The organism is Micrococcus sp. PSi08 (assembly GCF_054960655.1).
On record NZ_JBHNYP010000023.1, the window covers coordinates 1 to 47,161 of the forward strand.

A 47,161-nucleotide genomic window follows, 5' to 3' on the forward strand; every position below is an offset into this window, starting at 1 on the left:
CCGCCCGTGCGCGAGAGCGAGTTCCGCCGGCTGATGGACGAGGAGTTCGGCCCCGCCCGGGCCGGCCTCGTGGCCGACTCCCTGCACCTGCCCGGCCTGGACACCACCGCGACGGCGGCGCTCGCCGCCGGCGTGGACCCGCGGCGGGTCTGGCTGGCGGTCTGCGACCTGCATGAGATCCCGCAGGAGCGGCGTCTCGGTCGGGACGTGCCGCCGAAACGCTGACGCCGCGACGCGCTGGCGGGGCACTGCCCCTGTTCGAACACCTGTTCGAAGAATGCGGTAGAGTCCTGCACAGCAGTGCGACGGGGTGATCTCGTGCACAGGCGGGGCCGGCCACGCTTATCGTGTCCGCCGCCCCCCGTAGATTCACGGACATGACCGAGGCGGGCGCTCCAGCGTCCGCGGCAGCACCACCAGAGCTAGGGGTGAAGGATGAGCAAGGTGACGGATCGCGAGAAGGCCCTCGAGGCCGCTCTCGCCCAGATCGACAAGCAGTTCGGCAAGGGTTCCGTCATGCGGCTGGGGGACCAGACCCAGGCACCCGTCGAGGTCATCCCCACGGGCTCGGTGGCCATGGACGTGGCCCTGGGCATCGGCGGCCTGCCGCGCGGCCGCGTGGTGGAGATCTACGGCCCGGAGTCCTCGGGCAAGACCACCCTGGCCCTGCACGCGGTGGCCAACGCGCAGCGCAACGGCGGCATCGCGGCCTTCATCGACGCGGAGCACGCCCTGGACCCGGTCTACGCCCGCCAGCTCGGGGTGGACACGGACGCCCTGCTGGTCAGCCAGCCGGACACCGGCGAGCAGGCCCTGGAGATCATGGACATGCTCGTCTCCTCGGGCACCCTGGACATCGTCGTCATCGACTCCGTGGCCGCGCTGACCCCGCGCGCCGAGATCGAGGGCGAGATGGGCGACTCCCACGTCGGCCTGCAGGCCCGCCTCATGTCCCAGGCGCTGCGCAAGGTGACCGGCCGCCTGCACCAGACCAAGACCACGGCCATCTTCATCAACCAGCTGCGCGAGAAGATCGGCGTGTTCTTCGGCTCCCCGGAGACCACCACGGGCGGCAAGGCGCTCAAGTTCTATGCGTCCGTGCGCATCGACGTCCGCCGCATCGAGACCCTCAAGGAGGCCGGCAACCCCGTCGGCAACCGCACCCGCGTGAAGATCGTCAAGAACAAGATGGCCCCGCCCTTCAAGCAGGCCGAGTTCGACATCCTCTACGGGGTCGGCATCTCCCGCGAGGGCGGCCTGATCGACATGGGTGTCGAGGAGGGCATCGTCAAGAAGTCCGGCGCGTGGTTCACCTATGACGGGGACCAGCTCGGGCAGGGCAAGGAGAACGCCCGTCGCTTCCTCAAGGACAACCCGGACCTCGCCAACGAGATCGAGGAGCGCATCCTCACGAAGCTCGGCATCCGCGTGGCCCCGGAGGCCGAGGACGACGAGGCCCCGGCCCTGACCGCGGTTCCGGGGGACACCGCGGCCGGATGACCCGATCGCGCAGGAACGTCGGAGGCGGGGCCGCCCACCGGTCGGAGACGACCGGCCGGAGCGGCTCCGCCTCCGGTGCGTCCGCGTTCGACGACGCCCGGGACTCGGACGTGGGCCGGATGTGGCTCGACCTGGCCGGCGCACCGGAGCCGACGTCGTCCGACGCGGACGCCGCGCGGGACGCCGTGCCCGCGCGCGACGCCGGAACCCCCGCGGGGGACGGCTCGGATCCCGCCCCCGGCGCGGCACCGGATCTCGGGGCCCTGCTGACTCGCGCGAGCGATCTGCCCAGTCCCGCGCCCGGCGCCGGGCCCCGTGCGCTGCCCTGGTCCGGGCGCGAGGACACCCGGGCGGACATCGAGCGCCGGGGCCGGAAGCGGGCCACCACGCCCCCGCGGCGTGGCCGTCCTCGCGACGAGGGACGCCCGGCCGTGGATCCCCGCCCCGCCGTCGAGACCGACCGCCCCCGACGTCGCCCCGGCCCGGCGCCCCTGCCCACCGCACCGCGTGAGCGCGAGGAGGCCGCACGCGAGGTCGTCCTGCGCCAGCTCGCCCTGGGCCCCCGCTCCCGCGGCCAGCTCGAACGCAAGCTCGCCGAGCGCCAGGCCGAGCCCGAGCTGATCGAGCGCGTCCTCGACCGCTTCGAGGAGGTGCGCCTCGTGGATGACGCCGCCTTCGCCGAGGTCTGGGTCCGCAGCCGTCACCGAAGCAAGGGCCTGGCGCGCCGTGCCCTCGGGCACGAGCTCCAGCAGAAGGGCGTGGACCGGGAGATCGCCGCCGAGGCGCTCGAGGCCATCGACGGCGAGGACGAACGGGCCGCCGCCCTCGACCTCGTGCGCCGACGGCTGCGGGGCCGCACCGTCCCCGGCGGTGCCTCGCCGGAGGCCCGGGCCGAGCGGGACAAGGTGACCCGCCGCCTCGTCGGCATGCTGGGACGCAAGGGCTACGGCGGCGGCCTCGCGTTCGCCGTCGTGAAGGAGGTCCTCGCCGAGCACGAGGAGTGAGCGGACCCGGGCCGCGCCCGGAGTTCCTAGAATGGTGCGGTGACTCTGACGGACCCCACCCCCCGCACCACCCCGCTCGCGCAGGACGGCGCCGCCGCGCGCCCGCACGAGGGCCTGACCTATGAGGTCCGCACCTTCGGCTGCCAGATGAACGTGCACGACTCCGAGCGCATCTCCGGCCTGCTCGAGTCCACCGGCTACGCCCCGGTCGCCGAGGACGCCCAGGCCGACCTCGTGGTCTTCAACACGTGCGCGGTCCGCGAGAACGCGGACAACCGCCTGTACGGCAACCTCGGCAACCTGCGTGCGGTGAAGGACGCGCACCCGGGCATGCAGATCGCCGTCGGCGGGTGCCTCGCCCAGAAGGACCAGGCCGCCATCCAGCGCAGGGCCCCGTGGGTGGACGTCGTCTTCGGAACCCACAACATCGGCTCCCTGCCCGTGCTGCTGGAGCGCTCGCGCCACAACGCCGAGGCCGAGATCGAGATCCTCGAGTCGCTCGAGGTGTTCCCCTCCACCCTGCCCACCAAGCGCGACTCCACCCACTCCGGCTGGGTGTCCATCTCCGTGGGCTGCAACAACACGTGCACGTTCTGCATCGTCCCGTCGCTGCGCGGCAAGGAGAAGGACCGCCGCCCCGGGGAGATCCTCGCCGAGGTGCAGGCGCTCGTCGACGCCGGCGCCGTCGAGGTCACGCTGCTGGGCCAGAACGTGAACACCTACGGCGTCGAGTTCGGCGACCGCGGCGCGTTCGCCAAGCTGCTGCGCGCGTGCGGGGAGATCGAGGGCCTCGAACGCGTCCGCTTCACCAGCCCCCACCCGGCCGCGTTCACGGACGACGTCATCGACGCGATGGCCGAGACCCCCAACGTCATGCCGCAGCTGCACATGCCCCTGCAGTCGGGCTCGGACAAGGTGCTCAAGGACATGCGCCGCTCCTACCGGTCCGCGAAGTTCCTGCGGATCCTGGAGAAGGTGCGCGAGCGCATCCCGCACGCCGCCATCACCACGGACATCATCGTCGGCTTCCCCGGGGAGACCGAGGAGGACTTCGCCGAGACGATGCGCGTGGTCGAGGCCTCCCGCTTCTCCTCCGCGTTCACCTTCCAGTACTCCATCCGCCCCGGGACCCCCGCCGGGGAGATGGACCACCAGGTGCCCAAGGCCGTCGTCCAGGAGCGCTTCGAGCGCCTCGTGGCCCTGCAGGACCGGATCTCGGCCGAGGAGATGGCCACGCTCGTCGGCACCCGCCAGGAGCTGCTCGTCACCGCCGACTCCGGCTCCAAGGCCGCGGAGCGCGGCCGCCTGTCCGGGCGCGCACCCGACAACCGGCTCGTGCACTTCTCCGTGCCCGCCGGCGCCGAGACCCCCCGCCCCGGCGACTTCGTCACCGTGACGGTCACCGAGGCCCACCCGTTCTTCGCCGTCGCCGACCCGACCGCACAGGACTACGTCCTGCGCCGCTCCCGCGCCGGCGATGCGTGGGACCGCGCCCAGGCCGAGTCGTGCGGCGCCCCGGCCCCCGGCACGGCGGGCGGCTCCGGTGCCACGAGCCTCGGCATGCCGACCCTGCGCCCGCGGTCCTGATGCCCGCCGCCGCGGCCCGGCCGCCCGTCGTCGCCGTCGTCGGGGCGACGGCGACGGGCAAGTCCGCCCTCGCCGTCGCCCTGGCGCACGCGCTGGACGGCGAGGTGGTCAACGGGGACGCCCTGCAGTTCTACCGGGGGATGGACGTGGGCACGGCGAAGGTCACCCCGGCTGAACGCGAGGGCGTCCCGCACCATCTGCTGGACGTGCTCGACGTCGGCCAGGAGGCCTCGGTGGCGGCCTTCCAGTCCGCGGCCCGCGACCTGTTCGACCAGATCCGCGCGCGGGGTCGGACCCCGATCCTCGTGGGCGGCTCCGGGCTGTACGTGCGGGCGGCGCTGGACGTGCTCGAGTTCCCGCCCACGGACCCGGCGCTGCGGGCCGAGCTGGAGGCGCGCGCGCAGCGGGAGGGCCTGGCCGGGCTGAGGGCCGAGCTGGCCGCCCTGGACCCGGTCTCGGCGGAGCGGCTGCAGGACGCCCGCCGCATCGTGCGCGCGCTGGAGGTGTGCCGGCTGACGGGCCGTCCGTTCTCCGCGTTCATGCCGGAGCGCACGTACGCCCCGGAGGTCGCCCCCGTGGTGCAGCTCGGCCTGCGCCTGGACCGGGTCGAGCTGCACCAGCGGATCGCGGCCCGGGTGGAGCGCATGCTGGCCGGGGGCCTGCTGGACGAGGTCCGCCGCCTCGACGTCCCCGGGCCGGAGGGGCTGCGGCAGGGACCGACCGCGTCCCGCGCCATCGGCTACGCCCAGATGCTCGCCGTCCTCGACGGCGAGCTCACCGAGGCGGAGGCGGCCGAGCAGACCGTCGTGGCCACGCGCCGGTTCGCCCGACGCCAGGAGACCTGGTTCCGGGCCGACCCGCGCGTCGTCTGGCTCGACGCGCAGGGCGAGGACATCGTGGCGGAGGCGCTCGCCGTCGTCGCCGGGGACGCCACCTAGACTGGGCCCATGACCGAGCAGCCCGCGGCGCCCGCCGCCCAGGACCCCCTCCACGCGAGCGCGCCGCGCGTGCCGTTCACGAAGGGCCATGGCACGGGCAACGACTTCGTGCTGATCGCCGACCCGGACGGCAACACGCAGCTCGACGCCCAGCGCGTCGCACGGCTGGCCGACCGGCACCGGGGGATCGGCGCCGACGGCGTCATCCGCGCCGTGCGCTCGGCACGCCTGCCGGAGGGTGAGGCGCTGCTCGCCGAGCACCCCGAGGCCGAGTGGTTCATGGACTACCGCAACGGCGACGGCTCGATCGCCGAGATGTGCGGCAACGGGGTGCGCGTCTTCGTGCACTTCCTGGTCGAGAAGGGTCTCGTGGACCTGGCCCCCGGCCGGGCGATCACCATCGGCACGCGCGCCGGCGTGAAGGCCGTGACCCGGCTCGAGCACGGCTACGCGATCGACATGGGCCCCTGGTCCTACCTCGACCCCGAGCTCGCGGAGGAGGCGGCGTCGGACTCGATGGTCCGTGCCCACGGCCTCACCGATCCGCGTCCGGCGCTGAGCATCTCGATGGGCAACCCCCACACCGTGGTCCCGCTGGCCTCCTTCGCCGACCTGCAGGGCCTGGACCTGGGCCGCGCCCCCGAGGTGGACCCGGCTCCGCCGCACGGCACGAACGTCGAGTTCGTGGCCGCGCACGAGCCCCTCGTGCGCGAGGGCGTCGGCCGCGTGCGGATGCGCGTGCACGAGCGCGGGGTGGGCGAGACCCAGTCCTGCGGGACGGGCGCGTGCGCGGCGGCTGTGGCGATGCGCGCGTGGTCGGGCGACCAGGGCTCGGACTCGTGGCTCGTCGAGGTGCCCGGCGGCGTGCTGGCCGTGGACGTCGTGCCGGGTCCGGAGGGGGCCGAGCACGTGGTCCTCTCGGGCCCGGCCGAGCTGGTCTTCGACGGCGAACTCACCGCCTGACCGCTTTCGTTCGGGAAACGGCGGGCCACGAACCGCTGTCGTTCGGGAAACGGCGCCTCAGCGCGCCCGCGCCACCCGCAGGATCCGGAAGCCCTTGACGCTGTCCGCCCGCTCGGCGGTGAACCGGCCGGGCGCGCGCTCCTCGAGCATCCGGTCGACCCACGGCAACAGCGAGTCCGCGCCGAGGTTCTTCTGCACCACCAGCCAGGCCTCGCCGCCGGGGGCCAGGCGTGGCAGCCACCGCTCCAGCAGGGCGTGCAGCGCCGGCTTGCCGATCCGGATGGGCGGGTTGGACCAGATGAGGTCGAACTCCGCGCCCTCGGGGACGTCCTCCGGCCGCAATGCCACGACATTGCCGAGGCCCAGCGCTGCGGCGTTGTCGCGGGTCAGCTGCAGGGACCGGTCGTTGACCTCGACGGCGGTCACCTCCGCCTCGGGCGACCGCAGCGCCAGCGTGAGGGCGACCGGCCCCCAGCCCGCGCCGACGTCGAGGAACCGGCCCCTCGCCGGCGGCGCGGGCACGGCCGAGAACAGGGCCGCGGTGCCCTTGTCCAGACCGTCCGGGGAGAAGATCCCGTTGGCCGTCTGGACCTCGACGTCGCGGCCGGCCAGGCGGGTCCGCAGGGTGCGGCGCCGCTCGGGTGCGGAGGGGTCGGCGTCGAAGTAGTGGGATGCGGAGCTCACGGCGACCATGGTAGCCAGCAGGTCGTCGCGGCCCTCAGCCCGACGCCGGCCCGGCCAGGTCCGCGAGGATCGCGCGCACGGCGTCGCGCCCGGCGCGGTTGGCCCCGACCGTGGACTGGGAGGGCCCGTAGCCGAGGAGGAACAGGCGCGGCTCGTCCAGGGCGCGCCCGCCCGCCACGCGGATGCCGCCGGCGGGCGTGCGCAGCCGCAGCGGAGCGAGGTGCCGGATCGCCGGCCGGAAGCCGGTGGCCCAGAGGATCACGTCCGCCGGTTCGAACGAGCCGTCGGGCATCCGCACCCCGTCCGGCTCGACGGCCGTGAACATGGGGTGGCGCACCAGCACGCCTCGTGTCTCGGCCTCGCGCACCCAGGACGAGCGGTGCATCCCGGTCGCCTCGACCACGGAGCCCGGCGGCAGGCCCGCACGGGTCCGTTCGTCCACCCCGCGCACCGACTCGGCCAGGGCGCCGGGCGCGGCCGAGTCCTGCCACTGCGGCTCGCGGCGGGTCACCCACAGGGTGTCCGCGACCGTGGAGGTCTCGGCCAGCAGCTGCGTCGCCGAGACGCCCATGCCCACGATCACCACCCGCTGCCCGGCGAACTCGTCCTTGGACACGTAGTCATGGGTGTGCAGCTGCCGGCCGCGGAACGAGCGCATCCCGGGCACCGAGGGCCACCGCGGGGACGTCCAGGTGCCGGTCGCGTTGACCACGAAGTCCGCCCGCCACGTGCCCGGCGCCCCGTCCGTGCGGACGAGGAACCCGCGCGCACGTCCCGGCTCGCCGATCCGCTCGACGCGCCTCACACGCACGGGCCGCCGGATCGGCAGGGCGAACCGTGCCTCGTAGTCCGCGAAGTAGGCCGGCAGTACGGCGTTGGCGCGCGCGGCCGGGTCGGCCGGCGGCACCGGGTCGCCGGGCAGCTCGTGGATGTGGTTGACGGTGGCCATCGTGAGCGAGTCCCAGCGGTGCTGCCACGCACCGCCCGGGGCGGCCTCCGCGTCGAGCACCACGAACGTGCCGGGGGCGTCCTCGGGGACACCGGCGGCGCCGTCGTCGTTCGGACCCAGCCCCACGAAGCCGCGGCGGCGCAGGTGGTAGGCGGCGGACAAGCCCGCCTGGCCCGCGCCGATCACGACGACGGTCACCCGGCCCACCCGGCCGGGTTGCGGCGGGGCGGGGGAGGGGGACGCGGTCATGCCCGCAGGATACGTGCGCGTCGTCGGCGAACCGGGCGCCGGGGCCCCTGTCGCCCACACGCGCAGCCCGGTACACTCGACGCCCATGTGGATCTTCCTGCGCTGACGCCCCCGCGTCACTGCCCGCCCCCGCCCCCTCGCGCGCCCGCCTCGGATGAGGCCGTCGAGCGCGCCCCGGCACCTGATGGAGATCCCACCATGGACGATGTGGTCCGCCCCTGCACGCCCGCCGATGAGACCTCGTGGCTGCGGTGCCGCGTGCTCGCCTTCCTCCCGCGAACGGAGCCGCCGCGAGATCGTCGCAGCGCGGCGCCGACCCCTGCCCACACGGCCGTGCGCGTCACCCGTCACGTCCGCCCCCTGCGGACAGCCGCCTAACGCGTCCGCGCACCCCTTTACCCTGAGACCATCGGGCCACCCGACCGCGGCGGCCCAGAGGAGACCATGACTGAGAAGAACCAGCACACCCCCGGCCCCCAGGGCGCCCACGGCTCCGAGGACGAGATCCAGGCCGTGATCGACCGCATCCTGGCCGCCGATGACGCTCGCCGCGCCTCCGAGCGCGAGGCGACCGGGCACGGCTCCGCGGACGGCGCCGCCGCCGAGCACCGGGACGCCCCCGACGCCGGCGCCCCGGACCGCTCCGGCGCGCTTGCGGGCCGCGCACTCGCCCTGGACGAGGGCGAGGACGGGCACACGGACGCCGACGGCGACCAGGACGAGCTCGCCGCGCGCCACTCCCTCAAGCGCGTGCAGGGTCTGTCCACCGAGCTCGAGGACATGACCGAGGTCGAGTACCGCCAGCTGCGCCTGGAGCGCGTGGTGCTGGCGGGCGTCTGGACCGAGGGGTCCGCGGAGGACGCGGAGAACTCCCTGCGGGAGCTGGCCGCGCTCGCCGAGACCGCGGGCTCGGAGGTGCTCGACGGCGTCATCCAGCGCCGCGCCACCCCGGACCCGGCCACGTTCCTCGGCAAGGGCAAGGCGCAGGAGCTCGCCGAGATCGTGGCGCTCTCCGGTGCGGACACCGTGGTGGTGGACTCCGAGCTCGCCCCGTCCCAGCGTCGCGCGCTGGAGGATGTGGTGCGGGTGAAGGTGATCGACCGGACCGCGCTGATCCTGGACATCTTCGCCCAGCACGCGAGTTCGCGTGAGGGCCGCGCCCAGGTCGAGCTCGCGCAGCTCGAGTACCTGCTGCCGCGCCTGCGCGGCTGGGGCGAGTCCATGTCCCGGCAGGCCGGCGGCCGTGCCGCCGCCGGCGAGGGCATCGGCTCCCGTGGCCCCGGCGAGACCAAGATCGAGCTGGACCGCCGCCGCATCCGCACCCGCATGGCGAAGCTGCGTCGGGACATCGCCGGGATGAAGCCGGCCCGCGAGGCCAAGCGCGCCAACCGTCGTCGCAACCGGGTGCCGTCCGTGGCGATCGCCGGGTACACCAACGCCGGGAAGTCCTCCCTGCTCAACCGCCTCACCCACGCCGGGGTGCTCGTGGAGAACGCCCTGTTCGCCACGCTGGACCCCACCGTGCGCAAGGCCATGACGCCGGACGGCATCGGCTACACCCTCTCGGACACGGTCGGCTTCGTGCGGAACCTGCCCACGCAGCTGGTCGAGGCGTTCCGCTCCACCCTCGAGGAGGTCGCGGACGCGGACGTCATCCTGCACGTCGTGGACGGCTCGCACCCGGACCCCGAGGGCCAGATCGCCGCGGTGCGCTCCGTGTTCGCGGAGGTGGACGCGCACCGGATCCCCGAGATCATCGTGCTGAACAAGGCGGACGCCGCGGACCCGGCCGTCATCGCCCGGATCCGGGCCAAGGAGCCCCACGCCGTGGTGGTCTCCGCGCGCACCGGCGAGGGCATCGACGAGCTCGAGCGCGCCATCGCGGCCACCATCCCGCGGCCTGACGTGCGGCTCGAACTGCTGGTCCCGTTCACCCGGGGTGAGCTGGTCTCCCGCCTCCACTCGGCGGACGCGGAGATCCTGGCCGAGGGCTACGAGGAGGGCGGCACCCGCCTGTCCGTGCTGGTCCGTGAGGACATCGCGCCGGACTTCGCCGAGTTCGTCGTGGAGGCGGACGCGTCGTGAGCGACCGGGCGAAGGAAGCCGGGGCGGGCGGCGCGCAGCCACGCACGGAGCACGAGCGCGAGGCGCTGCGCCTCCTGGACGCCGCGGTGCAGGCCACCGGCGGCCAGCACCGCGCGGGTCAGCGGGAGATGGTGCTGCAGGTGGCGCGCGCCCTCGAGTCGCGCCGCCACCTGCTCGTGCAGGCCGGCACCGGCACCGGCAAGTCCCTGGCCTACCTGATCCCCGCGCTCCAGCACGCGATGACGCAGGAGGACCCCGTCGTCGTCGCCACGGCCACGCTCGCCCTGCAGGCCCAGATCATGAAGCGGGACGCCCCTCGGCTGGTCGAGGCGCTCAAGGACGAGCTGCCTCGCGAGCCCGTCGTCGCCCTGGTCAAGGGCCGCTCCAACTACCTGTGCCGCCACAAGGTGGACGGCGGCTACCCCGGGGACGAGGGCGAGGAGGCCCTCTTCACGGTCGCCGACGACGGCGGGGTGATCGGCTCCGCCACGGACGGCGCCGCCGGGCCCTCCTCCCTGTTGGGCAAGGAGGTCATGTACCTGCGGGCGTGGGCGGACCAGACCGAGACCGGGGACCGCGACGACCTCGAGGTCCCCGTCACCGACCGCGCGTGGCGGCAGGTCTCCGTCTCCGCAGTCGACTGCCTCGGCGCGTCCCGCTGCCCCCAGGCCGAGGAGTGCTTCTCCGAGCGGGCCCGCGCGGACGCGGCGGACGCGGACGTCGTGGTCACCAACCACGCGATGCTCGCCATCAGCGCCTTCGAGGGGCTCGCGGTGCTGCCGGCGTACTCGGCCGTCGTCGTGGACGAGGCCCACGAGCTGCAGGACCGGGTGACCGGTGCGGTCACGGGGCAGCTGTCCGGGTCGATCGTGCACGGCGCGGCCACCTCGCTGCGCCGCCACACCACGGTGGCCGTGGAGGACCTGATCGAGGCCGGGGCGGCCCTGGACCGCGCGTTCACGGACACCCCGTCCGGCCTGATCGCCGCGGGCCCGGACGAGGTGCAGGAGCAGGCCCTCACCGGCGTCCTCACCGCCGCGCGTCAGTGCCTGTCCGACCTCGGCCAGGACAAGGACAAGGAGGCCGATGCCGACGGCGGACGGCAGATGGCGCGCTCGCGGATCCTCGAGGTCCTCGAGGTGGTGGAGCGCATGCTCGCGGCCCGGCCCGAGGCCGACTTCCCCGAGGTGCTGTGGGCCACCCGCCCCGGCCACTTCGAGCCCGGCGTGGGCTGGCAGCCGGGGGACGAGACCGACCCGCCCCAGCTCTACGTGGCCCCGCTCTCGGTGGCCGGCAAGCTGCGGGAGGGCCTGTTCGGCAAGGCGACGACGGTGCTCACCTCCGCCACGCTCACCGTGGGCTCGGGGGAGCGCCGGTTCGACTCGGTGGCCGGCGACGTGGGCCTGGCCGGCCCGGACGCCCCGAAGTTCGAGGCCCTCGACGTCGGCAGCCCCTTCGACTACCCGCGTCAGGGGGTGCTCTACGTGGCCCGGCACCTGCCCCGGCCCGGCCGGACGGCCTCGCCCGAGTCCCTGGATGAGCTCGAGGCGCTCCTGAGGGCGTCGCGGGGCGGGGCCCTCGGCCTGTTCTCCTCGCGCCGGGCGGCCGAGGACGCCGCCGCCGAGATGCGCCGTCGGCTCGGGCCGAAGACCACGATCCTGTGCCAGGGGGACGCGACCCTCTCCGCCCTCGTGCGCCAGTTCTCCGAGGAGCCGGACACGTCCCTGTTCGGGACCATGAGCCTGTGGCAGGGCGTGGACGTGCCGGGGAACTCGCTGCGGCTCGTGGTGATCGACCGCATCCCGTTCCCGCGGCCGGACGACCCGCTCTCCCAGGCCCGCACCCGGGACGTCGCCCGGCACGGCGGCAACGGGTTCATGCGGATCTCCGCCACGCATGCGGCCGTGCGCATGGCCCAGGGCGCCGGGCGCCTCGTGCGCTCCGTGACGGACCGCGGCGTGGTGGCCGTGCTGGACCCCCGCCTGGCCACCGAGCGGTACGGCGGCTACATCACGAGCGCCCTGCCGGACTTCTGGCGCACCACGGACCGCGACGTCGTCCGCGGGGTGCTGGCACGGCTCGCCTCGGGCGATTGACCTCGCTCGGCCTCGGGCCGTCGGCCCGGCCGGAGGGAGCGGGTCAGAGCGAACGCAGGACCGTGACGACCCGCCCCATCACGGTGGCGTGATCGCCGAGGATGGGCTCGTAGGCCGTGTTCTGGGGGAGGAGCCAGGTGTGCCCGTCGCGGCGGCGGAAGGTCTTCACGGTGGCCTCGTCGTCGAGGAGGGCCGCGACGATGTCGCCATTCTCCGCCGTGTCCTGCCGGCGCACCACCACCCAGTCGCCGTCGCAGATCGCGGCGTCCACCATCGAGTCGCCCGTGACGCGCAGCATGAACAGCTCGCCCTCGCCCGTGAGGCGTCGCGGGATCGCCATGACGTCCTCGACCTGCTGCTCAGCCAGGACCGGTCCGCCCGCCGCGATGCGGCCGACCCAGGGGACCGGCACGCTGTCCGCCTCGTCTGCGCCGGTGTGCCACGCGGGGATCGCGGAGACCCGCGACGACGGCGCAGCGGTGGGGGAGGCGGCCTCGCCCAGCGGGGTGCCGTCCACGTCGAGCAGCACCTCGAGGGCACGCGGGCGTCCGGGGTCGCGCCGGATGTAGCCGTGCCGCTCGAGACGGCCCAGCTGGTGCGTGACGGAGGAGAGCGAGGCCAGGCCCGCGGCGTCGCCGATCTCGCGCATGGAGGGCGGGTAGCCGTGGTCGGCGATCGCGTCCCGGATGGTCTGCACGATCCGCCGCTGGCGGTCGGTGAGCGGCGCGCGCGCCGCCGGCTGATCGTCGGTGGTGCTCATGGCTGCCGTCCGTTCTCCCGGGGTGATGGTGGCCGGACTCGTGTTCCGGCGTCCGGCTGCCGTCCGGACGCTTACCGTGTCCGCCCCCGCTGGTTGCCTGTGTCTTGGCGGTCCCGGGGCGTTCCGGGGCGTCCGTGCATGGCCTCGAGCCTAGAGGAGAGCCGCCTCTCCTTCAAAGATATGTTCGATCTCGTCGTGGCATGTCTCGAACACCTGTGCTAGAAAGGCATTCGAACGGATTCGAACACATGTTCGATCACCTGGAGGGCATCCGCCCCGGAGGAGGACACCATGACGCTCACCACCGCCCAGTTCGCCGGTTCGCCCGCGACGGCGCGGCCGCGTCCGGCCACCATCCGTCTGACCCGCCGCGGCCGCCTCGTGCTGCGGGGGATCCCCGTGATCGCCGCGGCCGTGGCCGCCACGCTGGCGGCCGCCTTCTTCCTGGGTGTGCTGCTGTCGCCCGCCGCGGTGTCCGCGGACACCGCGGGACCGGCCACCCAGTCCGTCACGGTCATGCCCGGGGACAGCCTGTGGACCATCGCCACCACGGTGGCGCCGGAGGCGGACGTCTACGAGGTGATCGCCACGATCGACGAGCTCAACGGGCTCGAGGGCCGGGCCCCCGCCCCGGGCGAGGAGCTGTTCGTCCCGGCCACGCGGTGACGCACGGCGGGCCTCGCCCTCCACGGTTCCTAGACTGGCGGCCATGACCGACCTCAGCTCTCTGCCCCTGCGCGAGAACCTCCGCGGCCTGAGCCCCTACGGCGCCCCCCAGCTGGACGTGCCGTACATGCTCAACACCAACGAGAACACGCATCCGGTGCCTCAGGAGGTCGCCACCGCGATCGCCGAGCGGGTCGCGGCCGTCGCCGGGGGGCTGAACCGCTACCCGGACCGCGAGTTCACGGGGCTGCGACGCGCGCTCGCCGGCTACCTCGGCCACGGCCTCACGGCGGGCCACGTGTGGGCCGGCAACGGCTCCAACGAGATCCTGCAGCAGATCCTCCAGGCCTTCGGCGGCCCCGGGCGGACACTGCTGAGCTTCCTGCCCTCGTACTCCATGTACCCGCTGCTGGCCGGCGGCACGGACACCGTGTTCGTGGACGGCGGCCGCGCCGCGGACCACACCCTCAGCGCCGAGCACGCGGCGGCCATGGTGCGGGAGCACCGTCCGCACGTCGTCTTCCTGGCCTCGCCCAACAACCCGACGGGCACCGCCCTGGACCTGGCGACCATCGAGGCCGTGTACGCCGCGCAGGCGCAGAACGAGGCCGCCGGCGGGCCCGGCGCCATGGTCGTCGTGGACGAGGCCTACGCGGAGTTCGCCCTCGCCGGCACCCGCTCCGCCCTCACCCTCCTGCCCGGCCGGGAGCGGCTGATCGTCACGCGCACCATGTCCAAGGCGTTCGCCCTGGCCGGCGCGCGCCTGGGCTACCTGGCCGCGGACCCCGCCGTCACCGACGCCCTGCGCCTGGTGCGCCTGCCGTACCACCTCTCCGCGGTCACGCAGGCCACGGCGGAGGCTGCTCTCGACCACGTGGACGCGCTGCTGCGCACCGTGGAGGACATCAAGGCCCAGCGCGACCGCATCGTCTCCACCCTGCGCGGCCTGGGACTGAGGCCCTCGGTGTCCGACTCGAACTTCGTCTTCTTCGGTCACCTCGAGGACGCCTCCGACGTGTGGCGCCGCCTGCTCGACCGCGGCGTCCTCGTGCGGGACGTCGGCATCCCGCACCACCTGCGCGTCACCGCCGGCACCGAGGCGGAGACGACGGCGTTCCTCACCGCTCTCGCGGAGGTCCTCGGCGAGACCGGGGACCGGTCCTGAGGCGTCACCGGAGTCTCGGCGTCCGCCCGGCTCCCTAGGATAGGGACAGCGCGCGCGGCGCCCCGGCCCGCCGGCACCGGCCGCGCGCACCCGCATCCCCCCGCACCCGTCCCGGACCGGTGCGGACCCAGCCCGAGGAGGACCCGTGGCAGCCGAGCTGATCTCCGGACGCCGTGCGCGCATGACGCGCACCACGAGCGAGTCGGACGTGTACGTCGAGATGGATCTGGACGGCACCGGCCGCGCTGAGATCTCCACCACCGTGCCGTTCTACGACCACATGCTCACCGCGCTGTCCCGGCACTCCCAGATCGACCTGACGGTCCGTGCCACCGGGGACACGCACATCGACGTGCACCACACGGTCGAGGACGTCGCCATCACCCTGGGCGAGGTGCTCAAGACCGCGCTCGGGGACAAGTCCGGCATCCGCCGCTTCGGCGAGGCGTCCGTGCCGCTGGACGAGGCGCTGGCGCGCGCCGTCGTCGACGTCTCCGGCCGGCCGTACCTCGTGCACGAGGGCGAGCCCGAGGGCCAGCAGTACCACCTCATCGGCGGGCACTTCACCGGTTCCATGACCCGCCATGTGTTCGAGTCGATCACGTACCACGCGGCGATCTGCCTCCACATGGACGTCGTGCGAGGCCGGGATCCGCACCACATCGTCGAGGCGCAGTTCAAGGCCTTCGCCCGCGCCCTGCGCGCCGCCGTCGAGGACGACCCCCGCATGACCGGCGTGCCCTCCACCAAGGGCGCCCTCTGATGGCCCGCCCCACCACCGTCCCCGGCGTGCGGCCGCGCGTCGCCGTCCTGGACTACGGCTCGGGCAACGTGCACTCGGCGCTGCGTGCCGTGGAGCGGGCCGGCGCGGAGGTCGAGCTCACGCGCGATCCGCAGGCCGTGCAGGAGGCCGACGGGCTGCTCGTGCCCGGCGTCGGGGCGTACGCGTCCGTGATGCGGGCACTGACCGAGGTCGGCGGCACCCGCTGGATCGGCCGCCGCGTGGCCGGGGGCCGACCCGTCCTCGGCATCTGCGTGGGCCACCAGATCCTCTTCGACGCCGGCGTCGAGCACGGCGAGCGCACCGCAGGCATGGGGGAGTGGCCGGGTGTCGTCGCCGAGCTGCCCGCCGAGGTCCTGCCCCACATGGGCTGGAACACCGTCCGGCCGCCCGAGGGCAGCGCCCTCTTCGCGGGCATCGAGGACGAGCGGTTCTACTTCGTCCACTCCTACGGCGTGCTCGAATGGGAGTTCGACCAGACGATCTCCGCCATGCGTCCGCCCCAGGTCACCTGGGCGCACCACGGCGCGGACTTCATCGCCGCCGTGGAGAACGGCCCCCTGTCCGCCACGCAGTTCCACCCCGAGAAGTCCGGGGACGCCGGGCTGCAGCTGCTGCGCAACTGGCTGGAGACCCTCTGATGCCCTACTGGTCCGTCCTCTACCTCGCCCTCGGCGGGCTGCTGCTCGGCGCCGCCTGGTCCATGCGCACGCAGAAGGCGCCGCTGTGGGCCATCGTGATCGTCCTCGTGCTGGCCGGCATGGCCATCGCCGCCTCCTTCCTGACCGTCGGCGCCTGACCGCGCCGGCCGCCCCACCCGAGAGGAACCCCATGACCCCGAACGCCCCCGCCCTCGAGCTGCTGCCCGCCGTCGACGTCCAGGACGGCCAGGCCGTCCGCCTCGTCCAGGGCGAGGCCGGCAGCGCCACCTCGTACGGCGACCCGGTCACCGCCGCCCTGGACTGGCAGCGCGCCGGCGCGGAGTGGATCCACCTCGTGGACCTGGACGCGGCCTTCGGTCGCGGTGACAACCGCGAGGTCATGCGCCGTGTGGTGGAGGAGATCGGCGTGAAGATCGAGCTGTCCGGCGGCATCCGCGACGACGCCTCGCTCGAGAACGCCCTCGAGATGGGTGCGGCGCGCGTGAACCTGGGCACCGCCGCCCTCGAGGACCCGGACTGGACCGCGCGCGTCATCGAGCGCTTCGGCGACCGGGTGGCCGTGGGCCTCGACGTGCGCGGCACCACGCTCGCCGCCCGCGGCTGGACCAAGGAGGGCGGCGACCTCTGGGAGGTGCTCGCCCGCCTCGAGGATGCCGGCTGCGCCCGCTACGTGGTCACCGACGTCACGAAGGACGGCACGCTCAAGGGGCCGAACACGGAGCTGCTCGCCCAGGTCTGCGCGAAGACCGCGAAGCCGGTCGTCGCCTCGGGCGGCATCTCCTCCCTCGAGGACGTTGCCGCGCTCGCGGCCATGACCGGCCAGGGCGTCGAGGGCGCGATCATGGGCAAGGCGCTGTACGCCGGCCGCTTCAGCCTGGAGCAGGCGCTGGCCGTCGCCGGCGGCGCCACGGTGGAGCAGGCGCGCTCCGAGCAGCCCGGCCCGGTCGCCCCGTGACGGGCTCGCACGACGACGGCGGCCTGGCCCGCGACGACGGGCTCGGTCCGATCGACGAGACGGTCGCGGTGCCGCATCCGGCGGCCCGGGAGCTGCCGGGGCACATCCGGGCCGCACTCGACCGCATGCGGGAGAAGACCGCGGGCGAGAACACCGCGGACACCGCGGGCGTCCCGTGGCAGGGCCGTGACCTCTCCGGCCCCGGCGTGGACGGCTCCGCGAACCCGTTGCACGTGTTCGACGAGGACGACGGCACCAGCCCGGCCGAGTGGACCGCCGTCATGTCGGCCCTGACGGACGGCTCCGCCGGTGAGCGGGAGGTGACGGAGGTGCTCGCGCGCATCCGCGTGTTCGCCGCCGTCGTGCCCACCCTTGCCGTGGACGAGGACGACGTCCACGACCACGCCGACCACACCGGTCACGAGCACGACGTCGCGGCGCACGGGGACAAGGCCGCGGACGTGGCCCTCGTGACCATGCGCGCGCCGGACGGCCGGCAGGCGCTGCCGGTGTTCACGAACGTGCCCGCGCTGACGGCATGGAACCCGGTCGCCCGACCCGTGGCCGTGTGGCTGCCGCGTGCCTGCCTGTCCGCCGTGGACGAGGGCTGTGAGCTCGTCGTCATCGACGCCGGCGCCGAGCACACGTACGTGGTGCGACGCCCGGCCGTGTGGTCGCTCGCCCAGCAGAGGGAGTGGACCCCCGCCTATCGGGACCAGGAGATCGCGGACGAGATCGCCGAGGTCGCCGACCTGGTCCCGAACCTGCTCAACCTGGGCCTCGCACCCGGGTCGGGGGTGGCCACGCACACGGGCTCCGGCGCGGTGATGAACGGAGGCGGGGCCGGGCCCGAGCTGCAGATCGTCGCGATGCCCACCCGGGACGCCGACGCGGCCGGGGTGCGCCTGATGACGGCCACGCTCAAGACCCTCCTGGCGGACCTGCCGCTGCTGGCCGAGCGGGCCGACTCCGTGGAGATCACGGTCCGCCGACCCTGATCGGTCGCCCGGCCTGTCCGGTACCGTTGAGGGGGAGGGGAGGGCCCGTGGTGGCCCCACCCCATCCTGGAGGCCGTGCGCCGCGCGCCGGCCCCATGCCTCCCATCCTCCGAGGAGTACCCATGAGAACCAGAACCTTGACCGGCGTCGCCACCGCGGCGCTGGGCGCGGTGGTGGTGGCCGGTGCCGGCCCCGCCCTCGCGCAGACCACGCTCACCCAGGGCTCGGCGATCACCGCGCCGGCCGGGGCGTGCAGTCTGACCATCGTCGACGACGCCACCGCCTACACCGCGGCCCACTGTGGTGCGGGCCAATGGCAGATCGGCTCGACCGTCCGCGACGTCGACGGCACCGCGATCGGCACCGTCTCGGCACTGCCCGGCGATTCGGGCGTGGACGCGGTCCGCGTGGCCCTGGCCGACGACGTCGACGTCGTGGGCGACTGGTCCACGCGGCCGGCCTCGTCCATCGGTGTGGGCGAGACCGTCTACACCCACGGCTCGTCCGTGCCGCTGGGCGCGCCGAACACCGTGTCCCACACGCAGACCTTCGAGGCCGCCACGGTCTGCGACGACGCGTACGCGGATCAGGTTGCCCTCGACACCGCCTCGACCTACGCCGGCGACTCGGGCGGGGCCGTCTATGACGCCCAGCAGCGGGTGGTCGGGGTCATCTCGGGCATCGCCCCGGTGACCTTCGACGCCGAGGGCAACGTGGTGGGCTGCGACGCCCAGGCGATGTCCTCGATCATGGTCCCGGTCGAGTCCCTCGACGCGCTGGACGCCTCCGCGGCGCCCGCCGCCGAGACCGCCGCGGCCGCGGAGACCGCTCCGGCCGCCGAGACCGCCCCGGCGATCGCCGACGTCGCGGGCCCCGTGGCCGACGAGGACCTGCCCACCGGCGGCGAGCCCCCCGTGGACGAGTCCGAGCTGACCGAGTTCACGCCGGCTGAGGAGGAGGCCATCGCGGCCGAGCTCAAGGCCCGCGCCGAGGCCGCCGCGGAGGAGGAGGCCGCCGAGGCGGCCCCCGCTGCTGAGGCCCCGGTCGCCGAGGCCGCTGCGCCGGGCGTGACCGACGTCGTGGCCGCGCCCGCCGAGGGTGTCGCCTACGGCACCCAGGTGGTCGCGCAGACGGATCAGGGCGGCTTCGCCTCCGTCACCGTCACGGCCTACGACGCCGACGGCACGGTCCTCGGCCAGGACGGCCTGGACCTCACCGGCGAGTACCGCGCCTGGCTGCCCGTGCCGGCCGAGGTGCCCGCGGGCGGCTCCGTGGTGGTCACCGTGGTCGACGCCGCCGGCGCCGCCACGGACGCCACCGTGACCCTGGGCGGTCAGCTGGTCGGCTGATCGATTCCGCCCCGAACGACACGACGAGGCCCGGTGATCCCGCACGGATCACCGGGCCTCGTCACGTCCCGGGGCGGCCCCGGCCAGGTGGGGACGCGGTCAGCACAGCCCCTCGAGCCGCCGCCCCAGGCGGGAGAAGATCCGGGTGAGGGACTCCGCCTCGCCCGGCGCCAGGTCGCCGAGGAAGAGCTCGTCCACCTGCCGGGCGTGCTCGATCGCGGCGCGCCGGAAGGCGGACCGGCCCTCGTCGGTGAGGACGGCCTCGAAGCCCCGCCGGTCACAGGCCACCGGGCGGCGGTCGATCAGGCCGCGGGCCACGAGCGTCTTCACCTGGTAGGTGATGCGCGACGGGGAGAAGACCATCCGGGACGCCAGCTCTCCCAGCCGGAGCCGGCCCTCGGGGGACTCGTAGAGGAGCAGCAGCAGGTTGTAGTCGGCCAGCGACATGCCGCAGTCCTGCTTCAGGCGGCGCTCCACCACCTCCGTGAGCATCTGGGTGGCCTCGAAGTAGGCGCGCCAGGCGCGCTTGGGCGGGTCCACCGGGCGGTGCGCCTCCGATGCGGAGCCGAACCAGCCGCCGTCGGGCTCCGCCGGCGCCGCGTCCTGCGCGGCGGGCTCAGGGGCCGGGGTTGAGGAGCTGCTCAAAGGGGGTCACCTCCAGGTCGATGTCCGCGGGCGCGGCGGCGCGTGCCCGCGGGGGGCGGCTCAGGGTGATCTCGGCCAGGTCGCGTCCGGCGGCCCGGATGCGGGACTGCAGCGGGTCGGTCCGCATCGAGGCCTGCACGCCGGCCGCCTCGCCCCAGTCGTCCGAGGCCGCGAAGACCGCGGTCGGCACGATGCGGGCCTTGAGGTAGGCGAACAGCGGCCGCATGGCGGTGTCGATCATGAGCGAGTGGCGGGCGGTGCCGCCGGTGGCGCCGAGGAGCACGGGCACCCCGACGACGGACGTGGGCTCCGCGAGGTCCCAGAAGGACTTGAACAGGCCCGAGTAGGAGGCCTTGTACGTGGGCGAGACCGCGATGACGGCGTCGGCCTGGGCGACCTCGTCCAGGGCGGCGCGCAGGGCCGGGGAGATGGCGAAGGTCACCAGGGCCTGCGCGATGTCCACGGCGAGCTCCCGCAGCGTGATCAGGTGGATCTGCGGGACCACGCCGTGCTCGGAGAGCGCCGCCGAGGCGGACTCCGCCATGCGTTCGGCGAGCATGCGGGTCTGGGACGGGTCCCCGGACCCGCCGGAGACCACGGCGAGGTGCCGGGCCTGCGGCGTGAACGGGGCGGAGGCATCGGGGGCGCCGGGGGTGGTCACTGCGCGGCACCGCCCTTCGCGGCATCGGCGGTGGCGCGCTGCTCGGCGGCCGCCGCGCGGTCGAGCTGGGCCTGCGATCCCTCCTTGCCGCCGGGCACGGGAGCCTCGCCGCGGCGGGCGCGTGCCACGAGGAACTCGTGGGTCGGGGCCGCCGGGACGTCGTCCGGCTTCAGAGCGTCGAACTCCTTGCGCAGCACGGGCAGGACCTCCTCGCCGAAGAGGTCGATCTGCCGCAGGACGGTGTCCGTGGGCAGGCCGGCGTGGTCGATGAGGAACATCTGACGCTGGTAGTCGCCCACCCAGTCGCGGAACGTGAGCGTGCGCTCGATGACCTGCTGCGGCGAGCCGACCGTCAGGGGCGTCATCCTCGAGAAGTCCTCGAGGGACGGGCCGTGGCCGTAGACCGGCGCGTTGTCGAAGTAGGGGCGGAACTCCGCCACGGCGTCCTGCGAGTTCTTCGCCATGTAGGCCTGGCCGCCCAGGGCCACGTACGCCTGATGGGCCTTGCCGTGGCCGTAGTACTCGTAGCGCTGGCGGTACAGGCGCACCATCTGGATGACGTGCTCCTTGTTCCAGAAGATGTTGTTGTGGAAGTAGCCGTCGCCGTAGTAGGCGGCCTGCTCGGCGATCTCGGGGGAGCGGATGGAGCCGTGCCACACGAAGGGGGCGACGCCGTCCAGGGGCTGCGGGGTGAGGGTGAAGTCCTGCAGCGGGGTGCGGTGCGTGCCGCTCCAGTCCACGGTCTCCTCGTGCCACAGGCGGTAGAGGAGGTTGTAGTTCTCCACGGCGAGCTGGATGCCCTGGCGGATGTCCTTGCCGAACCACGGGTACACGGGGCCGGTGTTGCCGCGGCCCATCGTCAGGTCCACGCGACCGTCGGCGAGGTGCTGCAGGTACGCGTAGTCCTCGGCCAGACGCACCGGGTCCATGGTGGTGATCAGGGTCGTCGCCGTGGAGAGCTGGAGGGTCTCGGTCTGCGCGGCCAGGTAGGCCAGCAGCGTGGGCGGGTTGCCCGGGGCCACGAAGGGCGGGTTGTGGTGCTGGCCGGTCGCGAACACCTCGAAGCCCGCCTGCTCGGCGTGGCGGGCGATCTTGACGGTGTCCTTGATCCGCTGATGCTCGGTGGGGGCGGTCCCGTTCGTCGGATCGGCGGTGATGTCGCCGATCGTGAAGACGCCGAACTGCATGGTGTGCTCCTCAGTGTGCCCGGGGGCGGGTCTCACGGTGCCGGCCGCGCCGTCGCCGTGTTCTTCAAAAATGAACTATACCGCACAACGAGCCGCCCCGTCCTGAATATTCCGCAGGGCCCGACACGGCAGACTGGTCCCATGAGCCCCGCCTTCGACGCCGGTCGCCTCGCCCACACGGACGTCCTCATCCTGCAGCAGGTGACGAGCTTCCTGTCCAACGACATCCAGGTGACAGACCCGGACGGGCGCACCGTCGTCTCGGTGGTCACCACGGGCGGGGGACTGGGCCGCATGCTGATGGGGAACCGCAGCTTCGACGTGGTCGACGGTGAGGACGGCCGCGTGCTCTTCCGCCTCGCCGACCCGGCCACCTTCGGCCGCGACCGCTACGCGATCCTGGACGTCGACGGGCTGCCCTTGGCCCACATCGTCCGCCAGTTCGCATTCCTGCGGACGTCCGTGAACGTCGAGGTCGTGGACGGCACGTGCTTCGCGGTGACCGGCGACCTGTGGGACCACGACTACACCATGACCGTGGGGCAGCGGCCGATCGCCCGCGTGACCGCGCGGTTCGGTGGCGTCATGAACGCCCTGGCCGGGCGCTCGCGGTACGAGATGCGCCTGGACCCCGGCATGCCGCCCGTGGTGCGCTGCGCCGTGCTCGGCACGGCCATCGCCCTCGACCTGATCCGGGCCAAGGACCGGCGCAGCAACGGCTGAGTCCGCCGAGCGCGCGGCCGTCTCGGCGGCGCCTCCGGGGCGTGCCTTGACGCCTCCCATAGGATTCGACGGTGGACTTCGGAGCGTACGGACGGCTGTTGCAGGACCCTCGGATCCGCCATCTGCTGGCGGTGGGGTTCATCGCCCGCTTCCCGCACACCGCGGCCGGGGTGATCCTCACCCTCCACGTGGCGCTCACGCTGGGGCTGGGCTACGGCCAGGCCGGCCTGGCCGCGGCGGCGATGACGCTGGGCATCGCGGTGGGTTCGCCGTGGCGGGGCCGCGTGGTGGACGCGAAGGGGCTGCGCCGCGCACTGCTGCCCTCCGTGATCGCGGAGGCGGTGATCTGGCCGATCGTCCCGTGGCTGCCGTTCTGGCCGATGCTCGTGGCCGTGTTCCTGGGCGGCGTGTTCTCCCTGCCGATCTTCTCCGTCGTCCGGCAGGGACTCGGCGTGCTCACCCACGGCAAGGACCGGCAGACGGCCTTCGCCCTGGACTCCATCGTCACGGAGACGATCTTCATGATGGGCCCGGCGCTGGGCGCCGTCGTCGCGGCCACGTGGTCGAGTGCCCTCGGCCTGACCATCGTGGGCCTGTCCAGCGCGCTGGGGGGCATCCTGCTGATGTGGTTCAACCCGCCCACGCGGTCGAGCCAGCTGGCCGTCGTCGGACCGGCGACCGAGGACCCGTACACCGAGGAGCAGGACCGTCAGGAGGCGATCGCCCAGGCGGTGACCGCCGCGCCCATGCACGTGGAGATGGCCGCCCCCAGTCTGGCCACCGGCGCGCTGCCGGCGATCACCGAGGCCATCCCGATCGTCACCGGGGCGCTGCCGGTGATCGCGGCGGACGGCTCCGGGCCGGCGACGGCGCCGCGCCGGGCCCGGGCCGAGCGGCTGCGGCAGTGGCGGCGGAGCCACTTCTCATGGGTCGGGTCGGAGGTGCTCGGCGTGCTCGTGGTGTCGATGGCGGCCGGGATCGTCATGGTCGGCACCGAGGTCTCGATGGTGGCCGAGCTGGAGTCGCAGGGTGCCGCGGCGTCGGTGGGCCTGGTGTATGCGTTCTGGTGCGGCGCCTCCGCCGTGGGCGGGCTGTTCTACGGGGCCTGGGGCCGCCAGGTGCACCCGTACCTGCTGATGGCGCTGTTCGCCGTGGCGACGGTGCCGCTCGCGCTCGTGGACGGGGTGTGGGCGCTCGCGCTGGCCTCGATCCCCTCGGGCCTGCTGACGGCGCCGACCCTGGCCTCGGCCTCGTCCCGGCTCTCGCACCTCGTAGTGGAGGAGCGGCGGGGCGAGGCGATGGGCTTCTACGGCTCGGCCATGACCGCGGGCGCCGCGATGGGCGCCCCGCTGGCCGGCGTGTTCATCGACGGCGTCGCCCCGTCCGCCGGCTACGTGTTCGCGGCGGCCGCGGGCTTCGTGCTCGTGCTGCTGGCCGTCCTGGCGACGGTGGCGCGCGGGCGGCGTTCCGCCTGAGCCGGGCCTGCTCCGCGGCTCAGGCCAGGAGCTCGTGGATGCGGCGGACCAGCAGGGTGGTGAGGTCCGCGTCGAAGTCCGCGGTGGAGGAGTCCATGAACAGGTGCCGGTCCGTGTCGTATTCGAAGAGGGCGGCGGGGCGGTCCGGGTGCTCGGCGGTGGCCGCGTAGGAGCGGGCGGTCTCGAGGTCGCCCTCGAGGGCCCAGGGGTCGCGGGTGCCGAGGTGGATCTGCAGGGCGGTGTGAGGCTGCCAGAGCGGGGCGTAGGCGTCGAGGGCCTCGGCGCCGGCCATGGCGATGCACGCGCGGAAGCCGGGGACCACCTGGGCGGCACGCCAGGCGGGCATCACGCCCATGCTGATGCCGAGCAACCTCCGGATTCGGCTTCCTACTAAGACCCCAGAGCCGCCATCAGTGAGTACACGGCGAGGTAGGCGGCGGCGCCAAATGCCAGCGACTTCGACACGAGGTCTAGCGGCTTGTTGTCGTAGAGGTCGAAGTGGCTGAGGATGCCAAAGAAGCCTGCGAGGGCTGCGTAGATACCTGTTATCGCGGTGACGTGCGTCAGGAAAGCGGTGATTGCCTCGCTGAGCAGCTCTTCGATGTCCGCTGTCTTTGGGTCGGCTTCTCTGAGAGCGACTATGCCTTCAAACGTCCAGGGCGATGCGGCTGCGATCGTGATTCCTACCGCGAGCACCGCGAGCACCATCGCCATCCACAGCCAGATAGGCCGGGCGTTAGGGGCTCGGAAGGGTGCTTGAGATTCGACGAGTTGGACACCCACCAAACAGAGACCAACCGCTTCGACAAAATATTGGCTTCGCCACCAGGCCTGGGCTCCAGCACAGTACGAAAAGATGGGGACCACGCAGCCAAGCGTGGCCCCCATCAGCGGATCAGTGGTTCAAAGGTCGGGGGTGCTCACGATCGGTTCCTCTCCAGTTACTTCCACCGTAGTGGAACTGCCCTCGGCTGCGTTCTGTTCCTTCGTACGATACAGCTGACGGATGCCGCGCAGTAGTGGCCAGGTTAGCAGGTGCGCGAGCTTGATCTCACCGTCGCGAAGCATCCGCACGGCGAGCTCCAAGCCCTCCTCGTTCTGGTCTAGGAGAGCCAATTTCGCCAACTTGAAGGTGTTGTCGCGTGTTGCGACGTCGAAACGTTCGACGTCAGCCCTTACATCAGCGAACCGGCCCACCTCTTTCGCGGCGATCCAGCCGTTGACCTGCATCACTAGCGCTGAGTAGGCGTTGTCGTTGGACATGGATGCGAGTGGCGCATCGCTCACGATCTGGCGGACTAGGTCGTATCGCTGTTCCTGGAGCATAAACATCGTTCGGTTTGAGAGATGGCGGAGCAGCCGAGGTACCCATTGCTTATCCGGAGTCAGCTTCACGCCGAGAGCCCAAACAAGGCTGTAGGCGACGAGCATCAGCGCATCGGCCGCGCGCGCAATGTAGGCGGAATCAACATCAAGAGACTGCCCTACCTTCACGTCGGTCTTGAACGCTGAAAGCCTTTCAACGTATTGCCTAGATGCGCTTCCTGCATTGTGCGCGATGCAGTGCCTACGTTGCACAGCCTCGCTGGCTACGAACGTACGCGCGGCCGAGATCTGCGAGATCTTGAAGGTGTCCTCGAAGAACTCAATCCAATCGAGCATCGAGCCGTGGAGGAGGTCGACTACGCTTTCGTCGACGAGGTGGTCTCTGACTTCATCGATCGAGTCGAATGCGCTGATCTCTGTCCATTTGAGGGTCCTTTCTTTGCCGAGTGCCCCGGGATGGACTTCGAAACAAGCGCGCGCCAGTTGATTGATGAACATCTCGAGCTCTGATACGAGGATCGTCAGCAAAGAAGAGTGCAGGAACCGGGCACCGAGTGAGGGCCGGATGGAACGCAGCACTGCGCTCACGTATGTTTGCTCGATGCCCTCGGGTAGGTCTGCTGAAACTTCGGCGAGTGCCTCGCTCAGAGCCGCCTCCCGCTCACCGGCTACAGTTCCCGTCGCCTCGTCAATCGATTGGAACACCCGCAGATACCGGTCCAGCACACTCTCATCGACTTCAGCCAGCTCACGAGTGAGCAATCTCTTGGCGCGGAGCTTTGCGTCGTTCAATTCTGCATCTCGTTCGTCGAAGTGTTCCGACATCCGCAGCACTTCGGACTGCCGGTTGGAGAACGTTGAGATCAGCAAGATGAGGCGTCCTATGAAGGCCTCTCCTGGGGACAGCTCTCGCGCCTCGGCCTGGTCTTCTGCCGGAGGCGCTGCGGCCTCTTCATCCGAGGTTCCGGCGGTCGGGATCTCATCGGGCGATGCCCCGTTTTCGTCTGCGGCGTGAGCGGCCGGCTCGGCCGAGATGATGAGTTCTTCCTGGGGCGCTGCGGCGACTTGACCAGCTGGTGCGGAGGCGGACTCTTGTGTAGCGGGCACTTCCGGTTGTCGCTCGTTCGTTGAAGTTCGTCCTTCCTCCATCGACCTGCCGTTGACCCCCGCCGGTGGCTGCTGTGTTCCCATGAACGTCACTTTATCCGGACGCATGAGAAACCCGCGAGGTCAGATAGCCATCCCGTCCGTCACGCCTGGGTGACGGACGGGACGATTCACCGATTCATGGCAGGTGCGCCGTGACGAAGTCGAAGGGCCTCTTGACTCGGAAGCCATAACGGCCTTCGTACATGAGGCGGAACGTGTTGTTCTCGGTGCGGTTCTTCCCGTCAAAGGCGAGCTCGTCGTCGCCGACGAGCAGAAGCTCGGCCTGCGTCCAGTCGGCCGCCATCGCGCGACCGGTGGGGAGGCCGGGGGAGGTGACGACGGGGCCGCCCAGACCGTGGAGGGGCTGCCCGTGATCCAGTCCGCGGCCGTCCCCGTTGGCCGCGCATGGGTGGTCGGCCACGCCCAGGTGCTCACCGTGCTGTGGGAGGGGACCACCGTGGCCGTCTCGAGCGACGCCTACTTCAGCTCGGATCGCGTCGCCGTGCGCGCGACCATGCGGGTTGGGTTCGGGTTCCCGGCCCCGGCCCGGCTGGCGGTGATCGCGCTCGACGGTGAGCCCATCGCCGCCTGGCCTTGCAACACGGGCACGAGGGCCCCGCGGACGTCCAAGAGGCGACGCGGGGCCTCATGCGTCTACGCGACGACGGAGGCCTCCTGGTGCTCAGCACACGCCCGCATGCCGCGCTGACCGATCTCCTCGAAGCCGATCTGCTCGGCGTGGGAGACACCCTCGTCCACGGTGGCGAAGGTGCGGCCGTCGTAGAGGTCAGGGGTGTGGACCGTGTGACCGCCGCTGGCGATCTGGTCGGCGAGCGCGCGCACGCCGTCCGTGAGACCGAGGGCGTGGTGGAAGAGGATGATCTGCGCCATGGGTCAGAGCGTAGACCGCGGTGGGCGGCCGGCCCAGAGTGCGGGTGGGTGATCGGGGCGAAGAAGTGAGGTGGCTCCGTCTTCAGCCGCGGGCGGGTTGGCGCTCATCGCGTGGAGGGCAAGCGCCGTGTTTCCCCGACTGGTGCCCTGGGTTCTCGTCGCGGTGACCCCATGACAGCACCGTCTCAGTCTTCACGTCGCGCGGTCGGAGACTGCGCGAGCGAGCGGCGAGGAATCTTCTGCATGAGTGCCGAGCCACTCGTGCGAACGGTGACGGGGCCGCTCGAGGTATGAGCGGGCAGCGGCCACCTGGCTCCATCCGTCCTGCGACCTTCAGGACGCCATCGCCCGACGCTTCCGCAGCTGAGAGGTCGTCGTCCTGACGCTGGCTGGCTCGGTCTCACGGATCTGCGTCACCGGTGGTGGGTCGCCGGGGCCCCGGGAGCACATCCGGTCGACGGCGACGACGGCATGAGCCGATGTGGCATCCCCTTCGGACGTGCGGCGACGACGGGGCGACCTGTCCGACTGCTCCCGGCCCACTCGCCCGCGGCGGTGACACGGGCATCGCCGACAGTGCGGTCACGCCGAGGCGGGAAACGCGAGCTGGCAGGGCATCCCGGGTTCGGGGACGGCGGGACTGATGTGCACGGCCCGGCCCGGCAGGGGCTCGACCTCGGTCAGCCGGGGCCAGATGAGCCGGTGCTCGGCGTTCGTCCCGGCCGGCACGAAGAAGCGGTGGGACAGGTGCAGCAGCAGCCGGCCCGTCGCCAGCTCGCGGCCGCCGAACACCGCCAAACGCAGCCCGACGGCCGCCGGACGGCCGAGCCAGTCGTGCACGTCCTCTTCGACCGTGCGGTAGGTGTCCCCGACGCGCAGGCCGGACCACGCGTTCCAGCCCGTGATCACGGCCGTGCCGCCGGCGGCCGCGAGCTCGCGCAGGCGGGCCAGGACGGCCTCCCCGGCTCCCTCGGAGTCCGGGGTCAGCACCGGCAGCCCGGACCGTGCGGCCGCCGCGGCCTCCCCGGTGCCGTCCAGCACGGCCACCGGCCCGCCGCTGCGCACCGCCACCTCGACGACGGCGGCCAGCGTCTCCGCGCGACCTCCCGCGGCCTCGACGATCCACGCGGTGCGTCCCTCCGCGCCGGCCGGCCACCGCCAGGGACGGTGCCGGCCGTGGGCCGCGTCGTCGAGCAGGGCCAGGGCCGTGGCCTCCGCCCGGCGAGCGCGGTCCGGCACCCAGCGCTCCGGCAGGGCGGGGGTGACCACGGGCGGAGGTGTCGGCCAGTCACCCGCCGCGTACTTCTCCACCAGGACCGAGACGACGGCCTCCCAGGGGGCGACGGCCGGGGCGGCCGCGGCCTCGCCCAGCCGTCGCCACACGGGCGTGCCGCCGTCGACCGTCCACTGGGACGCGCGGAACGAGACCGTCGGGCGCCCCGCCGTCGAGAGGATCGCGGAGCCGGGGCGACGCGGGTCGAGCCGGGCCGCGGCAGCCGTGCCCACCAGGTCCCATGACTCCTGCTCCGTCGCGGTGCGCAGGGCGATCGTGCTGCCCAGGTTCGAGCGCAGGTCCGAGCCCACCGCACCCGTGGCCCGCTGCGTGGCCAGGATGAGATGGAAGCCGAGGGAACGGCCCGTGGCGGCCAGACGCTGCAGGACGGCGGCCGCGTCCGGGTGGTCGTCCACGAGCACGCGCAGCTCGTCGATCGCCACGACGAGCCGAGGCAGCGCCGCGTCCGGATGGCGGCGGCGGAAGCCGGGATAGTCGCTGACCCCGGCCTCCGCGAAGAGGGCCTCGCGGCGATGCAGCTCCGCTCGGATGGCGCTCAGCGCCCGCAACGAGGCCGCTCCCACGTGGTTGGTCTCCAGGCTCATCGTGTGGGGGAGCGCGCCCAGCGGACCGAACGACGCGCCGCCCTTGAAGTCCAGCAGCAGGAACGCGACCTCGGCCGGCGGGTGGTGCGCCGCGGCCCCCAGCAGGAGGGACAGCAGGAGGTCCGACTTCCCGGATCCCGTGGTGCCCGCGATGAGCAGGTGTGGCCCGTCGGCGGCCAGGTCCATCTCGACGACGCCCGCCTCGTCACGGCTCCGGGCGAGGGCCACGGTGAGCCCGTCGACGGCATCGCGGGCGCCCACCTGCCCCGGTGGCGTGAGCGTGCCGTCCCCGTCGTCGGTGGGCAGCAGGCCGAGGTCCACGACGTCGTCGGCCAGCTCGGTCAGCCAGGCGACCAGGGTACCGTCGGCGAGACCGTCGGCGGCCATGTCCTCGAAGCGCTGCTGTTCGGCCGGGACCACGACGGTGCGCCCGCGCAGGTCGACGACGGCGTCCCCCGGCGCAGGCGGCGGCCCGGTGAAGTCGTACCGCGTCCAGGGCAGATCCGTCCGGGCCGTGGGCGTCGTCCCCGCGTCGTCGCCGATGGCGGCCCGCCACGCTCGCCACGCCGGATCCAGTGCCGCGTCCTCAGGAGCCGACACCAGCAGCCGCGGGCCGGACCCGCCCGACCACCAGGTGCGGCGGACTCCACCGGCCTCCACCACGAACGCGCCGTCGGCGGCCACCGCGTGCCGCAGGAGCTGGAACACCGCCCACCGGCAGGCCCCGGCCACATCGCGCGGTGGCCCGACCACGACGACGCGCGACTCCGGCGGTGACGTCGTCATCACGGTGCGCCGCGACGTGACGGCCTCCACCCATGCCTCGTCCGGGTCGTCCCGCGACAGGGACAGCGCCCCGACGCCGGAACCCCACGAGACCGCCACGGCCTCGTCGGCCCCTGCCGTCAGTCCGAAGCGGTCCGTCGCGCCGGAGCGGACGGCGCGGGCCACCCCACCGGGGCTCAGTGCCGCCCGAGCCCGCCGGCGGACGACCGCGTCCGCGCGGGCGGCGAGCAGCCGCGCATGCCGCAGCCGGGTACGGCGCTGCATCGCCAGCATGACCAGCGCCACCGCCACGGACAGGACGCCGAACAGCAGGAACATCGGGTTCCCCATCATCAGGACCAGGGCGACCCCGAGCACCAGCGGGCCCAGGGCCGCCACCAGCGGGATCACGACGGACTGCCGGGCCGGTGGGGATCCGAGGTCGACGGCGGGCGGCTCCGGCGTGATCGGCCGCGGCAGGGCGGCCCCGGGCCCGCGGACCAGGCCTAGGGCGGTCCGGCCCACAGGGAGCGGGCTGCGGCCGTCCCACAGGCGTCCGGTGTCCCGAGGACCGTCGTGGACGTGCAGCCCGGTGGGCGCGAGCCGCAGACGCATCGGCCGCGACGGGGCTGAGGGGTCGTCCAGCAGCAGCCGTGCCCCACCGCGTCCCACGCTCAACCCGCCCTCCCCCAGAGGGACGAGGCGGCCGGCGTCGGGTCCGTGCTCGGTGACCACCGCGAGCTCCGGCCCCCGGGCCGGTGCACTCCCGACCCGTTCCGCGTACGTCACGCTGCGCCGCCCGGCAGCGCACCGGCGCAGCGACCGGGCGGGAAAACGTTCCCGCACCGCCCGGTCCTGCTCGTCCGCGCCGGCGGGGAAGTGCTCCACCCGCCATGTCTCGGGAGCGGCCCCGCCCAGGATCCGCACGCTCCAGGCCATCCCCGCCCCTCCCTCCTGAGACCGGCGACTGGCCCGTCCGGCCGCCTGGGGACGACCCTGCCACGGCCTGATGGCGGTTCGGGCGGCCTGTGGACAACTCACCGTCGAACGGGTCCGCCGCCACGTTGTCCACAGTCATGGTGTCCTGGGGCACACGCATCGACGGAACGGGGTATCTTCCTGATCGAGACATGTGCGGCGCTGGGGATGGCGCCGAACCGGGCACAGGAGGGACACATGGATGCGGTGCGCATTCTCGAGGACGAGATCCGGGAGATCGTCCGGCGGCAGGGCATCGACCCGCAGCGTGAGCACGCCCGGGTCCTGACGCTCATCCAGGACGCGGCCGCGGACTACGAGTCCCGCGCGATGGTCAGCTCGCTGCCAGACCTGGAGGATCCCGTGGCGGCGCGGCAGGACCTGTTCGACCGCATCGCGGGCCTCGGGCCGCTCCAGCGGCTCATGGACGATCCCTCCGTGGAGGAGATCTGGCTGAACGCGCCGGACGCCGTCTACTGCGCGCGGTCCGGCCGCTCCGAGCTGACGGGCATCGTCCTGACCGAGGAGGAGGTGCAGGACCTCGTCGAAGTCATGTTGAAGTCCTCGGGCCGGCGGCTGGACCTGTCGATGCCGTTCGTCGACGCGGCCCTGCCGGACGGTTCGCGCCTGCACGTGGCCATCCCCGACATCACGCGGCGGCACTGGGCCGTGAACATCCGGAAGTTCATCGCCCGGGCGCGCCGGCTGGACGACCTCGTCCGGGGCGGTTCCCTCACTCCGACGGCGGCCCGCTTCCTGGACGCGGCCGTGGACGCGGGCATGAACATCCTCGTCAGCGGAGCCACCCAGGCCGGCAAGACCACCCTGCTCAACTGCCTGGCCTCGGCCATCGGCCCGCGGGAGCGCGTGATCACCGTGGAGGAGATCTTCGAGCTGCAGATCCCGGTGCGCGACGTCGTCGGGCTGCAGTGCCGCCAGCCGAACCTGGAGGGCCACGGCGAGATCCCGCTGCGCCGCCTCGTCAAGGAGGCGCTGCGGATGCGCCCGGACCGCCTGATCGTCGGCGAGGTGCGCGAGGCCGAGGCACTGGACATGCTCGTCGCGCTGAACTCCGGCCTGGCCGGCATGTGCACGATCCACGCGAACTCGGCCGCGGACGCACTCACGAAGCTCTGCACGCTGCCCCTGCTGGCAGGGGAGAACATCTCCCGGGACTTCGTCGTCCCGACGGTCGCCACGTGCATCGACGTCGTCGTGCACTGCGAGCGCGACCGCCAGGGCCGCCGGCGGGTGCGGGAGATCCTCACCGTCGGCTCACGGGTGGAGGGTGGGGTCATCGAGACGTCGGCGCTCTTCCAGCGCGACACCGAGGGCGACCTGCGCCTCAACGAGGGTGCGAACCTGGAGTTCGAGGCGCTCGCCCGTCGCGGCGTGGACGTCCACGAGCTGGTGGGGCTCCGCTGATGGCCGCGCTGCTGGGGCTCGCGCTCGGCTGCGGCCTGTTCCTGCTGTGGTGGTCCCTCTGGTCCCCTCCCACGGAGAGACCCGAGGCCGCCCGCGCCGACTCGCGCTTGCGTGTGCTGATCGCCCAGTCCGGCATCCAGCGCCTCAGCCCGGCCGGCGTCGTGTCCGCCATGGCCGTCGGCGGTCTCGTGGTCGGGCTGCTCGTCCTGTCGCTGACCGGCACGTGGACCATCGCCGCGTGCTTCGCCGTCTTCGGGGCGGCCGTGCCCTGGCTGCTGCTGTCCTGGCAGGCCCGTCGGCGGTCCACGGCACTGCGCGAGCTGTGGCCGGACGCGATTGACCACGCCCGGTCGGCCATCCGCGCGGGCCTGACTCTCCCGGAGGCGCTCATCCAGCTCGGGGAGACCGGGCCGGAGGGGCTGCGCGAGCCGTTCCAGCACTTCGCCCGGGACTACCGGGCCGGAGCCCGCTTCGTGGACGCACTGGACCGGCTCAAGGCCCGGATGGCCGACCCCGTCGCGGACCGCCTGGTGGTCTCGCTGCGCCTGACCCGCGAGGTCGGGGGCGCCGACATCGGCCGTCTGCTGCAGACCCTCTCCGAGTTCCTCCGGCAGGACGCCCGCATCCGCGCCGAGCTCGAGGCCCGGCAGTCGTGGACCGTGAACGCGGCCCGGTTGGCGGTGTGCGCCCCGTGGCTCGTGCTCCTGCTGCTGGGGACCCAGCCCGCCGCGGTCGCGGCCTATCGGTCCGCCGCCGGCGGGGCCGTGCTCCTCGCCGGCATGGTGGCCTCCGTCGTCTGCTACCGCGTCATGCTCCGCATCGGCGCGCTGCCCCGGGAGAAGCGGGTGTTCGCATGACGTCCGCGCTGATCTGGGCTGCGCTCCTGGGCCTCACCCTCGGGGCGGGACTGCTCCTCATCCTGGTCACCCAGCCGGTGGGCTGGCGCCCCAGCCTCGAGCAACGGGTCGAACCGCAGCTGCGCCACCACATCCCGGCCTCCCGCCTCCTCGAGGAGGAACGTGCGGGCGCCTCGCCCTGGGGAACGTGGGGACGCATCCTCGATCCCGTGGTGCAGGCCGGAGTCGGCTGGGTCCAGCGCATCTCCCCGGGCGGGGCGGCGCTCGACCGCAAACTGGCCGCCGCGGGGCTCGCGGTCACGTCGACGGACTTCCGTGCCCAGCAGGTCCTGAGCGCGGCCGCGGGGGCCGCCGTGGCGGCCGTCCTCGCGCTCAGCCTCACCGTCACGGGCCGCGTGCCGGTGATCACGGGGGTCGCCCTCGTGATCGCCGGCGGCATGGCCGGGTTCCTGCTCCGGGAGCAGCTGCTCTCCCTGCGGGTGCGACGGCGGCGCGAGGCCATCCTCTCCGAGTTCCCGTCCGTGGCCGAGCTGTTCGCGCTCTCGGTGGGCGCGGGGGAGAGCGCCGCCGGAGCGCTCGAACGCATCGCGGGGACGGCGCGCGGGGAGCTGGCCGGCGAGTTCCGCACCACGCTCGCCGACATGCGTGCCGGGGCGTCGCTGTCCGCGGCGCTCAAGGCCATGGGACGGCGCGTGCAGCTGGCCCCCGTCGAACGGTTCATCGGGGGCGTGCTCATCGCGCTCGACCGCGGCACGCCCCTCGCCGACGTCCTGCGCGCGCAGGCCCAGGACGTGCGTGAGATGGGTCGCCGCGAGCTCATGGAGGCCGCCGGCCGGAAGGAGATCCAGATGATGGTCCCCCTCGTGTTCGGCATCCTCCCGCTCACGGTGATCTTCGCCGTCTTCCCCGGCATCTCCCTGATGCGCCTGGGGTTCTGAAGACCCACAACTGAATAGTCCATCCATCCACCCACGATCACCATCCACTCCGGCCGCACGGGCGGCCGGCCACCCGAGGAGGGGACCATGCTCCACCACCACGCCATCACCGTCCTGGCCGCCCTGCGCGCCCTCATCCACGACGACGTCCGCGACGAGCGCGGCGACGTCCCCGGCTGGGTGATGATCACCCTCATGTCCGCCGTGCTCGTGGCCGGCCTGCTGGCCCTCGCCCTACCGGCGCTCCAGGGACTGTTCAACCAGGCCATCTCCCAGGTGTCCCAGGGCGGCTGAGCATGCCCCGGGGTGCTGTCCACGCCGTGCCGGTGCCCCGTGGCGTCCACATGGGCGTCCGCTGGCGGGACGACCGGGGCGCCGCGGTGGCCGAGTCCACCATGGTGATGACCCTGGTCGTCCTGCTCTTCGCGGCGCTGCTCCAGGCCGGCGTCGTGATCCACACGCGCAACGTGATGATCGACGCCGCCTCCGCCGGCGCCCGGTACGGGGCGCTCGCGGACCGGAGCCCCGAGGACGGCGTCCAGCGGGCTCGGGAGCTGCTCTCGGCCGGCGTGCCCGGCCAGTCCGGGGCCGACGTCGCCGCGGAGCTCACCAGCCAGGACGGGGTCCCGGTCCTGCGCGTCACGGTCTCGAGCTCGCTGCCCGGCCTGGGGTTCCTGCCGGGCCCGATCCCCGTGGAGGTGAGCGGTCATGCGTTCCGTCAATGACGTCCGCGACGAGCGGGGAGCGGCCACGGTCGAATTCCTGGGCCTCACCCTCGTCCTGCTGATCCCCGTGGTGTACCTGATGATCTACGTCTCCCAGGTCCAGGCCGCGGCGTTCGCCTCGGTCGCCGCCGCGGACCAGGCCGTCAAGGCCGTGGTCGCCGAGGCCGATCACCCCAGCGCAGGCGCCGCCCACGCCACCGTCGAGCTCACGCTCGCCGACTACGGCGTGGGCGCCGGCCAGTACGACCTGACCGTCGGCTGCGACCAGGGCGGCTGTGGCACGCTCGAACCGGGCGAGGTCGTCGCCGTGCGGGTGGACGTGGGGGTGCCCGTCCCTCTCACGCCGGCAGCGTGGTCGCTGACCCCCGTGACGGTGGGTTCCGACGCCCGGCAGACGGTGCCGAGGTTCTGATGAGCCGCCGCCTCACCGCTCGCCTGGGTCACGACGACGGGCAGACCACCGTCCTCACCGTCGGCCTGTGCGCCGTGCTCGTGGCCCTCATGCTGGTCATGCTCGCGGTCACCACCGTGCAGTTGCAGCACCGTCGCCTGCAGTCGCTCGCGGACTCGGCCGCCGTCGCCGGGGCAGAGGAGCTCGGCTTCCGGCTGGGGGAGGACCCGGGCGTCGTGCTCTCCGACGACGACGTCGCCGCCTCCGCCAGCGCACACCTCGCGGCCGTCGGTGCCCAGGAGGCCGTGCCCGGGCTCGGCGGGATGAACGCCCGCGTGGCCGACGACGGCACCACCGTCGTCGTCACCCTCGACGCCCGGGCCGATCTGTTCGCCATGACCGGCCCGTTCGCGGGGACACTGCCCCTGTCGGTCCCCCTCGAGGCGACGGGCAGCAGTCGCACTAGCCTGGCCCGGTGATCCGCTTCCTCCACGGCATCGGTGGCCGACCCGCCCACTTCGAGCCCCTGGCCGACGCGCTCGACGCCGCGGCCGACCTCGCGGTCTCACCCGCCCTGCCCGGCCACCCGGGCACGGGCGCCAGCGATCCGGACCGCCACCGCGCCGCACGGCCGGCGACCGATGCGGACCCCGTCCTCGACGCCGCCCGCACCTGGGCGGCGCAGGCCGGCCCCGTGCCGGGGCTGCTGATCGGCCACAGCACGGGCGGGGTCATCGCACTGCGCGCCGTCGCCGACGGGCTGGTGCGGCCCCGCGCCCTCGTGGTCATCGACTCGAACGTCCCGGTGACGGACACCGCCCTGGCCGCCCGGGCGGCCAAGGCCCGCCTCGCCGCCCGCTCGGACTGGCGGAGCATGCTCCGCGCCTCGCTCGCACGCGACCTCCTCGCCCCGGAGCCGTGGCGCGAGCGGATCCTGACCGACCTGGACGCCACGCCGGACCATCCGATGCGCGAGCTCTGGGCCGCCGTCCTCGCCGCGGACACCCGTGCCCTCTGGGCCGGCATCACCGTCCCGGTGCTGTACGTGCGCAGCACCCGGGACGTCCACCAGCGAGACCTGGACGCGGTCATCGCGCACACCACCGTCGTCGACGTCGGCCTGGGCCACTGGCCGCACGTCGCGGAGCCCGAGGCCGTCGCCGGGGTGATCCGGCGCTGGCACACGACCGGCGTCCACCCCACGCGGTAGGCTGGCCGAATCATGGCTGACACTGACTTCTCCGCGGAGATCGACTCCCTGCGCCACACCCTGGCCTCCATCGAGCAGGTCTCGGACCTCGACCGCATCAAGGCGGACATCGCCGAACTGGAGCAGCAGGCCTCCGCACCGGACCTCTGGGACGACCCGGAGGAGGCCCAGAAGGTCACCTCCAAGCTCTCCCACCGTCAGACGGACCTCAAGCGCATCACCTCCCTGGAGGGCCGCATCGAGGATCTGGAGACCATGGTCGAGCTCGCCGCGGAGGAGGACGAGCCCTCCCTCCTGGACGACGCCAACCAGGAGCTGACCTCCATCCGCAAGGCCCTGGAGGAGCTCGAGGTCGTCACGCTGCTCAGCGGCGAGTACGACCAGCGCGACGCCGTCGTGACCATCCGCGCGGGCGCCGGCGGCGTGGACGCGGCCGACTTCGCCGAGACCCTCATGCGCATGTACCTGCGCTGGGCCGAGCAGCGTGGCTGGTCCACCAAGGTCATGGACACCTCCTACGCGGAGGAGGCCGGCCTGAAGTCCGTCACCTTCGAGGTCAACGCGCCCTTCGCGTTCGGCACCCTCTCCGTGGAGGCCGGCACGCACCGCCTCGTGCGCATCAGCCCCTTCGACAACCAGGGCCGCCGCCAGACGTCCTTCGCGGCGGTCGAGGTGGTGCCGCTGATCGAGTCGGACGACTCCATCGAGATCCCCGAGTCCGAGATCAAGGTGGACGTGTTCCGCTCCTCGGGCCCCGGCGGCCAGTCCGTGAACACCACGGACTCCGCCGTCCGCATGACGCACCTGCCCACCGGCATCGTCGTGTCCATGCAGAACGAGAAGTCGCAGATCCAGAACCGTGCCGCCGCCCTGCGCGTGCTCCAGTCCCGCCTGCTGCTGCTGCGCAAGGCCGAGGAGGACGCGAAGAAGAAGGAGATGGCCGGCGACGTCAAGGCGTCCTGGGGCGACCAGATGCGCTCCTACGTGTTGAACCCGTACCAGATGGTCAAGGACCTGCGCACGGGCCACGAGGAGGGCAACCCCTCCTCCGTGTTCGACGGCCACATCGACGATTTCGTGGACGCCGGGATCCGCTGGCGCGCCGAGCAGGTCAAGGCCGCCCAGGAGGACTGAGCCCCGCGGCGCGGCCCCGCCGCCCGGGCCACCACGACGCCGGCCCGCACCTCCGCAGCGAGGCGCGGGCCGGCGTCGTCGTTCAGGCTCCGCAGGGGCCTCGGGCCTGGCCTGGGAGACCGGCCCGGTGGAATGCTCGAAGCGCCGGGGCGGGCGCCCCCGCGCGCCGGCCCGGCACCCGATTCCATCCCCACTCAGGAGGTCGACCAGCATGACCATGCGCGCCGCCCGTTGGCACGGCAAGAAGGACATCCGCATCGAGGAGATCGACTCGCCCACGGCCGGTCCAGGGCAGGTCCTCGTGGACGTCGCGTGGTGCGGCATCTGCGGCACGGACCTGCACGAGTACCTCGAGGGTCCGATCTTCATCCCGCCGGCCGGGCACCCGCACCCGATCTCCGGCGACGCCGCCCCCGTCACGCTCGGCCACGAGATGTCCGGCACCGTCGCCGCCCTGGGCGAGGGCGTCACGGACCTCGAGGTCGGCCAGAAGGTCGTCGTGGAGCCGTACATCGTGCGCGAAGAGGACCAGGACCGACCGGACTACAACCTCGCGCCGGACATGAACTTCATCGGCCTGGGCGGCAACGGCGGCGGCCTGGCCGAGCAGATCGCGGTGCAGCGCCGCTGGGTCCACCCGGTGGCCGACTCCGTGCCTCTCGACCAGGCCGCGCTCATCGAGCCGCTCTCGGTGGCCCACCACGCGTGGGTGCGGGCCGGCTCCCCGACGTCGGGCGTGGCCGTGATCGGCGGCGCCGGCCCCATCGGCGCGCTCACCGCGGCCGTGCTCAAGGGCAAGGGCCTGACGGTGTACGTCTCCGAGCTCTCCGAGCTGCGCCGGCAGAAGGTGCTCGAGGCCGGCGTGGTGGACGAGGCGTTCGACCCCCGCGAGGTGGACGTGCCCGCGAAGATCCGCGAGCTGCACGACGGCCAGGGCGCGGACGTGGGCTTCGAGTGCACCTCGGTGGACGTGGTGCTGGACATGCTGCTGGACGCGGTCCGTCCCGGCGGGGAGATCGTCAACGAGTCCATCTGGGGCCACGAGCCCGCCGTGGCCCTGCACAAGCTGGTGATGAAGGAGATCGACCTGCGCGGCACCATCGCGTACGCGAACGACCACGCGGACACCATCCGCATGGTCGAGGACGGCGCCGTGGACCTCGCGCCGTTCATCACCGGCAAGATCGGCCTCGACGACCTGGTCGACCAGGGCTTCGAGACCCTCATCCACCACAACGAGACGGCCGTGAAGATCCTCGTCTCGCCGACCGGCCAGGGTCTCTGAGGCTCCGGCCCGACCCCCGGACGTCCCGACGACGGCCCGCGCCCGCAGCCGGCGGGTGCGGGCCGTCGGGTCCCTGCACCGCGGCGCGCCGTCATGGATGCGTCGTCGCCTGGCGCGCCTGTGACCGGGGTCATAGACTGCATTTGAGTGAATCGTGATGAACCGAGTTGAACGTCCCAGGAGGACCGCATGACCGCCGAGCTGCCCCAGCCTCAGCCCACCGATGCCGTGATCGTGGGCGGTGCCCGCACGCCCTTCACCCGGCTGCTCTCGCAGCAGGCCGACCTGCGCGCCGTGGACCTGGGCGCCCACGCGATCACGCACGCGCTCGAGCGCGCCGGCGTGGCCCCCGAGGACGTGGACATGGTCTACATGGGCCAGGTCGTGCAGGCCGGCGCGGGCCAGAACCCGGCCCGCCAGTCCGCGCTCGCCGCGGGCATCCCGTGGAACGTCCCGGCCATGACGATCAACAAGGTGTGCCTGTCCGGCCTCACCGCCGTGATCGACGCCGCCCGTCTCATCCGCCTCGGCGAGGCGGACGTGGTGGTGGCCGGCGGTCAGGAGTCCATGACCAACGCCCCGCACCTGCTGCCCGGCGCGCGCAAGGGCTTCAAGTACGGCCCGGCCACCATGCTCGACGCCGTCGCGTGGGACGGCCTCACCGACTCCCTGAGCCACGAGGCCATGGGCGAGCTGACCGAGTCCGGCAACGGCGAGCGGAACATCGCCCGCGCCGAGCAGGACGAGGTCGCCGCGGCCTCGCACCAGCGGGCCGCCCGGGCCCAGTCCGAGGGCGTCTTCGAGGGCGAGATCGCCCCGGTGGAGGTCCCGCAGCGCAAGGGCGACCCGCTGGTCGTCTCCCAGGACGAAGGGGTCCGCCCGGACACGACCGCCGAGTCGCTGGGCGCTCTGCGCCCGGCGTTCGCGAAGGACGGCACGATCACGGCCGGCAACTCCTCGCCCCTGTCCGACGGCGCCGCCGCCCTCGTGGTGACCTCCCGTGCCTTCGCCGAGGAGAAGGGCCTGACGATCCTCGCCACGGTGGGCGCACCCGGCCAGACCGCCGGCCCGGACAGCTCGCAGCTGCACTCGCAGCCCTCCGACGCGATCAACGCCGCCATGCGGAAGCAGGGCTGGGACGTGGCCGACCTCGACTTCATCGAGATCAACGAGGCGTTCGGCGCGGTGGCCGTCCAGTCCCTGCGCGACCTCGACTACCCGCACGAGAAGACCAACATCCACGGCGGCGCCATCGCCCTGGGCCACCCGATCGGCGCGTCCGGCGCCCGGCTGGCCCTGCACGCCGCCCTCGAGCTCGACCGGCGCGACGGCGGCCGCGCGGCCGTCTCGCTCTGCGGCGGCGGCGGCCAGGGCGAGGCCCTGATCCTCTTCCGCTGACGGACCGCCCCTGAGAGAAAGGACCCCGGACATGGCTCTCGACAAGACCGTGGCCACGCCCGCCGAGGCGGTGGCGGATGTGCCGGACGGCGCGTCCCTGGCCGTCGGCGGCTTCGGACTCTCCGGCAACCCCGTGCAGCTCATCGAGGCCCTGCTCGAGCAGGGCGCCACGGACCTGTCCGTCGTCTCCAACAACTGCGGCGTGGACGGCTGGGGCCTGGGCCTCCTGCTCGGCGCGCGCCGGCTGCGGAAGATGACCTCCTCCTATGTGGGGGAGAACAAGGAGTTCGCCCGCCAGTACCTCGAGGGCGAGCTCGAGGTGGAGCTCGTCCCGCAGGGCACCCTCGCGGAGAAGCTCCGTGCCGGCGGCGCCGGCATCCCGGCGTTCTACACCCGCTCCGGCGTCGGCACCCAGGTGGCCGAAGGCGGCCTGCCCATGCGCTACGACGCGGACGGCACCGTGGTGAAGTCCTCGCAGGCCAAGCCCACGGACACGTTCGTGCTCGGCGAGGGCTACCTCAGCCAGACCCCGGACGAGCCCGAGACCTATGTGCTCGAACGCTCCATCGTCACCGACTTCTCCCTCGTGCACGCCTGGAAGGGCGACCGCCACGGCAACCTCGTGTTCCGCAAGGCCACCCGCCAGTTCGGCCCGCCCGCGGCCATGGCCGGCCGGGTGTGCATCGCCCAGGTGGAGGAGCTCGTCGAGCCCGGCGAGATCGACCCGGATGACGTGCACCTGCCCGGTGTCTTCGTGCACCGGATCGTGGAGGTCGGCACGGACATCGAGAAGCGGATCGAGAAGCGCACCGTGCGCGCATCGGGGGAGGAGCAGGCATGAGCGAGCAGACCACTGAGCGTCCCCAGGGCCTGAGTCGTGACCAGATGGCGGCCCGCGCCGCCCAGGAGCTGCCGGACGGCGCCTACGTCAACCTCGGCATCGGCATGCCCACGCTGATCCCCAACCACATCCCCGCCGGGCGGTCCGTGGTGCTGCAGTCCGAGAACGGCATCCTCGGCACGGGCCCGTACCCCACGGAGGACGCCGTGGACCCGGACCTGATCAACGCGGGCAAGGAGACCGTCACCGTGAACCCGGGGGCGTCCTTCTTCGACTCCGCGCTGAGCTTCGGCATGATCCGCGGCGGCAAGATCGACGTCGCCGTCCTGGGCGGCATGGAGGTCTCCGCCGCGGGCGACCTGGCCAACTGGATGGTGCCCGGCAAGATGGTCAAGGGCATGGGCGGTGCGATGGACCTCGTCCACGGCGCCGGCCGCGTGATCGTCATGATGGACCACGTGTCCAAGGACGGGACCCCCAAGATCGTCGACCAGTGCACCCTGCCCCTGACCGGCCGCGCCGTCGTCGACCGCATCATCACGGACCTGGCCGTGATCGACGTCGTCGGCACCCCGGAACAGCCCCGCCTGGCGCTCGTGGAGACCGCGCCCGGCATCACCGAGGAGCAGGTCCGCGCGCTCACCGGCGCGCCGCTGGACTGAGCCGACGACGCCGCCCCGCGGCCCCGGCGCACCGCCTCGGCGGGCATCGGGCCGGCACGGGATAGACTGGACGGCCGCGCCCTGATCGGGGCGCGGCCGTCGCCGTGGACGCTGGAAGGACGTGAGGCCATGGGCAAGAACAGCAAGGGCAAGGCCGCCAAGCAGCCGGCCCCCGGCGAGCGCCAGGTGATCGCCAACAACAAGAAGGCGCGCCACGACTACACCATCCTCGACACGTACGAGGCCGGCATGGTGCTCACCGGCACCGAGGTGAAGTCGCTGCGCGAGGGCAAGGCCTCGCTCGTGGACGGCTTCGCGGTCTTCTACCGGGACGAGCTGTGGCTCGAGCAGGTCTACATCCCGGAGTACCTCAACGGCTCGTGGACCAACCACGCCGCCCGCCGCCGCCGCAAGCTGCTGCTGCACCGCGCCGAGCTGACGAAGATCTCCCGCCAGATCCAGGATCCGGGCCTGACCATCGTGCCGCTGTCCCTGTACTTCCTGAACGGGCGCGTGAAGGTGGAGATCGGCGTCGCGCGCGGCAACCGCGAATACGACAAGCGGCACAAGCTGCGCGAGCAGCAGGACAACCGCGAGGCCCAGCGGGCCATGCGGATGCGCAACCGGCGCGCCGGCGTGGCCTGAGCGCGGTGGACCCCTTGGGAATGCCTCGGGGGCGTGCTACGTTGTATCTCTCGCAGGGCCGGTTTCAGGACCGGCGGGCCTCGCGCCCTCCGCCTGCAGTGGTGATTGACAACCTCATAGAGGAGTCGCCCCCATGGGGCCGATCGGTTTCGACGGTGTGTGTCGCGTCGGGAGAAGCGGGCCGAGGATGCAGAGTCATCTCGTCAAACGCTCTCTGCAAACCAATAAGTGCCGAATCCAAGCGCACTGACTTCGCTCTCGCTGCCTGATCAGTGATCGAGTCCGTCACCCCGAGGTCGCTGTCGCCTCGGATCGTGGCGTCAGCTAGATAGCCACTGGGCGTCACCCTCGCCGGGGGTCGTGACGCCGACATCAATCCGGCTGGGTCCGGGTTGGCCGCCCGTCTGCGGGACGGCCAGGACCGAGCAACACCCACAGCAGACTGCGCCCGGAGAAGACCCGGCAACACCTCATCGGACGCGGGTTCAATTCCCGCCGGCTCCACTCACCACCACGGGAAGGCCCCGGAATCACCCCGATTCCGGGGCTTTTTCGCGTCTTCATGCGGTTGTGGTTCGCTGTCCGCCCGGTCAGGGGCGGTCGCTGATGGTCACACGGTAGCATGGGTCTTGACCGCAAGTTGTCCATACGGTCAGGAATCCCGACGCCGAGGTGAGCATGGTCAACCCCCCGAAGAAGAAGACCCCACGCGGGATCACCCAGGTCGGGCCGCGCAACTATCGCGCCCGGATCATGGTTGACGGGGCGCACCACTCACTCGGCTACTTCCAGACCATCAGCGACGCCCGCGCCGCACTGGAAATCGCCCGCGCCGACCTCGCCCGAGGTGTGTTCATCCCACCCGCCGAGCGCAAAGCCGCCGCCCGAGCTGCAAACGCTCGCGCCCAGCTCGAACAAGAACAGGCAGGGCGCACCGTGGCCGAACTCGCCGCCGCATGGCTTGCATGGCTGAAACGACGCGGGCGCAAACAGGGCACCATCTACACCTACGAACGGCGTCTACACGCCCACTACCTGCCCGAGTTCGGTACACGCCCCGTGCAGTCCGTCACCGGCCCTGAGACGCGCGTGTGGGCCGACACCGCCCCCCACGACGCCGTGCGCAACGTCGCCGCTATGTGGGCATACGGGGCGGGGGAGAGCAAAGGTCTGGACGCGCGAACGTTCCAGCCGTGGTGTGAAGACAACCCCGCCGCCGGGCTGGACCTCAGCACCCCCGAGCGGACCACCAACCGCAACGAGCAGATTGCCACGCCCGAGCAGATCGCGGCCATTGCCGAGCACATGCCCGAGGGGGAGCGTCTGGCCGTGTTGCTGTCCGGCTGGGCTGGGCTGCGCATTGGGGAAGTCCTCGCCCTGCGCCGCCGTCATGTCCACTACAACGGTTCACGTTGGACGGTCACCGTTGCTGAGCAGGTCCAGGCGCGGGGGAGCGGCGTACGTATCGAGACGCCGAAGACCCGTGCGGCACGCCGGACTATCCCGGTCCCGCCCATCGTCGTGTCGTCCCTGGAGACTCACCTAGAGGGGATGGACTCCGCTGAGACGGACGCGCTGCTGTTTCCCCGCCACCCTGGCAGTCCAGAGCCACACCACCCGAACACGGTGCGCCAGCATTTCAATAGGGCCGTCGCTGCGGTGAACCTCGCCACGGCGACGGCGAATGCGGACCGCGAGCCGGGGGAGCGCGTGGCGTTGTTGGAGTCGTTCACCTGGCACGGCCTGCGTCATAGTGCTCTGACACACCTGGGGCACCAGGGCGCGACCCTGGCCGACCTCATGGCCTTTGCCGGGCATACGGACATTGAGGCGGTGAAGGTGTATCAGCATGCGACGTTGGATCGCCTGGCAACCCTGACTGCGGGGATGGGTGACGGCGCGCATGGCATTTCCTGAGCGGGCTTGACCGCTCCCGCCGCGTGAGGGTAGCCTGATGATAAGTCGCTAGAAATGCGACTAGCTCCCGTCATGCCGGAAACCACGGGACCGGCCCTACTGACCATCGGTCGGAGGATTCCGTCTGTGGCCCATGTGCCCGGCGTTGAGAGATGGATTAGGGGCGCGCACGAAAGTTCGTGACCATGCTTGACAGCCCGCGACGGTGGGCGGTACCCTAAAACAAGCGGGAGAAGTGTTTCTAAATGCTCTTCGGCTCAGATCGCCTGACGACTACCCGCTCCGAGGTTCGCCCCGGACGTTGACACCCCAACTCCCGGCATCCCCAAATCCGGCCCGCGCCGTGTGGGTTGTTGACAGGGCATGAGGCCCCTCAGAAGCGGTATTCGTCGCCCCCGTTGCGCACAGTTGAACACCTGCGGCCATACTTGACAGCTCCCCCCGCCGGGCCCTAGCCTGTGATTAAGTCGCTAGAAATGCGACTAGCTCCCGTCATGCCGGAGACCACGGGACCGGCCCTGCTGAGTTTCACTCGGAGGATTGGGGGGGAGGGCTCCGCTCGCTGGCCCGCCGGCGACGTAGACAGGATCGCTAAGAAGCGCGCCCAAAATCCGTTGCACGACGGTCGGTCAGAGAGGTTCGCCTCCAACCGCTAAAAGTACCTCCAACGTGCCCATTTCCAGGCCGTCCCACACGGGGCGGCCTTTGTTGTGCCCAGCCCGGCGCGGGTGAGTGCTCGCGCATACGCTTGACACCGCCCCACCTGTCACCTACTGTGTGTTTAGGTCGCCACTCGTCTGAGGGGCGGCCTTTCTCGTGCCCAGCCCCAGAACAGAAACGGCCACGGCACAACACCACACGGCAGTGCAGAGAGGAGCGCCTCCAGCCGTAAGCCCCCCAGCCACCCCACCCATTCTTAGGCCGTCCCACACGGGGCGGCCTTTTTCGTACCCAGCCCCGCAAGGGGCTTTTTTTGTGCCCACAGAAAGGAACCCGCCGTGAAGCACACCCCCACCCCGTTCGAGTTCGACACCAAGACCGCAGCCGAATACCTCGGGATTTCAGAATCCACATTCCGCCGCATGGTGGCCCGTGGAGAAGTCAAGGCGTACCGCATCGGACAGCGCGCTATCCGATTCCGTCGCGCCGATCTCGACCGAGCCGTGAAGGAGGTAAACCCCGCCACGTTCGCAGCTGTGAACGGCTGACCCCGCAACCGCACACCTCACCAATGATGACGCCGGGGAGGGAACAAAAGGAGAGCCCGGCCCGTCACGATGCGCCACCCGGCGCAGATCGGAAAACCAATGTTCCCTAGCAAGAATGAACGCCGCCCCCTCACCCCGGGAGCGGCGTCCAACCACACCGATTCAGCACCTACCGAAGACCCGAATCTGTCTCTTATTTTACCGGATTCATCGGATCTTGTCGCGGGCGTTTTCGTGCTCGTGGTGACAGTGCCAGACGACCCCGAACCCCGCCACCGTCGCCGGATCTTCTTCAGCCTGAAGGCTGCGGAGAGGGCTGCTGCCCGCGCCGTCACGCGCGGCCACCGGGCCGAGGTGGTCCTGTGCCGTCTCGTGCCGGAGACCTACGGAGGTGAGGCCCGTGTCTGAGCTGCTGCGCAAGATCGCTGAGACATTCGCGCCCACCTGTGCGTGCGGGGACGCGGCCCGCGCCCTCGCACACGTACTGGCCGGGCTGACCGATACCGAGGTGTACCGCCAGGGCTACAACGCCGGACGCGCCGACCTCGTGGCCGAACAGATCGACTACCAGTCATCCCGTGCCCTCCGCGCCCAGGCCGCACGCAAGCAGTGGGACGCGAACGCTAAACGCTCGTGGTGGGCCGACTGTGAGTGTGCCGCGTGCAAGGGCGCACCTGCTGATGGGTGGTGCCGCTGCGTGTTCTGCCAGGTGGCCGGATTCGTCGGAGACCAGGTGTTTCGTTACGGCGAACATGATGCAGACGGGGGCCGCGTGGTGACCGAACGGACGATGGGGGCAGGGGGTATCTACGTTGACGCCGCATGATCTCGAAGAACTCGACATGACGGATGAGACGGACGGTTCGGCCTATTCGTCCGGTCCGTCCGGTCCGTCCGGTTCGACCAGAGAGACCGGACCGATTGGCCCGATTCCGCACCTGGCACACCGCCGCACGCGCCGAGGAGGTGGCCGACCTTGACCACGCCGCATGACCTGGAAGAGATCGACCTGAGCACTGCAACCCGTGAGCGCCCGGACTACTTCGCGCCCGACCTCTACGCCGAGCAGACGCCCGCACCTGAGCGCCTGGGGGAGCAGCACCGGGGACAACTCCGCATGGCCCACCGGCTCGCCGAGGCCTATGAGGGCCGTTTGATGTACGTCAACGGCATGGACTGGCACCACTGGGACGGAACACGGTGGGCACCGGATGAGACCGCCGCCGCTGAACGTGCCGTGCACGACGTGCTGCGCTCCGCTCTGGCCGAGTCCCACGACGGTGACCGCAACCTGCGTGATGATGTGCGCCGGTGCGAGAACGCCGCCGGCATTCGCGGCGTCCTGGACATCGCGGCCACCCTGCCCGGTATCCGGGTGCCGGTGTCTGCCCTCGACGCTGACCCGTACCTGCTGAACGTCGCCAACGGGACGTTGGACCTGCGAACGCGCACCCTG

47 protein-coding genes, 1 other RNA gene and 1 pseudogene are annotated in these 47,161 nt (G+C 72.2%); 37 read left to right on the forward strand and 12 right to left on the reverse strand.

The genetic code is table 11. The features are described from left to right. Window positions 1-6: 6 nt before the first annotated feature. The 6 genes from ACFI33_RS08865 (at window position 7) to dapF (ending at window position 5,992) form a co-directional block, all read left to right on the forward strand. On the forward strand, window positions 7-225 hold the full coding sequence (locus ACFI33_RS08865) for a DUF3046 domain-containing protein (protein WP_002856506.1): 219 nt from the start codon (window positions 7-9) through the stop codon (window positions 223-225). 210 nt (window positions 226-435) lie between these two features. Then, window positions 436-1,500: a recombinase RecA gene (gene recA, locus ACFI33_RS08870; RefSeq protein ID WP_158184572.1), complete on the forward strand. Its 1,065-nt coding sequence runs from the start codon at window positions 436-438 to the stop codon at window positions 1,498-1,500. Further along, window positions 1,497-2,504 (forward strand): regulatory protein RecX, encoded by a 1,008-nt coding sequence (locus tag ACFI33_RS08875; RefSeq protein ID WP_136939827.1) that lies wholly within the window; start codon window positions 1,497-1,499, stop codon window positions 2,502-2,504. The genes recA and ACFI33_RS08875 overlap by 4 nt, the downstream gene beginning before the upstream one ends. A 39-nt stretch (window positions 2,505-2,543) precedes the next feature. Then, on the forward strand, window positions 2,544-4,091 hold the full coding sequence (miaB, locus tag ACFI33_RS08880; RefSeq protein WP_020628159.1) for a tRNA (N6-isopentenyl adenosine(37)-C2)-methylthiotransferase MiaB: 1,548 nt from the start codon (window positions 2,544-2,546) through the stop codon (window positions 4,089-4,091). After that, the gene (miaA, locus tag ACFI33_RS08885) at window positions 4,091-5,029 is read left to right on the forward strand and encodes a tRNA (adenosine(37)-N6)-dimethylallyltransferase MiaA (protein WP_462623952.1); all 939 of its coding nucleotides are present in this window, start codon (window positions 4,091-4,093) and stop codon (window positions 5,027-5,029) included. Before miaB ends, miaA begins: the two co-directional genes overlap by 1 nt. A 9-nt stretch (window positions 5,030-5,038) precedes the next feature. Then, window positions 5,039-5,992, forward strand: coding sequence for a diaminopimelate epimerase (gene dapF / locus ACFI33_RS08890; protein WP_129866790.1), 954 nt, complete (start codon window positions 5,039-5,041; stop codon window positions 5,990-5,992). A gap of 57 nt (window positions 5,993-6,049) precedes the next feature. Here the strand turns inward: dapF and ACFI33_RS08895 are convergent, their stop codons facing one another. Together ACFI33_RS08895 and ACFI33_RS08900 are read right to left on the reverse strand one after the other, a co-directional pair. Continuing rightward, on the reverse strand, window positions 6,050-6,685 hold the full coding sequence (locus ACFI33_RS08895; RefSeq protein WP_462623953.1) for a class I SAM-dependent methyltransferase: 636 nt from the start codon (window positions 6,683-6,685) through the stop codon (window positions 6,050-6,052). Window positions 6,686-6,710: 25 nt separating this feature from the next. Further along, entirely contained in the window at window positions 6,711-7,874 is a 1,164-nt protein-coding gene (locus tag ACFI33_RS08900) for an NAD(P)-binding domain-containing protein (protein WP_462623954.1), read from the reverse strand. A 444-nt stretch (window positions 7,875-8,318) separates the two neighbouring features. On the opposite strand from ACFI33_RS08900, the gene hflX reads away from it, so the two are divergent. After that, a complete protein-coding gene (hflX, locus tag ACFI33_RS08905; protein WP_462623955.1) occupies window positions 8,319-9,959 on the forward strand; it encodes a GTPase HflX in 1,641 nt (546 codons plus the stop codon). After that, window positions 9,956-12,055 (forward strand): ATP-dependent DNA helicase, encoded by a 2,100-nt coding sequence (locus ACFI33_RS08910; protein ID WP_020628153.1) that lies wholly within the window; start codon window positions 9,956-9,958, stop codon window positions 12,053-12,055. The genes hflX and ACFI33_RS08910 overlap by 4 nt, the downstream gene beginning before the upstream one ends. A gap of 43 nt (window positions 12,056-12,098) precedes the next feature. Here the strand turns inward: ACFI33_RS08910 and lexA are convergent, their stop codons facing one another. After that, window positions 12,099-12,815 carry a transcriptional repressor LexA gene (gene lexA / locus ACFI33_RS08915; protein ID WP_020628152.1) on the reverse strand — a complete coding sequence of 239 codons (717 nt, stop codon included), beginning with the start codon at window positions 12,813-12,815 and terminating at the stop codon, window positions 12,099-12,101. A gap of 291 nt (window positions 12,816-13,106) precedes the next feature. Between lexA and ACFI33_RS08920 the strand changes: the two genes are divergently transcribed. From ACFI33_RS08920 to ACFI33_RS08955, 8 genes are all read left to right on the forward strand, one after another. Further along, window positions 13,107-13,481: a LysM peptidoglycan-binding domain-containing protein gene (locus ACFI33_RS08920; RefSeq protein ID WP_020628151.1), complete on the forward strand. Its 375-nt coding sequence runs from the start codon at window positions 13,107-13,109 to the stop codon at window positions 13,479-13,481. Window positions 13,482-13,524: 43 nt separating this feature from the next. Next, the gene (locus ACFI33_RS08925; RefSeq protein ID WP_462623956.1) at window positions 13,525-14,646 is read left to right on the forward strand and encodes a histidinol-phosphate transaminase; all 1,122 of its coding nucleotides are present in this window, start codon (window positions 13,525-13,527) and stop codon (window positions 14,644-14,646) included. Between the two features lie 181 nt (window positions 14,647-14,827). Beyond that, window positions 14,828-15,409, forward strand: coding sequence for an imidazoleglycerol-phosphate dehydratase HisB (gene hisB / locus ACFI33_RS08930; protein WP_152743305.1), 582 nt, complete (start codon window positions 14,828-14,830; stop codon window positions 15,407-15,409). Continuing rightward, a complete protein-coding gene (gene hisH / locus ACFI33_RS08935) occupies window positions 15,409-16,068 on the forward strand; it encodes an imidazole glycerol phosphate synthase subunit HisH (RefSeq protein ID WP_004167703.1) in 660 nt (219 codons plus the stop codon). The genes hisB and hisH overlap by 1 nt, the downstream gene beginning before the upstream one ends. Then, on the forward strand, window positions 16,068-16,226 hold the full coding sequence (locus ACFI33_RS08940; RefSeq protein WP_004167696.1) for a hypothetical protein: 159 nt from the start codon (window positions 16,068-16,070) through the stop codon (window positions 16,224-16,226). The genes hisH and ACFI33_RS08940 overlap by 1 nt, the downstream gene beginning before the upstream one ends. A gap of 32 nt (window positions 16,227-16,258) precedes the next feature. Continuing rightward, complete coding sequence (gene priA / locus ACFI33_RS08945) at window positions 16,259-17,044, forward strand: bifunctional 1-(5-phosphoribosyl)-5-((5-phosphoribosylamino)methylideneamino)imidazole-4-carboxamide isomerase/phosphoribosylanthranilate isomerase PriA (protein WP_020628149.1); 786 nt, start codon at window positions 16,259-16,261, stop codon at window positions 17,042-17,044. Continuing rightward, window positions 17,041-18,042 carry an SseB family protein gene (locus tag ACFI33_RS08950; protein ID WP_020628148.1) on the forward strand — a complete coding sequence of 334 codons (1,002 nt, stop codon included), beginning with the start codon at window positions 17,041-17,043 and terminating at the stop codon, window positions 18,040-18,042. Before priA ends, ACFI33_RS08950 begins: the two co-directional genes overlap by 4 nt. A 122-nt stretch (window positions 18,043-18,164) precedes the next feature. Then, window positions 18,165-19,391, forward strand: coding sequence for a trypsin-like serine protease (locus ACFI33_RS08955; protein WP_236649766.1), 1,227 nt, complete (start codon window positions 18,165-18,167; stop codon window positions 19,389-19,391). Between the two features lie 99 nt (window positions 19,392-19,490). Here the strand turns inward: ACFI33_RS08955 and ACFI33_RS08960 are convergent, their stop codons facing one another. From ACFI33_RS08960 to ACFI33_RS08970, 3 genes are read right to left on the reverse strand one after another with little or no spacing between them, the layout of a single operon-like run. After that, window positions 19,491-20,036, reverse strand: a complete 546-nt coding sequence (locus tag ACFI33_RS08960) for a MarR family winged helix-turn-helix transcriptional regulator (RefSeq protein ID WP_020628146.1) — start codon at window positions 20,034-20,036, stop codon at window positions 19,491-19,493. After that, window positions 20,008-20,697 carry an FMN reductase gene (locus ACFI33_RS08965; protein WP_020628145.1) on the reverse strand — a complete coding sequence of 230 codons (690 nt, stop codon included), beginning with the start codon at window positions 20,695-20,697 and terminating at the stop codon, window positions 20,008-20,010. Before ACFI33_RS08965 ends, ACFI33_RS08960 begins: the two co-directional genes overlap by 29 nt. Next, window positions 20,694-21,884, reverse strand: coding sequence for an LLM class flavin-dependent oxidoreductase (locus tag ACFI33_RS08970; protein ID WP_095346603.1), 1,191 nt, complete (start codon window positions 21,882-21,884; stop codon window positions 20,694-20,696). The genes ACFI33_RS08965 and ACFI33_RS08970 overlap by 4 nt, the downstream gene beginning before the upstream one ends. Before the next feature lie 141 nt (window positions 21,885-22,025). Between ACFI33_RS08970 and ACFI33_RS08975 the strand changes: the two genes are divergently transcribed. Continuing rightward, window positions 22,026-22,607 carry an LURP-one-related/scramblase family protein gene (locus ACFI33_RS08975; protein WP_095346601.1) on the forward strand — a complete coding sequence of 194 codons (582 nt, stop codon included), beginning with the start codon at window positions 22,026-22,028 and terminating at the stop codon, window positions 22,605-22,607. A 71-nt stretch (window positions 22,608-22,678) separates the two neighbouring features. Further along, window positions 22,679-24,082, forward strand: coding sequence for an MFS transporter (locus ACFI33_RS08980; protein ID WP_095346599.1), 1,404 nt, complete (start codon window positions 22,679-22,681; stop codon window positions 24,080-24,082). 19 nt (window positions 24,083-24,101) lie between these two features. Here ACFI33_RS08980 and ACFI33_RS08985 read toward each other — a convergent pair whose 3' ends face one another. The 6 genes from ACFI33_RS08985 to ACFI33_RS09010 form a co-directional block, all read right to left on the reverse strand. Continuing rightward, window positions 24,102-24,428, reverse strand: a complete 327-nt coding sequence (locus ACFI33_RS08985) for a hypothetical protein (RefSeq protein ID WP_377681202.1) — start codon at window positions 24,426-24,428, stop codon at window positions 24,102-24,104. A 44-nt stretch (window positions 24,429-24,472) separates the two neighbouring features. Then, on the reverse strand, window positions 24,473-24,796 hold the full coding sequence (locus ACFI33_RS08990) for a hypothetical protein (protein ID WP_158184564.1): 324 nt from the start codon (window positions 24,794-24,796) through the stop codon (window positions 24,473-24,475). Window positions 24,797-24,985: 189 nt separating this feature from the next. Further along, a complete protein-coding gene (locus ACFI33_RS08995; protein ID WP_152744288.1) occupies window positions 24,986-26,599 on the reverse strand; it encodes a hypothetical protein in 1,614 nt (537 codons plus the stop codon). Window positions 26,600-26,693: 94 nt separating this feature from the next. Continuing rightward, window positions 26,694-26,978: a hypothetical protein gene (locus tag ACFI33_RS09000; protein ID WP_170079929.1), complete on the reverse strand. Its 285-nt coding sequence runs from the start codon at window positions 26,976-26,978 to the stop codon at window positions 26,694-26,696. Between the two features lie 233 nt (window positions 26,979-27,211). Next, entirely contained in the window at window positions 27,212-27,448 is a 237-nt protein-coding gene (locus tag ACFI33_RS09005; RefSeq protein WP_236649763.1) for a dienelactone hydrolase family protein, read from the reverse strand. 582 nt (window positions 27,449-28,030) lie between these two features. Beyond that, complete coding sequence (locus ACFI33_RS09010) at window positions 28,031-31,030, reverse strand: FtsK/SpoIIIE domain-containing protein (protein ID WP_158184561.1); 3,000 nt, start codon at window positions 31,028-31,030, stop codon at window positions 28,031-28,033. A 237-nt stretch (window positions 31,031-31,267) separates the two neighbouring features. Here ACFI33_RS09010 and ACFI33_RS09015 point away from each other — a divergent pair, with 237 nt between their 5' ends. The 19 genes and pseudogenes from ACFI33_RS09015 to ACFI33_RS09105 all read left to right on the forward strand — a co-directional run. Next, window positions 31,268-32,494: a CpaF family protein gene (locus ACFI33_RS09015; RefSeq protein ID WP_004167684.1), complete on the forward strand. Its 1,227-nt coding sequence runs from the start codon at window positions 31,268-31,270 to the stop codon at window positions 32,492-32,494. After that, window positions 32,494-33,351 carry a type II secretion system F family protein gene (locus ACFI33_RS09020; protein ID WP_158184560.1) on the forward strand — a complete coding sequence of 286 codons (858 nt, stop codon included), beginning with the start codon at window positions 32,494-32,496 and terminating at the stop codon, window positions 33,349-33,351. Before ACFI33_RS09015 ends, ACFI33_RS09020 begins: the two co-directional genes overlap by 1 nt. Continuing rightward, window positions 33,348-34,289, forward strand: coding sequence for a type II secretion system F family protein (locus ACFI33_RS09025; protein ID WP_010079079.1), 942 nt, complete (start codon window positions 33,348-33,350; stop codon window positions 34,287-34,289). The genes ACFI33_RS09020 and ACFI33_RS09025 overlap by 4 nt, the downstream gene beginning before the upstream one ends. A gap of 87 nt (window positions 34,290-34,376) precedes the next feature. Then, entirely contained in the window at window positions 34,377-34,583 is a 207-nt protein-coding gene (locus tag ACFI33_RS09030; protein ID WP_010079078.1) for a hypothetical protein, read from the forward strand. A gap of 2 nt (window positions 34,584-34,585) precedes the next feature. After that, window positions 34,586-35,014 (forward strand): TadE/TadG family type IV pilus assembly protein, encoded by a 429-nt coding sequence (locus tag ACFI33_RS09035; protein WP_010079077.1) that lies wholly within the window; start codon window positions 34,586-34,588, stop codon window positions 35,012-35,014. Further along, window positions 34,998-35,426, forward strand: coding sequence for a hypothetical protein (locus tag ACFI33_RS09040; RefSeq protein ID WP_036313982.1), 429 nt, complete (start codon window positions 34,998-35,000; stop codon window positions 35,424-35,426). The genes ACFI33_RS09035 and ACFI33_RS09040 overlap by 17 nt, the downstream gene beginning before the upstream one ends. Next, window positions 35,426-35,884: a pilus assembly protein TadG-related protein gene (locus ACFI33_RS09045; protein ID WP_095346593.1), complete on the forward strand. Its 459-nt coding sequence runs from the start codon at window positions 35,426-35,428 to the stop codon at window positions 35,882-35,884. Before ACFI33_RS09040 ends, ACFI33_RS09045 begins: the two co-directional genes overlap by 1 nt. Then, window positions 35,881-36,615 (forward strand): alpha/beta fold hydrolase, encoded by a 735-nt coding sequence (locus tag ACFI33_RS09050; RefSeq protein WP_095346591.1) that lies wholly within the window; start codon window positions 35,881-35,883, stop codon window positions 36,613-36,615. The genes ACFI33_RS09045 and ACFI33_RS09050 overlap by 4 nt, the downstream gene beginning before the upstream one ends. 12 nt (window positions 36,616-36,627) lie before the next feature. After that, window positions 36,628-37,749 (forward strand): peptide chain release factor 2, encoded by a 1,122-nt coding sequence (gene prfB, locus ACFI33_RS09055; RefSeq protein ID WP_061867909.1) that lies wholly within the window; start codon window positions 36,628-36,630, stop codon window positions 37,747-37,749. Window positions 37,750-37,966: 217 nt separating this feature from the next. Further along, complete coding sequence (locus ACFI33_RS09060; RefSeq protein ID WP_069941469.1) at window positions 37,967-39,034, forward strand: 2,3-butanediol dehydrogenase; 1,068 nt, start codon at window positions 37,967-37,969, stop codon at window positions 39,032-39,034. 189 nt (window positions 39,035-39,223) lie between these two features. Next, entirely contained in the window at window positions 39,224-40,432 is a 1,209-nt protein-coding gene (locus ACFI33_RS09065; RefSeq protein ID WP_036313976.1) for an acetyl-CoA C-acetyltransferase, read from the forward strand. 31 nt (window positions 40,433-40,463) lie between these two features. Next, window positions 40,464-41,273, forward strand: coding sequence for a CoA transferase subunit A (locus ACFI33_RS09070; RefSeq protein ID WP_144818295.1), 810 nt, complete (start codon window positions 40,464-40,466; stop codon window positions 41,271-41,273). Next, on the forward strand, window positions 41,270-41,935 hold the full coding sequence (locus tag ACFI33_RS09075) for a CoA transferase subunit B (protein WP_063190316.1): 666 nt from the start codon (window positions 41,270-41,272) through the stop codon (window positions 41,933-41,935). The genes ACFI33_RS09070 and ACFI33_RS09075 overlap by 4 nt, the downstream gene beginning before the upstream one ends. A 129-nt stretch (window positions 41,936-42,064) precedes the next feature. Then, on the forward strand, window positions 42,065-42,580 hold the full coding sequence (smpB, locus tag ACFI33_RS09080; protein WP_044659238.1) for an SsrA-binding protein SmpB: 516 nt from the start codon (window positions 42,065-42,067) through the stop codon (window positions 42,578-42,580). 135 nt (window positions 42,581-42,715) lie between these two features. After that, window positions 42,716-43,087: a transfer-messenger RNA gene (ssrA, locus tag ACFI33_RS09085) on the forward strand. A gap of 171 nt (window positions 43,088-43,258) precedes the next feature. Continuing rightward, complete coding sequence (locus ACFI33_RS09090) at window positions 43,259-44,497, forward strand: tyrosine-type recombinase/integrase (protein WP_462623958.1); 1,239 nt, start codon at window positions 43,259-43,261, stop codon at window positions 44,495-44,497. A 998-nt stretch (window positions 44,498-45,495) separates the two neighbouring features. After that, window positions 45,496-45,705 (forward strand): helix-turn-helix transcriptional regulator, encoded by a 210-nt coding sequence (locus ACFI33_RS09095; RefSeq protein ID WP_145032001.1) that lies wholly within the window; start codon window positions 45,496-45,498, stop codon window positions 45,703-45,705. 400 nt (window positions 45,706-46,105) lie between these two features. Then, window positions 46,106-46,531 carry a hypothetical protein gene (locus ACFI33_RS09100; protein WP_462623959.1) on the forward strand — a complete coding sequence of 142 codons (426 nt, stop codon included), beginning with the start codon at window positions 46,106-46,108 and terminating at the stop codon, window positions 46,529-46,531. A gap of 150 nt (window positions 46,532-46,681) precedes the next feature. Beyond that, window positions 46,682-47,161, forward strand: a pseudogene (locus tag ACFI33_RS09105) (hypothetical protein); the annotation flags it as partial.

What these genes read in the sequence shown, in the direction of transcription:
- ACFI33_RS09045 (WP_095346593.1), top strand. Translation starts at nt 35,426, where the DNA reads ATGAGCCGCCGCCTCACCGCTCGCCTGGGTCACGACGACGGGCAGACC.
- ACFI33_RS08875 (WP_136939827.1), top strand. Translation starts at nt 1,497, where the DNA reads ATGACCCGATCGCGCAGGAACGTCGGAGGCGGGGCCGCCCACCGGTCG.
- ACFI33_RS09070 (WP_144818295.1), top strand. Translation starts at nt 40,464, where the DNA reads ATGGCTCTCGACAAGACCGTGGCCACGCCCGCCGAGGCGGTGGCGGAT.
- ACFI33_RS08995 (WP_152744288.1), bottom strand. Translation starts at nt 26,599, where the DNA reads ATGGGAACACAGCAGCCACCGGCGGGGGTCAACGGCAGGTCGATGGAG.
- ACFI33_RS08895 (WP_462623953.1), bottom strand. Translation starts at nt 6,685, where the DNA reads ATGGTCGCCGTGAGCTCCGCATCCCACTACTTCGACGCCGACCCCTCC.
- ACFI33_RS08925 (WP_462623956.1), top strand. Translation starts at nt 13,525, where the DNA reads ATGACCGACCTCAGCTCTCTGCCCCTGCGCGAGAACCTCCGCGGCCTG.
- ACFI33_RS08955 (WP_236649766.1), top strand. Translation starts at nt 18,165, where the DNA reads ATGAGAACCAGAACCTTGACCGGCGTCGCCACCGCGGCGCTGGGCGCG.
- prfB (WP_061867909.1), top strand. Translation starts at nt 36,628, where the DNA reads ATGGCTGACACTGACTTCTCCGCGGAGATCGACTCCCTGCGCCACACC.
- ACFI33_RS09035 (WP_010079077.1), top strand. Translation starts at nt 34,586, where the DNA reads ATGCCCCGGGGTGCTGTCCACGCCGTGCCGGTGCCCCGTGGCGTCCAC.
- ACFI33_RS09060 (WP_069941469.1), top strand. Translation starts at nt 37,967, where the DNA reads ATGCGCGCCGCCCGTTGGCACGGCAAGAAGGACATCCGCATCGAGGAG.
- ACFI33_RS08900 (WP_462623954.1), bottom strand. Translation starts at nt 7,874, where the DNA reads ATGACCGCGTCCCCCTCCCCCGCCCCGCCGCAACCCGGCCGGGTGGGC.
- ACFI33_RS08970 (WP_095346603.1), bottom strand. Translation starts at nt 21,884, where the DNA reads ATGCAGTTCGGCGTCTTCACGATCGGCGACATCACCGCCGATCCGACG.
- ACFI33_RS09005 (WP_236649763.1), bottom strand. Translation starts at nt 27,448, where the DNA reads ATGGCGCAGATCATCCTCTTCCACCACGCCCTCGGTCTCACGGACGGC.
- hisH (WP_004167703.1), top strand. Translation starts at nt 15,409, where the DNA reads ATGGCCCGCCCCACCACCGTCCCCGGCGTGCGGCCGCGCGTCGCCGTC.
- priA (WP_020628149.1), top strand. Translation starts at nt 16,259, where the DNA reads ATGACCCCGAACGCCCCCGCCCTCGAGCTGCTGCCCGCCGTCGACGTC.
- ACFI33_RS09090 (WP_462623958.1), top strand. Translation starts at nt 43,259, where the DNA reads ATGGTCAACCCCCCGAAGAAGAAGACCCCACGCGGGATCACCCAGGTC.
- ACFI33_RS09020 (WP_158184560.1), top strand. Translation starts at nt 32,494, where the DNA reads ATGGCCGCGCTGCTGGGGCTCGCGCTCGGCTGCGGCCTGTTCCTGCTG.
- ACFI33_RS09040 (WP_036313982.1), top strand. Translation starts at nt 34,998, where the DNA reads ATGCGTTCCGTCAATGACGTCCGCGACGAGCGGGGAGCGGCCACGGTC.
- ACFI33_RS09015 (WP_004167684.1), top strand. Translation starts at nt 31,268, where the DNA reads ATGGATGCGGTGCGCATTCTCGAGGACGAGATCCGGGAGATCGTCCGG.
- ACFI33_RS08920 (WP_020628151.1), top strand. Translation starts at nt 13,107, where the DNA reads ATGACGCTCACCACCGCCCAGTTCGCCGGTTCGCCCGCGACGGCGCGG.
- hisB (WP_152743305.1), top strand. Translation starts at nt 14,828, where the DNA reads ATGACGCGCACCACGAGCGAGTCGGACGTGTACGTCGAGATGGATCTG.
- smpB (WP_044659238.1), top strand. Translation starts at nt 42,065, where the DNA reads ATGGGCAAGAACAGCAAGGGCAAGGCCGCCAAGCAGCCGGCCCCCGGC.
- ACFI33_RS08985 (WP_377681202.1), bottom strand. Translation starts at nt 24,428, where the DNA reads ATGCCCGCCTGGCGTGCCGCCCAGGTGGTCCCCGGCTTCCGCGCGTGC.
- ACFI33_RS08940 (WP_004167696.1), top strand. Translation starts at nt 16,068, where the DNA reads ATGCCCTACTGGTCCGTCCTCTACCTCGCCCTCGGCGGGCTGCTGCTC.
- hflX (WP_462623955.1), top strand. Translation starts at nt 8,319, where the DNA reads ATGACTGAGAAGAACCAGCACACCCCCGGCCCCCAGGGCGCCCACGGC.
- lexA (WP_020628152.1), bottom strand. Translation starts at nt 12,815, where the DNA reads ATGAGCACCACCGACGATCAGCCGGCGGCGCGCGCGCCGCTCACCGAC.
- ACFI33_RS09010 (WP_158184561.1), bottom strand. Translation starts at nt 31,030, where the DNA reads ATGGCCTGGAGCGTGCGGATCCTGGGCGGGGCCGCTCCCGAGACATGG.
- ACFI33_RS09065 (WP_036313976.1), top strand. Translation starts at nt 39,224, where the DNA reads ATGACCGCCGAGCTGCCCCAGCCTCAGCCCACCGATGCCGTGATCGTG.
- ACFI33_RS09030 (WP_010079078.1), top strand. Translation starts at nt 34,377, where the DNA reads ATGCTCCACCACCACGCCATCACCGTCCTGGCCGCCCTGCGCGCCCTC.
- ACFI33_RS08990 (WP_158184564.1), bottom strand. Translation starts at nt 24,796, where the DNA reads ATGGCGATGGTGCTCGCGGTGCTCGCGGTAGGAATCACGATCGCAGCC.
- dapF (WP_129866790.1), top strand. Translation starts at nt 5,039, where the DNA reads ATGACCGAGCAGCCCGCGGCGCCCGCCGCCCAGGACCCCCTCCACGCG.
- ACFI33_RS09025 (WP_010079079.1), top strand. Translation starts at nt 33,348, where the DNA reads ATGACGTCCGCGCTGATCTGGGCTGCGCTCCTGGGCCTCACCCTCGGG.
- ACFI33_RS08975 (WP_095346601.1), top strand. Translation starts at nt 22,026, where the DNA reads ATGAGCCCCGCCTTCGACGCCGGTCGCCTCGCCCACACGGACGTCCTC.
- recA (WP_158184572.1), top strand. Translation starts at nt 436, where the DNA reads ATGAGCAAGGTGACGGATCGCGAGAAGGCCCTCGAGGCCGCTCTCGCC.
- ACFI33_RS09075 (WP_063190316.1), top strand. Translation starts at nt 41,270, where the DNA reads ATGAGCGAGCAGACCACTGAGCGTCCCCAGGGCCTGAGTCGTGACCAG.
- miaA (WP_462623952.1), top strand. Translation starts at nt 4,091, where the DNA reads ATGCCCGCCGCCGCGGCCCGGCCGCCCGTCGTCGCCGTCGTCGGGGCG.